Source organism: Paraburkholderia sp. 35.1 (assembly GCF_050436525.1).
Classification (GTDB): domain Bacteria; phylum Pseudomonadota; class Gammaproteobacteria; order Burkholderiales; family Burkholderiaceae; genus Paraburkholderia; species Paraburkholderia tuberum.
On the sequence record NZ_JBNDMJ010000003.1, the window covers coordinates 1093178 to 1150848 of the forward strand.

Genomic DNA, 57671 nt, shown 5'->3' on the forward strand with positions numbered 1-57671 from the left:
GAGGATCGGCTTGTGCATTCGAGCGAGGCTCTATCGATATTCATCAATCTCAACCGTGCCGCCCATGGCTTCCATCATGGTGCGAATATCGTCGGGCACATCAGGCACGCGGTCGCCGCTCTCGTTGTCCCAATAGCAGAAGAAGCGCATCTGTGCGCCAGTGCGCTTGAGCAATTCGGGCAGGTCTGATCGGGGCAATGCCAAGCGTTCGACAAGATAGCGAAGGTGAGGCGCAAGAATATTACTCTGAACATGCCCCTTGCTATCCACACTCCATACACCAATTCGAGCGGGGTACTTGCTAGTGCGCCCAGATGGTGTAGTGCGGAATTGCCCCCGAACACTCTGCATGTCCGGTTCAACGCCAAAATAGTTTGTCCAGAATTCGGGCCGCTCCACGTCCTGGTAGATATTAAAAGAAGCATGTGCAAGTTGATGGGTCGTTACCATAACATTCCTTTAGGGTGCCCAACTGTGCATGTTGTCGATAATCAAGCCGTGAAATTCCACGTCTCCATCGTCATGCCAGATTACGTTGTTGTCGCCGCGCAATTTGTTGTACTGCTTCATAGCGTGAAGCATGTCGCTGAACGTGTTTTGATCGTATCCAAGCATCTTGGCGGCATAGCGTGGGTTATTGGTGCTCGCGGCGAGTTCAACGACATCGCCGCTCAACGCATCAGGCACATACTCAAACGGCTGCGCGTCGCCGAGCAGCGTTGATGCGCCTCTATCGCCAGCCCTGGCTGCGCGCGCGGCGTTCAGCCGGGTTTGCCAGGTGGCCGGATCATACTGGACAGACAGCACAGGTTCGCCGTTCGGGTGACTGCCGGTCCTCGCTACGGGATTCCTTAACGGCGTGCTGCTGTAGGGTGACGAAAACAGGCCATTACGCGGACCTTTAATGGCAAGCAGGTTACCCAGGCGAACCTCTTCGAGAAGAGCAAGGATGACCCACCAGCCATCGGTGTCAGGGTTGCGGTCCCGTACGCTATGAAAAAACAGCCAGTTGCGGCCAATGAGATTCCTGACCAGCTTCCGGTCCTCCTCCCACTTCCTGCGATTCAGTGCGGCGATAGCAAGAAATTCCCGGGTCTCCGCACTGGCCCTCTGAAGGTCTGCGGCCTTGCCGAAACACGCTTTATAGTGCCATTCGTCGCAGATGACATAACAGGCACCCGGTGGCCGCTGGCAGAACAGCTCCACGGAGTGCATTTCAAATACGGACAGGGACATAGGCGTGTCGATGGTCTATCTGAAGTCGCTGCCGGGGTTGACAGCAGTCAGATAATTACCGTGCGACAGGCAGTCCGTACATGGGCGACAGCCCAAAGTCTCCACGGCTCTCGATGAAACGGAAAAAAGCGCCCGCAGGAACATTGCGGTTTTTCGCGCCCGTAGCGCGGATGCTCGCGGGCAGCGACCGTACCGCTGGTCTATGACCTTTCCAGCCGCTGGCGGCACTCGCGCAGCAGATCGTTCGCCCGAAGCCGCTGTTCGCGCCAATACGGCGCGTACGTCCGCGAGTGCATCCTCGAAGAGACCAAAAATCGACACCTGCGCAACCGTTGCCGCTTTGGAGAAAGTCGAATGCCCGTTGTGGGTCGGGCGCTGCCCGTCATGGCAAGTAGCCAGCGGCCAGGAGCGGCGACAATGCATCTGCGCAGTCGCCAGGAAATTTGATTTGAGTCGCCGCCCCCTCGCTCCCTTTATAATCCGGCATGACTCCCTCCACTCCCCACGCAGCAACCCGACGAGCGGAACCGCCCACGCGATTCATCGGTTCGCCGATTCCGCACACCTCGGCGACCCATTCGCCTTCCACGCATTTCGAACGCACGCGCCACGAGCCGCACTGGTCGGTCGTATGAAAATACCCAAACGGCTTGCACCGCTTCTTGACGAAGGACTCATCGACGAAGTGATCGGCCAGTTGATGAGCGGCAAGGAAGCAACCGTCTACGTCGTGCGCAGCGGCGACTCGATGCGGTGTGCAAAGGTCTACAAGGACGCGAAGCAGCGCAGTTTCCGGCAAGCCGCATCGTATCGGGACGGCCGCAAGGTCAAGAACAGCCGGCAGGCGCGTGCGATGGAAAAAGGTACTCGCTATGGGCGCCAGATGCAGGAGGAGTTGTGGCAAAACGCCGAAGTCGACGCACTGTTCCGACTTGCCGACGGGGGCGTGCGAGTGCCGCAACCCTATATCTGTACCGATGGGGTGTTACTGATGGAACTGGTGGTCGACGCAACGGGTGACGTCGCGCCACGCCTCAACGACGTCAATCTGACTGAAGCGCGCGCCCTTGAACTGCACGCCCTGCTGCTCAACCAGGTTGTCCGCATGCTCTGCGCGGGTGTGATTCACGGCGATCTGTCCGAATACAACATCCTGCTGGCGGCTGATGGACCGGTGATCATCGATCTGCCTCAGGCCATCGACGCCGCCGCCAACAACGAAGCCGCCTCGATGCTCAAGCGTGACGTCGACAACCTCGCTGCGTACTTCGGACGGTTTGCACCGCAAATTCTCGGCGCGGATTACGGAACGGAGATCTGGGCGCTGTTCGAAGCAGGCGAGCTGAAAGTCGATGTCAAACTGACCGGCCGCATCGAGCTCGACACGCGACCAGTCGACCTCGACAGCGTGCTGCAGGAACTCGAAGAGACACGTCTTGACGAAGACGCGCGAGTGCGGCGACAGCAGGAACTGAGCGCGAACTGATAACCCGTGCTCGATGTACCCCGAAAGGTGCCCCGAAACAAGGTCTTCGACGAATGTTGCACCGGGAACCGGTTGCGCACCGTCAGAATAGTCGAGTTCGGCCAGTTTCCGTCGCTGGACCGAGCGTCGCGTTCGCTTGCCGCGCCACCGCAAATCCGTCCATGTCAGTGGCGATCGCGCAACACGGCGCCGTGCGCATGAAGGCGGATGATTGACGATCTTCTCTTCTTCACGCGTACCCGCCTGGGCGACGCGCTTCCAGTGACTTCACGTCGCGGGACATCGGGCGTATCTGCAACGATGCGGCAGATGAGGTACGCGCTTCGTATCCGGATGCACGGATCGACGTGCGCGTGACGGGCGAGACTGCCGGCAAGTGGGACCGCGCCCGCATCGGCCAACTGCTGATTAACCTGCTTGTGAACGCAGTCCAGCACGGTGCAGGGAATATAAGCGTGGATGCTCTCGGTCATGGTGGGCAGTTGACTCTCGTCGTGTCGAACGAAGGCAACCCGATACCAGCGGCCGCCCTGCCGACGCTCTTTGATCCATTGACACGGGCCAGCCGCCCGCCGAGGCAAAGTGGACCCTCCTCGAGTATGGGCCTGGGCCTTTACATCAGCCGGTGCATCGCACATGCGCACAACGGCACCATACAGGCCGGGTCGAAAGACGGCAGGACGACCTTCACGGTCCAGATCCCCCGTTTTCCGTCGCACGTGCTCTGCCCGGAACGGCCTTGCGCCCCGGAGTTTCACGCCGGGAGCTTGTTGCGCTTCGTCATGCCATTCCAGATCGCTCGCCAAGCCGGTCCCGTGCGTCGAACGGCCGCTGTACTCAAAAAGCTGACTCGGGGCGTGATATGGATAGTGGGTCGGCTAACAGCCATCGGCCCGTTAGCGACCGTCACCAATGCGGGCCCATGCGAGCCTGTCTGACCGCATTTTGATGTATGCCGGATCAGAGGACAGCGCGGGAGAGAGTTCACTCCAGGTTAACTCGGAAGGCGGCCCAAGATAAAGGATGGCGTCGAACTGCTCCTGCATCACAGGAGAGCGGACAGGATCGACATATATCTCCACCATGACGTCGTCGTGCCTAGTGAACATGGCGTGCGGATAATACGATCGAAAGCTCGCCTCTCCGAGCGGAGTGCCGAAAATGAGCGCAAGACTTGGCGTCAGCCAGGAGCTGACGTCGGACTGTAAAGTCGCCGGATCACCAAACACCGGGGTCCAAACAGAATAGACTTTGACGCCTTGGCTTTCCAGCAACGAAACGATGGTATTCGGCAACGGGTTGAATCGTTGCTCTGCCTTCTCTGGGAATTTCAATTGCCAGTACAGGTTCTTGCGCAAAAGGTGCATGCCGCCATAGACGACCAAAGCGCGGCGCTGCCTGGCCAGCACTTCACGTTGGATAATTTCAACCGCACAGGTGTTGCGGTCGCCCATGGCTTTCCAAGCCTTATCGAGATCGTCGGCGCTATTGATTTTCGACCAATCTATCGGCGGATCGCCTAACAAGATGCGAATCTGACGGTCTTTAGGGAGCGAGGCATTCACATCGCGGACTTCACGAAAAAGCCCTTCAAAGACAGGACGATCCCACACATCGTGGGGCTGCGTGGTGTTTTGCCAAGCTTGGCGGAGTTGATTTTCGGGTACGTCATCCCCCGCAACGAACCGGTCCATCATCTCCTGATAAAGAGAATTGCCACTTTCAACTACGATGTCGTTCACGATGTAAGCAAATCGCGGGTCCCGGATCAGCGAAACCCGAAAAGCATATGCTTGCTCACAGCCGTGGCCGCCGTCGCAAAGCGCGACGACATCGTGGGATTTGAAAGCGTCAAGAATAGCGGCGATCGGATCAATCGGACTTGCAGCTATTGTCATCGTGTGGGCTCCATCACTCTGGCGGCGAACGTTACGAATCGTTGACCAAGCATTTATGACGGTCGGACAGGCGACAGGGTTCTGCGTGAGGCATTTGGTTGGGTGTCTGGGTCCAATCAACGCGACCTTCCCTTGTGGGTCGACGTGAGCCGGATGCCTTAAGCGGAAGTCAGCTCGAACGCGCCCTCCCGATCTCACCCGCCAGTGCATTCCCCAATACAGCTCCTGTCGATGATGATGGGCCGCCCGGTTTAATCGGCGATCGGCTCTTCATGCTCCATCGTATCGGCGGAATCAGCATTCTCGACCCGAGTCAAAACGAACTCGGCGACCGAGTTCCAGTGCCTCAATGCGGCCACGCGCCCGTTTTCCATCACGAACTCGAATGTCCTTTGTGGCCATTTCGGGTTGCGAAACTGAAGACCCTTGAGCGGAGTTAAAACTTCCGCAGGAGCCTCTGGAAAGTGCAGCATGAGCTGGTTGTCGCGCCGCAGCTTGATCGCGCACCTGGCGCCGAAAGCAGCCTGGTACGTGCCGGTAAGCTGCTTGAGCACACCTGGCGCAGGCGCGTCCGGAATCCGGACGAACACGGCATCCGTCGCGTCGAGCCACAAACTGACGCGGTCGATATCGCCGAGTGGACTGGTCAGAAACGACATGGACCACGCACCTTCGGCCTCGTCATCGTCGGTATCGAACCGGTCGTAGTGGTAATGATGCAATGGCAGCTTCGTTTGACGGAAACGAAACTGAAGCTGAAAATCGTTGAGTGAGATATGTAGTTGCCCGTAGGCAGGATGCTCGTAGCGACCCACGTAGTCTGCGAGATCGTGTGAGGGCCGCGTGTCTGGAATTGCGCTTGGCCTTACCCGTTCGCGCGACTCGCGCATGTTCTGCTTTGCTTTCAAATGGAACTCGCGCAATGCGTCCATCGAACTCGACTCACCCAGTCCCAGCAGGCGGTCGTAGACGTTGTAGCCGACGGCATTACGCAGCATCGAGCAGTGGTCCCCGATCACGAACACGACTACGCCCAATTTCTCGCGCGGTAAATACGAGACCTGCGAATGGAAGGCGCGGAGATCGCCGCCATGACTCGCAAGCAGATGTCCCCGATACGAAGAGGTTTGCCGGCCCATCCCATAGATTGAATTAATCTCCGGCTCAAAACCAAGGACGTCGCCCAGCGGGTCCGGAAATGCGAGCCCAGGCGCCAAAGTAGCCTGCAGTATCTGCTCCGGAATCACCTTCTTTCCAGCCATCACCCCGTTGTTCATCAACACGGCCAGCCAGCGACTCATATCATCGAGGCTAGAGACGATGCTCCCCGCTGGACTCGACCAGTTCAACTCCGGATACGGTGTCTGCCAGAGCGCCTCACTATCGCGCCTCTCCGTGAACGGTACCGCGTGATTCGGATGAGCCAGCATGTCGGCAACGGTGAAAGCAGTCTGGGGCATACCCACAGGACTCAGAACCTCGTCGCGGACGAATTGATCCCACGACTTGCCGCTTAGCAACTCGATGATGTGGCCCACAGCCTCGTACATCATATTGTTGTAGATAAGCTTCGATCGAAATGGAGCGATAGGCTTCATGAATCGGATCCGGTCGAATAGTTCCTTTTTTGAGAACTCGGCTCTATGCAGGATCATGTCGTACCGGGGCACGCCGGTACGATGACCGAGCATATCGCCTAGTGTCACCGCGGCATCGAGCGACTTGTCGTAAAAGCGCAAACTCGGGACAACATCGCGGATCGGCTGATCGAAGGTCAGCACGCCCTTTTCGACTAGAATTCCGGCGGCAATGGCCGTAAATAACTTGGTGTTCGATGCGATAGGAAACAAAGTTGACGATAAAAACGGCAGTCTGTTTGCATAGTCACGATAACCGTAGCCTCTCGTGAAGATGACTTTTTCGTCTTTCACAATACAGACGCCTATGCCGGGTGCATTCCATTCATGCACCTGTGCTTCTATGTAATCGTCGAAATCGCCCAGATCGCTTAGCATCTACCGTCCTTTGATTCGAAGGTCAGTGAAGACTGGAGCAAGTCAAAAACCGCAAGAAATTCTACAGGGAACAATAAAAAGCATTCGATTAGTGAATCGCTAATGCCACGACTGCGTTCCTGAACGAACGGCCGTTATGGAGAAAATTGAACGACCCTTGTGGGTCGGGTATCGCCCATCGAGGTTGGCGCAGACTGATTTTCTCTTCACTTGAAAGGAGAGTCGAAATGGACGCGATCATCGTCGGCAACGTGCCGCGCGTGCCGTGGAACAATGACAAGCTAACCGGGCAGAAGTCGCCGCTGAAGCTCAACGAGATTTGGGCCATTCGGATTCGCCTGCAATTGGGGGCGAAAACCCGTGATCTGACGATGTTCAATCTGGCGATCGACAGCAAACTTCAAGCGTGCGACCTGACAAAACTTCGAGTCCGCGATGTCTGTCTGGGCACACGTAGCGCTCCGGGCGACCGTTATGCAACAGAAAACGCAGCGGCCGGTGCAATTCGAGATCACCGAGCAAACGCGGCATAGCGTGGGAAACTGGATCAAGGCAGCAGCTCTGTGTCCTTCAGATTTCCTGGTCCCGGGGCGAATACACGCACGCTGTCCGGTCAGGATGAGACATTCGACACACGTTTCTGATTCGTCGACAATCGGTGAATATAGTCAAACCTCGACGGAAGACTTGAGATGATGCTGCGGCCGACAGAAATCCAAATTGAATCAACCCGGCTCTTGATCAAACCGTTCTCGGCCAACGACGCGGATGCTGCGTTCTCGTTCATCACCCCTTCGCTCACCCGTCACATGGCGTGGGAGCCGCCTGCATCCCGGCAGGATTTTGATGGTGTTTGGCGGTCCTGGGTACCGTCGATTGACGATGGGTCAGACTATGTGTTCGCGATACGTCAACGCACCGACGGGAGTTTCCTTGGGTTAGCCGGGCTTCACCGCGTCCGCACCGAGAGCCCGGAACTCGGTATCTGGATTCGTGAAGATCGTCATCGAAATGGGTTTGGCTGTGAAGCTGTGACCCTTGTTGCGCACTGGGCAACGCGAACCATTGGTTGTGAAAGCTTTACCTATCCGGTTGCCGAAGAGAATCGTCCCAGCCGGCGCATCGCCGAATCGCTAGGCGGCGTCATTGTGGAAAGCCGCGCGACGCCAAAGTACAAGTCTGTGGTTTACAGAATTCCTCGCCAGCCAGTCGCAAGCGAGGTATAGGCGATTCTGCCTGTGGACTGGCTTCCGTCGGCCAAGATCGGTCAGTCAAGGTCAACGCCCAGATCGTCAACTGCGTGCGTGTCGGTCGACGCGAGTGTTAGCGACCCGATAACGATGAGCTGCTCCAGCGTTCATACAATGCTGCGATATCCGTGGCACAGAGCAACTTCATCGACTTGCCGATCTCGTCCAGCGGCCAGTCCCACCAGTTCATCTCGAGGAGCATCCCGATCTCATCGTCCGAAAAGCGCTTTCGGATCGGCTTTGCCGGATTCCCTCCGATGATCGTATAGGGTTCAACGTCCTTCGTGACAACGGCGCAACTCCCGATCACGGCACCGTGACCGATGTGAACACCTGGCATGATCATCGCTTCGGAACCGATCCAGACGTCATTCCCGACAACGGTATCGCCGGCGGGTTCGAATGCATCGCAGGCGTCAGCAAACGCCGGTTCTTCCGTCATGTAGAAGAAGGGAAATGTGGTTACCCAATCGTTCCGGTGCCCCTGGTTGCCCGCCATCATGAACGTCGCACCACTTCCGATAGAGCAGAAGCTACCGATGATCAGCCGGTCGACACCTGTGCGGTCTGGCAACAGGTAGCGCGCACAGTCATCAAAGGAGTGTCCGTGATAGTAGCCAGAGTAGTAGCTGTAACGCCCCACGATGATGTTGGGATTGGTTACCTGCTCTGAAAGCGGCTTCCCCTTGAAGGGGCTGTCGAAGTAATTCTTCATAAAGGGACCACGCTGTAGTCTGGGGCGCGTTTATCGTTCGAGCACGCAGGTTACGAGCCGCTGCGTAAATTCGCGACAATCAGAGAGAATTCCGGTCGCTCACGGCGCAGCGTCAAGTTCACATCCTGGCGTCAGCGAGTGGCCATCTACGCCCGACGATCACTTTCGAGCAGCCCGTACAGCGCGCTATCCGACACCTCATCGCCAACTATCCAGCGATCACGCAACAACCCTTCGCGGACAAATCCGAGCCGTTCGAGAAGAAGCGCCGAGGCTACATTTCGTGGGTCGATATCCGCCTCAATCCGGCGTAAATTCAGCGTGCCGAACGCGTGCTCGATCAGCGCGGAAACCGCCTCACTCATATATCCGTTTCCCCAATGCTTGCGTTGCAGACCAAAGCCTATCTCCGCGCGTCGGCATTGCTCGTCTGCATGAAAGAGAGCGCAATCACCGAGCACTTCGCCGGTTGTCTGCAACTCGACTGCACAGATGAAGTCCTGGCCGCCAGCTGACGTCTTCAATTTACGTGCGACTCGATCCGTTGCCTGATCCAGGGACGTCATCGCCGGAAACGAAAAATAGCGCATCGCATCCGCGTCCGACCAGATCGCGAACAGTGGTTGCGCGTCTTCATGACGAAGCGGCCGCAGAACGAGGCGTGGGGTAGTCAGCGTGACGGGCTCGAATAATGGCATGACGGGGGCGGGGCACCGGAAATAGATGACCCCATTAGAGCATGTGGGCCGAGAGCCAACAACCGCACGCATCGAACCGCGTGGCGGCACAGCCTTTGTGCAGCCACTTTCGCGATTTACCTCTGTCGCTTACGGGTCGCGTGCTGCCGGTGATGACACGACACTTGTCGATCGCACAACGATTGGCAAGGTTCGGCCACGAACGCTCCTTCGCAGTCGAATGGCGAACGTCTGCTGATGAGCGACGAGTCGCCACTTGGCGAAGCAAAGGCGACCGACGATTCGTCGGACGAGCCGGCTTCATTTTCAAGCACTGTGCGCGGCGGCTCAGATTTCGATGGCCATTCTGGCCGATAGCGCCGTCCGCTGGAACAGCCGTCCCTGTGCTTCTCGCCATGCCAGTGCTTCCGCAATGGCGAGTTAGCCGCTAAAGCGGTTTGGGTATCGCTGGAAGTCACTTCCAGACAAAAATGGTTATCGCTTCTCACACCAACGCGCGGTTCGCTCGTGTGCATGCGCTCATGCGGACCGATGCGGTCGAAAAAAGTCGACCGGGTTAGGGTCGGCTAAAGATTCCGGCTTCAGAGGGCCACGCCGGAACTTGAGAGGAGTCGGCGGGCAGGGGCACATCGTCCATCAGTGACATGGCCTCTTCAATGCCCTGCCAGAATGACCCGGCGATCCCGGCGCGCTGTAACGTCGTCAGGTGGGGCAAGGCTGCATCGAGAAACCTGCCCAGGACCATCGCCCGCGCGACAAGCGCGCTCACGGTCTTCGTGTTGGCGGTCACGAGCCTGCTGATTCGTTCGAATGCGTCGTTCGCATGGTCCAATTTTCAGATCCGCTCAGAATGCCTGCCAGTCCTCAGCACTGGTGCCGGACGAAGCCAGTGTGTTCCTCTTCGGGGTAGTGAGGGGCGCCGTCTCTCGCCTTGTCAACGCGGCAGGATGGGACGTGCGAACCTTCGGTGCCGGCCGACGCGGTTCGCTCGGCGGGGCAATCACTCGTGACGCGGATGCCCTCCCGTCGTCGACCTTGAAGACGGCCACTGCGTCACGCAACCCTTGGGCCTGCTGGGCCATCGATTGCGCCGCTGCCGAGGCTTCCTCGACCAGCGCGGCGTTCTGCTGGGTCGCCTCGTCCATCTGGGTGACGGCGGTATTGACCTGCCCGATGCCGGTGCTCTGTTCTTCCGATGCTGCCGCGATCTCGCTCATGATGTCGGTCACGCGCTGCACCGACTGAACAATTTCCTTAATCGTGCTACCAGCTTCCTCAACGAGCTTCGAGCCGGCATCTACCCGGGTCACCGATTCGCCGATCAACTCCTTAATCTCTTTGGCCGCCGTGGCGCTGCGCTGAGCGAGCGTGCGGACCTCGCCGGCCACGACGGCAAAACCCCGCCCCTGTTCGCCGGCGCGGGCCGCCTCGACCGCGGCATTGAGCGCGAGGATGTTGGTCTGGAACGCGATGCCTTCAATCACGCTGATGATCTCGGTCACCTTGGCTGAGCTGTCGGAGATCCCGTGCATCGTCTCGACCACGCGTCCGATCACTTCCCCGCCGCGTTGCGCGATACCCGACGCCGTACTGGCCAGCGCGGTCGCCTGCTTCGCGTTGTCGGCGTTCTGGCGGACCGTTGCCGTCAGCTCTTCCATGCTCGAGGCGGTTTCCTCGAGGGACGCGGCCTGCTCTTCCGTGCGCTGCGACAGATCGGTGGTGCCCTGCGCGATTTCGCCTGCGGCGACCGAGATCGACTCGCTGGAGGTCTTGATGCCCTGCACGATGGCCGTCAGCCTGTCCCGCATTTCAGCGAGCGAGCCCATGAGACTAACGCCACCCGAGAACGGTACCTTGACGTCGACCAGGAGATTACCTCTCGCAATTTCCTGTGCGACAGCCGCTGCAACTGCGGGGTCTCCACCAAGTGAGCGACTCACGCTGCGCATGAGTAGCAGCATGACTCCCGACAGCAAGAAACCAACTAAAATTACGGAAGCCAAGCCTTTTATCAGGTCGCGTTCAAACGTTGTGTCAATATCGTCAACGTAGGCACCTGTATATACATGCCAGTCCCACGTCGGCAGATAGGCGCTGTACACCAGCTTATCAACCGGTTTCGTCTGCCCGGGATGTGGCCATTGATACTGCGTCAGGTGATTCGCTCCTGGGTCATTGCTTCTTATGACCTCGAGTGCGACGTGCTTCCCGTTCGGATCAGTCGAGCCGGCGGCGCTCTGATTCTCGAGTTTTGGGTTTGTCGGATTCAGGATTCTGACCGCGTTCGAGTCGTAGATTCCAAAATAACCGCTGCCATCGGCACCATATCGCATCGCCCTAAGCTCCGAAATTGCATTGGATTTCGCGTCCGACTGCGAGATGGCGCCTGAATCAGCTAGCTGCTTCCAGCGCTCAGCGGCGCTCATTGCAGTCTCGACCTCTTGTTGCAGGGCGACTTTGCGTCCCTCCATTAGTGACATCCTGTTGAGCCCTGACTCGGTACCTGCGACCGCCAGAAGGCCAAGAATCAATAAGGCCATCATGGCCCGCAGATTGGCGTTCAGTGTCCGTACTCCCATGTTTTTCTCCGTAGGACTGGTTGACATCATATGTTGCATCTAATAACGTTCATGCAACATTCGTTTACCGGTTATCGACTGAACTGCACAATACTTAAGAGTTTCTGAACGTTTCGCGATCGCCATGACGGACGCACTGGTGAGCCTTGCTGCGGCAGGACTCTTGGCGGTCTCAAGAGTCAAGTGCAACGTTTAGCTAATCCAGCTTTCTCTAACTCTTTAGCCATTGCTTCCTCGGGGGAGTCCCAGCCGAGCGTCTGGCGAGGCCGCCCGTTGAGCAATTTGGCGATGTCATTGAGTTGGGTCTGCGAGAGCGTCGAAAGGCCCGTGCCCTTTGGCAGAAACTGACGCAGCAAGCCGTTGCTGTTCTCATTGCTGCCGCGCTGCCAGGGCGCGTGCGGATCAGCAAACCAGATATCGATATTGAGCCGCCTGGAGAGGCTCGACATGGCAGGCCATTTCCGTTCCCCGATCGTAGGGCAGGCTCTCGCGAAGAAAGGCCGGCAACTTCTTCATTTGCCGCGAGAAGCCTTCCAGCGCATCCTTGGCCGTACAGCCATCCATGCGGCACAGAATCACGAAGCGCGTCTTGCGTTCGACCAGCGTGCCCACGGCGGAACGATTAAACGCACCCTCGATGAAGTCGCCCTCCCAGTGCCCCGGCAACAACCGTTGCTCGATCTGCTCGGGGCGATATTGGATGCGCAAATCCTCGGGAACATAGCTGCCGCCAGCAAGCGTCGTGCGCCGATTTTCGCGCGCCGGTTTTTCCTGGCGCAAGGCTGCGATCATGGCCGGTTTCAGCGAGCCACGTGCATAGGTGTAAATGGCAGCGTAGACCGTCTCGTGGCTGACGTGCTGACTTGGGTCGTCCGGATACATGGCCCGCAGTTTCGCAGCGATTTGCTGCGACGACCAGCGCCAGTAGATCAAGCGATCATGCACATGCCGATAAAGCGCGCTGCCTTCGATCAACTTGCGCGGCCGCACACAGCGCCGACGACGTCGAAGCGCTGCGCACCAGCAGCCCCGCAATAGTTCTTATGCTGCCGCCCTTTCGATGTTCGATCATGATCGCCGCGCGTTCTTCCGCACTCAAATGCTTGCCCGCGGAATATCATTCGGCGATGCTCGAACTCACCAATGCCATCCTCGCCACACTCGGCCACGGATCGTCCGGGCGGGACCGACCATTGATCGGCCCAAGTCGGGCCTCGCCCCTTTGAGCGAGCCGGAACGGCCGCTTTTGAATGGGATGAAGACGTTCTCAAAAATTCGCCGAAGGGCTGGAACGGGTCGAACTCGCCCGACTGTAATATGCCCGGTTCGCCGATAAGCTTTCGCTCGCTCATTCCGGCAAATACGCACGCCCGGTGGTATTTTTGGTGGTATCCGTACCGGCAAAATTCCTCAAACCCGCTCAAGCAAAGCGATAGCAGGGGGCTTTTCATTCCGGCCCTGCCATCAAACAATCTTCCCGATTCCCAATCGTCCGGAAGACATCGCCAGTCGCATCTCCCATCACGAACCCTTTAGCCACACCGGGATCATTCATCCAGGCTGGTAAGCACGCCCTCGCCGCCTCACTCCCGACGGTGGAAAGTACCTTGCGACACAGAGCCCGTAAATGATCAGCGCCGCGACCGTGTAGGACACGAATCGCGCCGCAAAGAACAGCAAGACTACGACGATCGCGGCCAGCAGCATTTCCAGTCTCGGACCGAGCGCCGACAGTTGCCCGCCGCGCGCTTCGAAGGCGGTCCCCAGCAAAATCAGCAACGGGATCAACGCGAGCACCATGTGGATCGGCTCGAGGATCGGATAAGCCACGAGCATCGTCATCGACGCGAGCGCGTAGTCGATGCGGCTGTCCCGATGGCGGCGAAACACCAGATACGCGGACAGCAGGCAAGCAGCCAGCACCAACGCATGCGAAGCAATCGACAGCAACGTACCGGACACCGGCATGCCGATCGTCGCCGATAGCGTCTGCAGCGCGCCCCTCACGGCATTGTTCATCGGCGCCCCGCCACCGCTCATCGCCAGTGCCATGCCGTTCAGGCGCGGCATGTCCGACACGAAGTAGTGCCACAAAACGTCGAAGCCGAGGCGCGCTCCGGTGATCAGCGTCAACGCAATCGCAACGACGCTCGCCATCACGAACGTCCGCCATTCGCGACGCAGCAACAGCAGGCCGGCGACGGCCACGGGCGTGAGCTTGATCGCGATCGCAAAGCCAAGAAAGAGTCCAGCGGCATAACCTTTGCCACGCTCGATCAGCGCGAAGGTCGCAATCAACAGGAAGAACAGCAGTTCGTTCGATTGGCCGTCGTAGGTATCTTCGACGAGCGGAAAGCTCAGCAGCGCGACCGCCACCAGCAGCAGATTCACGCTGCGCTCCGTGCCGCGGTACGCCATCGTGACGACGAGATACAAAGCCACCGAGAACAACACGATCGACGCACTCGCCCAGACGATTTTCGCGGCGAGCGGCGTCAGCAGCGCGAGCGGCGCAAACACCAGCGCGAACTGCGGCGGGTAGGCGTAGAAGATGTCGTCGCCCGTCGAGCGCGCGCCGATGCCCTGCAAAAACGCGATGAGCGCGTCGTGATCGTACAGGCGCGCCGGGTCATGCAGCACGACGTTGAAGGCGTACAGGTAGAAATTGAAATCGCCGAAGGCGTCAGGGACGTTGCCACGAAACTTCGCGACGACGTGAAGGATACGCAGCGCGAGGCAGGCTACCGCAATCAGCAAAAGGAGCGCGGCACCCGCGCCGAAGTTCGACCTGGTCCGTACGGCGCCTGCGTTGAACATGGTGTCTCTCCGCGGTACGTCAATCAACGTGGGAGTTGCTGCGCCCATGAGACCCGCGCTAGCGGGGGCGTACCAGCAGACCATGTCGCCGGTATGGTCCGGGGATGGCCGGCATGGCCAGCCATGCCGGTTTCGTGCCGGACGACCGGACAGAGATTACCGATTCGCAAAAATCGATCTGTGCGCTCGCCCACACGAGACCGACCAATGTCGGGAACTTCGGCGCGCGAAGATCGTTCGTCGGCGGCGAATCGCCGTGTTCGCCGCGGAATACCACGCGTCGCGCCGATCGGCGCTTATCGGCTCGCGGCCCCCCATACCAGCGCGCGCAACCTCGCGGCGTCGCTTGATCACGTAGCCGCCCCACATCAGCACGAGCCATGCCGGCACCAGCCACACCGAGATCGACAAGCCCGGCGTCAGCGCCCCTGTGTTCGCCGCATGTCGCCGCTGGGCGTGGAACGCTGTCGAAGGCAGCGCTGTGGCAGATTGCACGGCTGACCGTACGGTCCGGTCTGGCGAAACCGCTAACTTTACCCGACCGATATTCCTCTGACATTCGGAGCCGCCCGCTTCGTTCTGCGCCGCACTCAAGCGCGCGGATTGTGATTGTCACGGGGATCGCGCCCGGGTATGTTGCCGAAGTCCACTTTTCACGCCGCGGAGCTTCACTATGTTGCCCAAACGTCTGCTTTGCGCCGCCGCGTTGTGCCTCTGTTTCGCGGGCGTCAGTCCGTCCGCGCTCGCGCAGACGGTGCCCGCCGCCCAGCAACCGGCCGATGACGCCGCGTCGCAGGCAAGCGGCCAGCCTGCGCCAGCGCCTGCCCCCGCTACTGCCAGCAAGCCGCCTGCCGCCGCGCTCGGCGGCCCGGTGCGCAACATCGTGCTCGTGCATGGCGCGTTCGTCGACGGATCGAGCTGGAACGGCGTGGTCGCGAAGCTGCAGCAAAAGGGTTATCACGTGAGCTCGGTGCAGAACCCGCTGACCTCGCTCGCCGACGACGTCGCCGCGACCCGCCGCGTGCTCGATCGCGAGAACGGTCCGGTGCTGCTGGTCGGGCACTCGTGGGGCGGCGTCGTGATCACCGAGGTCGCCGCGAACGCGCCGAACGTCGCCGGGCTCGTGTATGTCGCCGCGCTTGCGCCGCAACTGCACGAATCGGCGATGGACGTGATGAAGGCCGGCGGGCCGATGCCGGCCGGCCAGAGCATCAGCAAGGACGCGAACGGGTTCTTGTGGATCGACCGCGCACGCTATCACGCCGATCTCGCCGCCGACGTGCCCGAGACCGTCACACGCGTGCTCGCCGCCGCGCAGGTGCCGATCGCCGCGAGCGCATTCGACGAACCGGTCGATCAGGTCGGCTGGAAGGACAAACCATCGTGGTACGTGCTGACGACGAAAGACCACGCGGTGTCGCCCGATCTGCAGAGAATGATCGCCGCGCGCATCGGCGCGAAGGTGGTGCCGATCGCGTCGAGCCATCTCGCGCCGGTGTCGCACGCCGGGGCGGTAGCGGAGGCGATCGATCACGCGGCGCGCGAGTTGAGCCGGCAGCAGCAGTAAGCCGGCGGCTCGACGCCGCGCGGCTCAGCGCAGCATGAACGACATCGCCGACAGACAGTTCAGCATCCGCACCGCATGCTCGGCCGACGCCGCACTGAAGCGCAACGTCACGCCATCGACGCGCGTAAGCGTCGGCCATTGGCAGAACAGATCGGCGAGCCCGCTCGTTTGCACGCGCAGTTCGCAGTCGATCGTTCGCGGCTCCGCGCGCGTCGCCGCAGGCGCGCGGCCCGCTTCGACATGCTGACGGACCACGTCGCGCGCGGCGGCCCACAGCGCCTCGCGCACGCTCGCAGGCGACTGCGTGACGCCGCTTGCTTGCCCGGTCGCGGTCTTCGTGACGACGAAACGCGCGCCGGGAAAACGCGGCGCGGTTTCCTCGGCGAACACGTCGTCACCCGATAAAAGCACCACACGCGCGCCATATTCTTCGGCGAGCGCACCGTACAGCCCCGCTTCGCCCAGCTCCACGCCGTTGAACGCCACGCGCGCGAACGCGAAGCTGTTGATCGTGTGCGCGAGGATGCCGCGCGTTTGCGCCTTCGCGTGATAGCCGATCATGAAGACCAGCGCCGCACCGTATTCGAGCCCGGCCATCATGCCGAGCGTGCGCGGCTTGCCGAGCACGAGCTGGGCGCGCGGATCGAGCAGATCGGGCAGCAGGTTGCGAAAGCCGCCGTGCGAATCATTGACCCACACGTCGGTCGCGCCGCCCGCGAACGCGCCTTCGACGGCCGCGTTGGCTTCGAGCGTCATCCAGCGTCGCGCGGCTTCGTATTCGCCGTTGCCCGCGCGCGTCTGCTCGGCATGGAACACGCCGGCGATGCCTTCGATGTCGGTGGAGATCAGGACTTTCATCGCACGGAATTCCTCAGCAAGTGGGCAAGGTCCGGCACGCTGTCGCGCAGCGACAGCCGCCGATGACCGTCGCGACCGGTGACGGTCTCGGCGCTCCACAATGCATCGACGATCGCCTGCTCGACGCTGTCGGCGCAGGCGCGAAACAGCGGGTCCATACAGTGATCCGCGACCAGCGGCGGCAGCGCGACGAAGTCCGCGCCGTGCGGCACCGTGTACGCGGTCGAAAACGCCAGCGCGATATCGCCGCTGCCGTGGCCGTACACCGAGCCGGTGCGCGCGAGACCGGCCGCCGCGCGCAACGACAGGCGTTTCAGCTGGCGCGCGTCGAGCGGCGCATCGGTCGCGACGATCATGATGATCGAGCCTTGCTCGGGTTGCTCGGGGGTCGCGTGAGCAGCGGCACTGGCAGCATTCGCCGCCTCAGCGACGGCCGCGCGTTCGGCCAGCATGCGCCCGAGCGGCGTGCCGTCGATCGTCAGCATCGGCAGACGGCCGAAGTTGGCCAGCACGAGCGCGCCAACGGTGTAGTCGCGGCCCGCCGCACTGAACAGGCGCGACGCAGTGCCGATGCCGCCCTTCAGATCGAAACACGACATGCCGCGCCCCGCGCCGAGCGCACCGCTCGCGACATCGGCGCTTGCCGCGTCGAATGCTTCGGTGAAATGCCGTTCGGTCACGGCAAGCGCCTGAATGTCGTTCAGATAGCCGTCGTTGCACTCGAACACGAGCGGATTGAGCGTCGACCATTCGCGGCCGATGCGCGGATTCGCGCGAATCGCCGCGCGGATCTGCGCCTGCGCGACCGTACCGATGCCGAAGGTGTTGGTCAGCGCGATCGGCGTCTCCAGCGTGCCGAGTTCGTCGAGCTGCACGAGCCCGATGCTCTTGCCGAAGCCGTTGATCACCGACGCGGCGGCCGGCACCTTGTCGACGAACGGATCGCCGCGATGCGGCCGGATCACGGTCACGCCGGTTTGCAGCGCGCCTTCGGCAAGCGTGCAATGACCGACGCTAACGCCGTCCACGTCGGCGATCGTGCCGAGCGCTCCGGCCGGCAACGTGCCGATATGCGGCGCGCGCTCGGCCGAATGATGGTTGCTCATGCTCATGGCCGATCCAGCTTCGGATCGAGCGCGTCGCGCAGACCGTCGCCGAGCAGGTTGAACGCGAGCACGGTCAGGAAGATAGCGAGGCTCGGAAACAGCGCGATGTGCGGCGCGGTCACCATATCGGCGCGAGCTTCGTTGAGCATCGCGCCCCACTCGGGCGTCGGCGGCTGCGCGCCCAAGCCGAGAAACGACAGGCTCGCCGCCGTGATGATCGACGTGCCGATGCGCATCGTCAGATACACGACGACCGATGAAATCGTGCCCGGCAGAATGTGCCGCGCCATGATCGTCCAGTCCGACGCCCCGATGCTGCGTGCCGCCTCGACATAGGTGAGCTGCTTGAGCATCAGCGTATTGCCGCGCACGAGCCGCGCGAACGCCGGAATGCTGAAGATCGCCACGGCGCAGATCACGTTGATCATTCCGTTGCCGAGAATCGCGACCACGCCGATCGCGAGCAGAATGCCGGGGAACGCGAACAGCACGTCGGCCACGCGCATTGTGATGCGATCCCACCAGCCCTCGTAGTAACCGGCAAGCAGACCGAAGAACGTGCCGATCACCGCGCCGATCGCCACGGACAGAAAGCCTGCCTCGAGCGAAATGCGCGAGCCGACGAGGATGCGGCTGAAGATATCGCGGCCCAGCGAATCGACGCCGAACCAGTGCGCGGCCGACGGCCCCGCGTTCAGCGCGTCGTAGTCGAAGAAGTTCTCGGGGTCGTACGGCACGATATGCGGCGCGATGATCGCGACCACGATCAGCAGCAGCACGAACACGCCGGCGGCGAGCGCGACATGCTGCTTGCGGAACTTGCGCCAGAACTCGCTCCACGGTGTGCGGATCGCGCGTTCGGAGACAACGGGAGTGGCCGCATTCGGCCCGGTGGCAGTGGTGCTCATGCGGGCCTCACTTGAAACGGATGGTCGGGTTGATCACCGCGTACAGCACGTCGACGATCAGGTTGATGATGATGAATTCGAGCGAGAACAACAGCACCTCGGCCTGAATGATCGGATAGTCGCGCATCGACACCGCATCGACGAGCAAACGGCCGAGGCCCGGCCAGTTGAACACCACTTCGACGACGATCGAGCCGCCGAGCAGAAAGCCGAACTGCAACCCCATCATCGTGACGACGGGAATCAGCGCGTTGCGCAGGCAGTGCTTGATGATCACGAGCCGCTCGGGTACGCCCTTCGCGCGCGCGGTGCGCACGAAGTCCTCGTGCAGCACCTCGACGAACGAGGCCCGCGTGAAGCGCGCCATCACGGCCGCGACCGCCGCGCCGAGCGTCAGCGACGGCAGCACGTAGCTGCGCCACGAACCGTCGCCGACGATCGGCAGCCAGCCGAGTTGCACCGAGAAAATCTGCATCAGCAGCATGCCGAGCGCGAACGCCGGAAACGAAATGCCCGACACCGCGAGCGTCATGCCCAGGCGGTCCGGCCAGCGGTTGCGCCACACCGCCGAGGCGATGCCGATTGCCATGCCGATCACGACCGCCCACACCATGCTCGCGATCGTCAGCCACAACGTCGGGAAGAAGCGTTCCGCAATCTCCTGGCTCACCGGCCGCTTGCTGCGCGTCGAAACGCCGAAGTCGCCATGCGCCATCCGCCAGAAGAAACGGACGAACTGCTGCGGCAGCGGCTTGTCGAGCCCGAGGTCGGAGCGCACGAGGGCCACGGTCGCCTCGTCCGCTTCAGGACCGGCGGCGAGCCGCGCCGGATCGCCGGGCAGCAGATGCACGAACAGGAACACCAGCACGGCGACAATGAAGAGCGTCGGCAGCAGGCCTAGCAGACGTTTGACGAGGAAGTTCAGCATGAAACCAGTCCGGCAAATGAGCGGCAATTGAGCGGCAAATCAGGCGGGCAACGAGGACTCGTGTGCGGCGGCGGGCTGGGTGAACCGCCGCCTGCGCATGCCGCCTCGTCAGCTCATCACTTGATCGCGATCTCGTCGAAGTTGAACGAGCCGTCCGGCGCGACGTAAGCGCCCGACAGACGCTTGCTGCGCGCATACACGACCTTCTCCTTGACGAGGAAGATCCACGGCGCGTCGGCCCAGATGCGCTTCTGCGCGTCGGTGTAGAGCGCGGCCTTCTGCGTGCGGTCGGTCGTTTCGAGCGCCTGCTTCAGATCGTTGTCGACCGCGTCGTTCTTGTAGTACGACGTGTTGACCATCTTCGGCGGAATCGAGTAGCCCGCGAGCAGCGGGCTGATCGCCCAGTCCGCCTCGCCGGTCGACGACGACCAGCCCGCGTAGTACATCCGCACCGGCGCGGTCGCCGGGTCCTGCGCGCTTTCGACCTTGGCGACGCGCTGACCCGCCTCGAGCGCCTCGACGCTGGCCTTGATGCCGACCTGCGCGAGCTGCTGCTGCACGAACTGGATCACCTTCTGCGCGGTCGAGTAGTTATACGCGGACCACAGCGTCGTTTCGAAGCCGTTCGGATAGCCCGCTTCCTTCAGCAGTTCGCGCGCCTTCGCGGGATCGTACGGCCAGGGTCCGAGCTTGACCGCATAGTCGACGCCCTGCGGCACGACGCCGTCGGCCGGCGTCGCGTACCCGGCGAACGCGACCTTCGTCAGCGCTTCCTTGTTGACCGCGTAATTCAGCGCCTCACGCACCTTCGGGTTGTCGAACGGCTTCTGGTTCATGTTCATGCTGATGTAGCGCTCGATGATCGACGGCGCCGCGATCAGATCGACCTTCGGGCTCGACTGCAGTTGCGCGGCCTGCTCGAACGGCACCTGGAACGCGAAGTCCGCTTCGCCGGTGCGGATCAGCGCGGCACGCGTGTTGTTGTCGACGACCGGCTTCCAGTCGATCGCATCGATCTTCGGATAACCCTTCTTCCAGTAGCCGGCGAACTTCTTCACGGTCAGGTCGCCGGCCGGGTCCCACTTCACGAGTTCGAACGGGCCCGTGCCGACCGGATGAAACGCGATGTCCTTGCCGTACTTCTTCAGCGCGTCCGGCGAGATCATCACCGCAGACGGATGCGCGAGCACGTTGATGAACGCCGAGAACGGCGTTTTCAGCGTGACGCGCACCGTGTACGGATCGACCACTTCCGTTTTCTCGATGCGGCTGAACATGTTGTAGCGCTTCAGCTTGTTGGCCGGATCGGTCACGCGGTCGAAGTTCGCCTTCACCGCGGCCGCATTGAAGTCGGTGCCGTCCTGGAACTTCACGCCATGGCGCAGCTTGATCGTATAGACGCGCGCGTCGGGGCTCGCCTCATAGCTGTCGGCGAGCACGTTGACGAGCTTCATGTCCTTGTCGAAGCCGAACAGCCCCTGATAGAACGATTTCGCGACCGCCTGCGACAGCGTGTCGTTCGCGTCGTACGGATCGAGCGACGTGAAGGTCGACGCGACGGCCATCACGGCCGTCGTTTCGGCGTGCGCCAGATTGCCCGCGAGCGTCGCGAACACCACCGCGCCGCCGCTGACGAGCGCGCGCAAACGAAACGGAGAGGACGGGAACAGCAGGTTCATGAGATTGCTCCAGGCTGCGAGTTAAGGATGTGACAGGGCCGTTATGGTTGGCGTGGCTTCAAGTGCTGATGTTTCTCTTGCTGTTGCTTCGATTGCCGATGCTTCGGGTCTCGCGCTTCAGGTCTTCCGCTTCAATGCGATGCGGCGCTTCGCTCAATAAGCGCCGCCGACGCGATGCTGCGCGACGAAATGATCCGGTCCCACCGCGACGAGCGGCGCGACGACCGGCTCGTCGTGCAGCGCGCGAATCGGGCTCGGAATATCGTCGGCGGCGAGCATGCGTTGCGCGTGACGGCGCGCGGGATCGGCGACCGGCACCGCGCTCATCAGCTTCTTCGTGTACGGATGCTGCGGCGCCTCGAACACCGCGCGACGCGGACCGATCTCGACGATCTGGCCCAGATACATCACCGCGACGCGATGGCTAACCCGCTCGACCACTGCCATGTCGTGCGAAATGAACAGATACGCGACGCCGAGCTCACGCTGCAGGTCGAGCATCAGATTGACGATCTGCGCCTGCACGGAGACGTCGAGCGCGGACACCGATTCGTCGGCGATCACGACCTTCGGATTCAGCGCGAGCGCGCGAGCAATCGCGATACGCTGACGCTGCCCGCCCGAAAACTCATGCGGATAGCGGCGCGCGGCCTCGGCCGGCAAACCGACTTTCTCGAGCAGCCACGCGACGCGCGCCTGCGCTTGTCCACCCTGCGCGACGCCATGCACGAGCAGCGGCTCCATGATCGAGAAGCCGACGGTCAAGCGCGGATTCAACGACGCGAACGGGTCCTGGAAAATAAACTGGATATCGCGGCGCAGCGCCTGCAACGCGGGCCCGGTCAGCGAGCTGATTTCCTTGCCAGCGAATTCGATCGAGCCACTCTGACTTTCGACGAGCCTCAGCAGCGAGCGGCCCGTGGTCGACTTGCCGCAGCCCGACTCGCCGACCAGCGCGAGCGTTTCGCCGGGCCGCAGATCGAAGCTGACTTTTTCGACCGCATGCACACGGCCCGTCATACGGCCGAACAGGCCGCTACGGACCGGAAAGCGCGTGACCAGATCGCGCACGCGCAGGATCGGCGGCGTGTCGTCGCGCACGAGCGGCTGCGCTTCTTCGGCGACAGCCGCCGCCGGCTGCACCGCCGCATCGGCGCCGTTCGCGCCGGCCTGCTCGACGCTCAGGATCGGAAAGCGCGCGGGCTGATCAGTGCCGTGCATCGAGCCGAGCCGCGGCACCGCCGCGAGCAGCGCCTTCGTGTACGGATGCGACGGCGCGGCGAACAGCGTGTCCGACGCGCCCTCCTCGACCTTCTCGCCGCGATACATGACGAGCACGCGGTCGGCCACTTCGGCAACCACGCCCATGTCGTGCGTAATGAAGATCACGCCCATGTTCATCTCGTCCTGCAAGCCGCGAATCAATTGCAGGATCTGCGCCTGGATCGTGACGTCGAGCGCGGTGGTCGGTTCATCGGCGATCAGCAGCGCGGGCTTGCACGACAACGCCATCGCGATCATCACGCGCTGGCGCATGCCGCCCGACAGCTGATGCGGGTAACGCGCCGCGACGCGCCTTGCCTCGGGAATCCGCACGATCTCGAGCAGACGCAAGGTTTCGGCGCGCGCCGCCTCGCGGCTCTTGCCCTGGTGCAGCGCGATCGCCTCGCTGATCTGATCGCCGACCGTGAAGACCGGATTGAGCGAGGTCATCGGCTCCTGGAAGATCATCGCGATGTCGGCGCCGCGCACCGTGCGCATCGTGCCGGACGACGCCTTCGCGAGATCGAGCACGCTGCCGTCGCGCCGCCGGAAGGCGATGCTGCCGCCGGCAAGACGGCCGCCGCCATGCTCGATCAGCCGCATCAGCGCCAGCGACGTGACCGACTTGCCCGAGCCCGATTCGCCGACGATCGCGAGCGTCTCGCCGCGCTCGACCGTGAACGACAGATTGCGCACCGCGTTGAAGGTCGAGTCGCCGCGGCGGAACGCGACCGTCAGATCGTCGACCGCGAGCACGCGCTGCGGCGGCAGGGTTTCGATACGCGGGCTGGCGGTGTGCGAGGAAGTCGGCACGGTGGTTCCTTTGCTTTGAATTCGAACGCGGCTAACGGGGCCTCAGGCATGTGGCGACACGCTTCAGCGGCTAGCGATAGATCGCCGTCACCGGCGCTTCGCCGAGCCGCGCGAAACCGCGGTACATACCCTCGGTATTGAACGGCAGCGTGACGTTGCCCCGCACGTCGACGGCGACGAGGCCGCCGCGTCCGTCGATCTTCGGCAAGCGGTTCATCACGACGTCGTGCGCGGCTTCTTCGAGCGAGACCTGGCGATAGGCCATCTGCGCGGCGACGTCGTAGGCGGCGACCATGCGCATGAACATTTCGCCCGCGCCGGTGGTCGATACCGCGCAGGTCGCGTCGTCCGCGTAGCAGCCCGCGCCGATCAGCGGCGTATCGCCGACGCGGCCCACCTGCTTGTTGGTCACGCCGCCCGTCGAGGTCGCCGCGGCGAGATGCCCGTGGCGGTCGAGCGCGACTGCGCCGACGGTGCCGAACTTGCGATTCGGATCGATCGGCTCGTGCGGCGTCGGGTCGTCGTTGCTCGAAGCCGTGGACGCGAGCGTCGCGGCGTCGTGATCGAGCATCGGACGCTGCTGCTCACGCGCCAGTTGCCATTGGCGATAGCGCGCGTCGGTATCGAAGTAGCTGTTGTCGACGAACTCGAGCCCCTGCGCGGCCGCGAACGCTTCCGCGCCGTCACCGGTGAACAGCACGTGGTCGCTGCGCTCGAGCACGCGGCGCGCGGCGAGAATCGGATTGCGCACGCGCTTCACGCAACAGATCGCGCCCGCGTCGAGCGTGCGGCCGTCCATGATCGCGGCGTCGAGCTCGTGCGTGCCGGCCGCCGTGTAGACCGCGCCGTGGCCCGCATTGAAGAGCGCGCAGTCTTCGAGCAGCCGCACCGCTTCGCTGACCGCGTCGAGCGCGCTGCCGCCGTCGGCGAGCACGCGCTGGCCAGCGCTCAGCACCGCGTTGAGCGCCGCGTGATATTTGGTTTCGGCGCTGGCCGACATCGACGTGCGCAGGATCGTCCCGGCCCCGCCGTGAATGGCAATGACTGCGTTGGAGTTCATCGTTTGGATCGTGGAGTGCGGGTGGTTCGGGGAGTGCGGGGTGCTGTGATGGCTTTTGTTTCGGCATCCCCGGCTTTCGTGCTTCTGGCTTGGGTGCTGTGGGCCTTTGCGCCGTCGCTGTGTTTTAGCCTTGCAGCCTTCGCGCGCGCGGCTTTGCTCAGGGCGCGCGCCGGCTCCTGCGCGGCGCCGGCCGCGCCCGACTGCGGATCGAACAGCCACGGCAGCACGAACTCGCTGACCTCGGCGGCCGCCTTGACGGAGCGTTGCGCGCGATACGCGACCGCGTCGCACAACGCCTCGATGACCGCGAGCACGGCCGAATCGGCATTCGACGCGAGACGCCGGTCGGTGCGGACATACAGCGCCAGGTCCGCGAACCGCACGAGCGGCGAGCGCGGACCGTCGGTGAGCGCGAGCACGCGCGCGCCGCGTTCGGAGGCGCGGCGCGCGAGCTCGATCGTGTCCTCGACATAGCGCGGAAACGCGATGCCGATCACGAGATCGCCCGGGCCCGAACCCACGAGGTGCCGCGCCGCATGCGACGGCCCGCCGCTCAGCGCCAGCGAATGCACGTTGTCGTGATACGGCAGCAGTCCGTGCTCCATCAGGCTCGCGAGAAACGCGCTGGCGCCGAAGCCGATCACGAATACGCGACGCGCGGCGATGATCGCGTCGACGGCGGCGTCGGCGGTCGCGCGATCGATCGACGTACGCGTTGCGTGCAGATTGTTGGCGGCCTGCTCGAGCGACGCGTCGATTAGATCGTCACCGGCCGCGAGCGTTTCCTGCGCGCTGCGCAGCCGCTCGACCGGCGCGAGCGTCGCCTCGAAGCCACGCACGAGCGCCTCGCGAAACTGCGGATAACCGTCGAAGCCGAGCGCGCGCGCAAAGCGATTCGCGCTCGCGACCGACGCGCCGACCACGCTCGCGAGCTCGTCGATACGCATCGTCGCCGCGCGGAACAGATGGGCCAGCACGTACTCGCCCATGCGCTGGTGGATTGGCGTGAGCGTCGGCATCGCGGCGGTGATGCGCGCGGCAATGGCCTGCTCGGCGGAGTTCGACACGGCGGACGGGTGATGGATCATGCGAGCGGAAAGGCGCGGTTGTTCTATGTGAACAGGATGAAATTATATTTACATGAAACACGCGCCGAAAAAAATTCATTTTCATTATTTCGAGGGTTTTCACCGACCGAAGGTCTTCAGACAATCGAGTTCAGCATCCACGCCATGCCGCACCCCGATGAAAATCCATTTTCATCGGGGCGATGGGTGGCTTCGCCGCGTGCCGCGCTCCGCCGCTCAGCACGCCGCCGCGCTCTGTTCGGGAATGCCCAGCAGCCGCGCCGCCGGCGACATCACGATGATCAGCGCCTGCACGACGAACGCGAGCGACGCCGCGACCAGACACACGTCGATGCTCCAGCGCGCGCTGAGCGCGGCGCCGAGCAGCGCGCCCACCGGCCGCGCGCCGTAGGTGGCGGTGCTGATCAGCGCGGACACGCGGCCGATCATCCGTTCGGGCGTGATCGCCTGACGCAGCGTGGTCGAGCCGACGACCCACAGGATTGGTCCCGCGCCGAGCAGGAAGAAGCTCGCGAGCGCGAGCCAGAACGATGGGACGATCAGCGTCGCCACCATCACGAGCGACGCGAGCAGCCCGCACGACGGTCCGACGATCAGCAGACGGCCGAATGCGAGACGCCGCGCGACCGCGGGCGCGGCGAGCGCGCCGCAGACCATGCCGACCCCGTACGCGCCGAGCGTCACGCCGACCGCAGAGGCATTGAGCCCCAGCCGATGCACCGCGTAAGGCACATAGATCGCCTGCAGGATGAAGAAGCCGAGATTGAAGAACACGGCGGTCAGCAGCATCGGCAGCAGCAACGGATCGCGCAGCACGAAGCGCGTGCCGTCGCGCAGCTCCAGCATGAGGTGCCGCCGCGGCGCGGCCGCGCGCGGCGGCTCGCGCAATCCCGCGAGCAACGCGACCGCGAACGCCGACAACATCGCCGCGCCGCCATACGCCCAGCCCGCGCCGATCCAGCCGACCAGCACGCCGCCCAGCGCCGGCCCCGCCGAATACGCGACGCTGCGTGCGAGTTCGAGCCGGCCGTTCGCGCTCGCATAGGCGTCGCGCGGCACGATCGACGGCACCAGCGACGGCGCCGCAACGTTGTAGGCGACCGTACCCGTCGCGGCGACGAAGCCGAGCGCGGCGAGCAGCGGCAGGTTCAGCGCATGCGTGAGCACCAGCAGCAGCACGCACAGCATCGCGCAGACCCGCACGCTCTCGGCGAGCGTCATCAGCACGCGGCGCGAGCGGCGGTCGGCCCAGACGCCGAGCGGCATCGACAGCAACAGGAACGGCAGCGTCTGCGCGGTTTGCAGCAGACCAGTATCGCGCGCGTCGGCGCCGAGCGCGAACACCGCGACGAGCGGCGCGGCGGCGAGGCTGATCTGCTCCGCCGATTGCGCGCACAGGTTCGACCAGGCGAGGCGCTGGAATGCGCGGGGCAGACGTTGCGCATTGGACGGCGAAGACGACGAAGGGGAAGACGTGGCGGACATCGATGCACTCCCGAGGTTTGACGTGAGGCATTCATCGTCGGCGCTCAGGGCCTGCGGGGCGCTCCGCTTCTTGCGGTGTTATTCTTCGCTCGCCATGAATCTCGGAAGCATCCTCTTCACTCAAGGTTTCGGTTCGCGCCGCCAATGTCGCGCGCTGATCGGCGACGGCCGCGTCAGCGTCGACGGTGCGATTTGCACCGATGCCGACGCCGATTTCGCTGTTGATGGCGGCGCGTTGCGCTTTAGCGTCGACGGCGTCGAATGGCCGTATCGCGAGCACGCGTATCTGCTGCTGAACAAGCCCATCGGCTACGAATGCTCGCGCGATCCGCAGCATCATCTGAGCGTGTTCAGCCTGCTGCCGCCGCAGTTCGCCGAGCGCGGCGTGCAGTGCGTCGGCCGTCTCGATCAGGACACCACGGGCCTCCTGCTGCTCTCCGACGACGGCAAGTTCGTGCATCAGTTCACGTCGCCGAAACGCAAGGTGCCGAAGCTCTACGTCGCGACCACGCGCCATCCGCTCGACGACGCGCAGCTCGCCGCGCTGCGCGACGGCGTGCTGCTGCACGGCGAAACGAAACCCAGCGCCGCGCTCGACGCCCAGGCGCGCGACACTCACACGCTCGCGCTCACCGTGCTCGAAGGCAAATACCACCAGGTCAAGCGGATGATCGCGGCCTCGGGCAACCGCTGCGAGGCGCTGCATCGCGAACGGATCGGTGGGCTCGCGCTTCCCGCGGCGCTCGCGCCCGGCGCATGGCAATGGCTCGACGCAGCGGGTCTTGCCGCGCTGCGGGCCGGGTAAACGACTAGCCGCAATGAGGGCCCGCCTAAGCCCTTGATGCGCCGGAGAAAGCCCGCGCGCATTGCGGTGCACCGAACATAGACCGTTGCGTTGCAGCATGCCGTTGCTTACATATCGCCCTATACTCGTCTAAACAAACGACTACAAAGGTTTCAAGGAGGGGCGCCATGCAAATCGACGGCACGATGGCGTTTTCGCACGCGATGATCTCGTTTATCTGCCTTGCGCTGCTGCTGGTCGGCGGATTGCTGGTCATCATGCGGCTGCGCCATAAGTACCATCCGAATCTGATCGGCGCATTGATCGGCGGCATGCTGTGCTTCCTGTTGCTGGAAGTGCTGCCTGCGCTGACCTGATGCCGGTTGGACCGCGCAGCTCGTGTTGCGCGGCGCATTGATGCGGTGCGGCGGATACGCTTTGCGGGGCAACTCCGCCCTCGCGAGGCGACATTTTGTTTCTGCTGCCGCCCTAGCCGCGTTTCCCGTTCGCCTCGCGCAAAAAATCCTCGACGCTCGGATAGCGCAGACGTACCCGCAATTCCTCCTTCAGACGCCGGTTCACGAGCCGGCGCGACTCGCGCATGAACGACAGCAGCAGCGGATCGATCTGCTGCTCCGCCTGCTCTCTCGTGATGCGCGGCGGGCGCGCGAGCCCGAACGCATCGGCGACCGCGTCGAAATACTCCCCCATTTTCAGCGACGAATCGTCGGACGCGTGCAGTGCGCGCGCGGGCCGGCCATGCGTGGCGAGACGCACGAGGATCGCGGCGAGGTCGTCGGCGTGGATGTGATTCGTGTAGACGTCGTCGGCATCGACGAGCGCCGGCGTGCCTCTTTCGAGCCGCGCGAGCGGCAGACGGTTGCGCGCATAGATGCCCGGGATCCGCGCGATGCTCGTGGCGACGCTGCCGCGCGCCGTCGCGCGCCGCAACTGCCGCTCGGCCGACACGCGACGTTTGGCGCGCGCATTCGCGGGCCGCGGCGCGCGCGTTTCGTCGATCCATGCGCCGCCGCAATCGCCGTAGACCCCCGTCGTGCTCGCGTAAACGATGCGCACCGGTGCGCGCGAAGCGCCGGTCCGGCGCACCCCGTCGGGTACAATATCGGGTGTTTCAGCGTCCAGACCTGAAGCGCGCGCACGGCGCAACCGCGCGATCGGCGCGACGGACGACCTCGCCGCGCAAGCGTTCATGCGGCCCGCGGCACCTAACGTCGCAAGCAGCGCGCGAGTGCGTCGATCGTCGTCGCCGGACTTCTGCGGCGGCGCGAGATGCAGCACCGTCGGCGCGAGGCGCGCGAGCCGTTTGAGGCTGCCGCGCGCGTCGAGATCGCCGACGAGCGGCATCACGCCCGCGGCGCGCAACTCATCGCAGCGCGCGGCATGGCTCGTCAACGCGAAGATACGCGCGCGCGGCCGCAACAGGGGCACGCAGCGCATGCCGACGTCGCCGCATCCTACGATCAGCACGCGCGGCCGGCGGAAGTTTCGTGTCGCTTTCATGGTGGGCGCATTGTAGCGGTCACACGCAACAGGTACCGCGCGGTTGATCCGGCGGGTCCGATTACGATTCCGAATTTTCGATTCCGAACACTTTATGGCATTTAACGTCACGCTCCGGCAAACCGGCCGGCAGTTTCAGGTAGAACAGGACGAACCGGTGCTCTCCGCAGCGCTGCGTCAAGGCGTCGGCCTGCCGTACGGCTGCAAGAACGGCGCGTGCGGTTCGTGCAAAGGCACGGTCGTGAGCGGCGAGGTCGAACAGCGCGCGCACTCGTCGTCGGCGCTGTCGAACGACGAAAAGACGCGCGGCATGGCGCTCCTGTGCTGCGCGAGCGCGTGCTCCGATCTCGAAGTCGACATCCGCGAAGTGGCCGGCGTCGGCGATGTGCAGGTCAAGAAGCTGCCGTGCCGCGTGAACGCGATCGAGCGCAAGGCCGACGACGTGATCGTCGTGAAGCTGCAACTGCCCGCCAACGAACGTCTGCAATATCTGGCCGGCCAGTACCTCGAATTCATCCTGAAGGACGGCAAGCGCCGCAGCTATTCGATGGCGAGCGCGCCGCATGTCGAAGGCCCGGTCGAGCTGCACATCCGCCACATGCCCGGCGGTGCGTTCACCGACCATGTGTTCAACACGATGAAGGAGCGCGACATCCTGCGCTTCGAAGCGCCGCTCGGCACGTTCTTCCTGCGCGAAGACTCGGACAAGCCGATCGTGCTGCTCGCGTCGGGCACCGGCTTCGCGCCGCTGAAGGCGATCGTCGAGCATGCGGTGTTCAAGAACATGACGCGCCCCATGACGCTCTACTGGGGCGCGCGCCGCAAGAAAGACCTGTATCTGCTCGAACTCGCCGAGCAATGGGCGCACGAGATTCCGAACTTCAAGTTCGTGCCGGTGCTCTCCGAACCCGATGCGGGCGACGCATGGACGGGCCGCACGGGCTTCGTGCATCGGGCGGTGATCGAGGATCTGCCCGATCTGTCGGCCTACCAGGTATATGCATGCGGCGCGCCGGTGATGGTCGAATCGGCGCTGCGCGACTTCACGCAGCATCACCAGTTGCCGGAAGACGAGTTCTACGCGGACTCGTTCACCAGCGCGGCCGATCTCGCGAACGCGGTCTGATTGCACGGCGGCAAATTCCCCCCGATGCAGCGCCAGTGCAAATTCATGGTTTACACCAGCGCTTTTCTTATCGTATTCTTTCGCGCATGAACCGCATTCAGTCCGAATTCCGACGTCGCCGCTCGCCGCTCCCTTAGGGACGCCGCTGGCTTCGTCACGGACTCGCGCCACACAAAACCTGGGCGCAAGCTGTTCGAATCATGAAAGCCACGGCATGCCGTGGCTTTTCTGTTTTTCCGGCCGCCGTTTTTATTGGCCAAACCGTCACCGTTTCTTCACCCCGCTCTTACCCTTTTGCCTGGAGCCTGCCGTCATGAATTTCAATGAGTATCCAATCGATTCGCTGATGTACATCACGAACCGACCTGAAATCGTTTTCACGCACGGCAAAGGCTCGTGGCTTTACGACAACAACGGCAAGCGCTACCTGGATTTCATTCAGGGCTGGGCGGTCAATTGCCTCGGCCACTGCAACGACGGCATGATCGAAGCGCTGAACCAGCAGGCCAAGCTGCTGATCAACCCGTCGCCGGCGTTCTACAACGAGCCGATGGCGAAGCTCGCGGGCCTGCTCACGCAGCACAGCTGCTTCGACAAGGTGTTCTTCGCGAATAGCGGCGCCGAGGCGAACGAAGGCGCGATCAAGCTCGCGCGCAAGTGGGGCAGGAAGTTCAAGGACGGCGCGTTCGAGATCATCACGTTCGACCACAGCTTCCACGGCCGCACGCTCGCGACGATGTCGGCCAGCGGCAAGCCGGGCTGGGACACGATCTACGCGCCGCAGGTACCGGGCTTCCCGAAGGCGGACCTGAACGACATCGCGTCGGTGGAAAAGCTGATCAACGCGAAGACCGTCGCGGTGATGCTCGAGCCGATCCAGGGCGAAGGCGGCGTGATCCCCGCAACCCGCGAGTTCATGCAGCAACTGCGCGAGCTGACGAAACAACACAACATCTTGCTGATCGTCGACGAAGTGCAAAGCGGCTGTGGTCGCGCCGGCACGCTGTTCGCGTATCAGCTGTCGGGCATCGAGCCGGACATCATGACGCTCGGCAAAGGCATCGGCGGCGGCGTGCCGCTCGCGGCGCTGCTGTCGAAGGCGGAAATCGCCGTGTTCGAAGCGGGCGATCAGGGCGGCACCTACAACGGCAATCCGCTGATGACCGCGGTCGGCTACTCGGTGATCTCGCAGCTGACGGCGCCGGGCTTCCTCGAAGGCGTGCGCTCGCGCGGCGAATATCTGCGCACGAAGCTGCTCGAGCTGTCCGAGGAGCGCGGCTTCAAGGGCGAGCGCGGCGAGGGTCTGCTGCGCGCGCTGCTGCTCGGCAAGGACATCGGCTACCAGATTGTCGAGAAGGCGCGCGACATGCAACCCGACGGCGTGCTGCTGAACGCCGCGCGTCCGAACCTGCTGCGCTTCATGCCGGCGCTTAACGTGACGACCGGAGAAATCGACCAGATGCTGGCGATGCTGCGCTCGGTTCTCGACTCGCTGTAATCAACCACGGAGCGCACCGATGACGACGAACACGACGCTGTCGATCCGCCGCTTCGACGCGACCGATACCGAAGCCGTGATTGCGCTATGGCAGGACGTGTTTCCCGAGTATCGCGACGTGACGCGACCGCAGCGCAACCCGCGTCAGTCGATCGCCAATAAGCTCGCGACGCAACCGGAGCTGTTCTTCGTCGCGGTGCTCGATGGACCCATCGTCGGCACCGTAATGGGCGGCTATGATGGACACCGCGGCTGGTTGTATTCGCTCGCGGTCGACGCATCGCTGCGACGTCATGGCATCGGCACGCGGCTCGTCGCGCACGTCGAGAGCGAGTTGACGAAGCTCGGTTGTCCGAAGCTGAACCTGCAGGTACTGTCGTCGGCAACGGCTGAAATACGGGCGTTCTACGATGCGCTCGGGTATCGCACCGATGCGGTGATCAGCCTCGGCAAGCGGCTCGGCCAATACGCCGACGCGGCCCCGGCCAGTTGATTCGCGTCGTACGCCTGATTAAAGAAAGCCGCATGCGTTGCTTGACGCATGCGGCTTTTTCAATGGTTCTCCCGCAAGCAGCGCACATATCGGCGGATTCGGACAAATAGCAGATGGCGAGCGGTTGGATTGCCTAGAATCGTTTACGCACGAGACGACGCCGGCGCTGGAAAGACAGGTTTGCGGCGAATCGCGACCCTTCCCCCCGGGGGCGGCTCATGCGTCTGAGTCCCAACGCGTTGGAATCCTAAGGGGAATCTTCATGGCGACTTATGTGGTGCTCCTGCAATTTACGGATCAGGGTATCCGCACGATCAAGAACAGTGCAGAGCGAGCCGGGCAGGCGGCGGAAATGGCGAAATCTTTTGGCTGCGAAATGAAGCAGATCTACTGGACGTTAGGGGCATACGACGTTGTCTCGGTCGTCGAAGCGGCAGACGAGCAGAGCTTCCTCGCCTTCGGCTTCGCACTCGGCTCGGCCGGCAATGTCCGCTCGCAAACGCTGCGTGCGTTCACAAAAGACGAAATCAGTTCGGTTATCGGGCGACTCCCTTAATTCACGTCCCAACCAGAAAAATAAAACGCGCCCCGCGACATTGCATCGCGGGGCGCGTTGCAAGCCGGACGTATGCGCCACCGGCGCGCACGTCCAACTCGTCACATCCTTATTCACCCACTCGTTCGCCCGCTCATTCGCCCAAATACGCGGCCCGAACCTTCGGATCGTCGAGCATCTGCTTCGCGTCGCCCGACATCGTGATCAAACCGGAGTCCATCACGTAGCCGCGATTCGCCGCCTGCAGCGCGAGCCGCGCGTTCTGCTCGACGAGCAGCACGGTCATGCCTTCAGAGGAAATCAGGCGCACCACTTCGAAGATCTTCTCGACCATGATCGGCGACAGACCCATCGACGGTTCGTCGAGCAGCAGCAGTTTGGGCCGCGAGATGATCGCGCGTGCCATCGCGAGCATCTGCTGCTCGCCGCCCGACAGCGTGCCCGCGTATTGCGATGCACGCTCCTTCAGACGCGGAAAGAAGCCGAACATGCGCTCGACGTCCGACTTGATGCCATCGTCATCGTTGCGCAGATACGCACCCATCTGCATGTTCTCGACGATCGACATGCGCGCGAAAATGCCGCGCCCTTCCGGCACCATCGCGAGACCGCGCTTCAGAAGCTCATGCGCGGGGAGGCCCTTGATCGACTGACCCATGTACTCGATGTCGCCGGCCGCATACGGCTTCAGGCCGGTGATCGCCTTCATCGTCGTGGTTTTGCCCGCGCCGTTCGCGCCGATCAGCGTGACGAGTTCGCCCTGCCCGACCTCGAGGTCGACACCCTTGACCGCCTGGATGCCACCGTAGTTGACCTGCAGGCCCTTGATTTTCAACATTGCTTGCGTCGTGGACATCAGTGGACCCCCGCACCCAGATAAGCTTCGATCACCTTCGCATCCTTCTGCACGTCCTGCGGCAGACCTTGCGCAATCACCTTGCCGTAGTCGAGCACCGTCATCTGATTGCACAGACCCATCACGAGCTTCACGTCGTGTTCGATCAGCAGAATCGTCTTGCCGTCCGCACGGATCTTGTCGAGCAGCCTGGTCAGCTCGACCTTCTCGGTGGCGTTCATGCCGGCCGCCGGTTCGTCGAGCGCGAGCAGCTTCGGATCGGTCGCCAGCGCACGCGCGATTTCGAGCCGCCGCTGGTGGCCATATGACAGGTTGCGCGACGTATAGTCCGCGTACTGCGTAATGCCGACGTAGTCGAGCAGTTCGAGCGCGCGCTCCTTGATCTCGCGCTCTTCCTGGCGTTCGGCCGGCGTCTGGAACACCGCGCCGAGCAGACCGTGCTTGGTGCGCACATGACGGCCGACCATCACGTTTTCGAGCGCGGTCATGCCGCCGAACAGACGGATGTTCTGGAACGTGCGCGCAATGCCCGCCTTCGCGACCTGATAGACCGCGGTCGGCGTGTAGCTCTCGCCGTCGAGCTTGAACTCGCCTGAATCCGGCGTGTACAGACCCGTGATCACATTGAAGAAGGTGGTCTTGCCGGCGCCGTTCGGGCCGATCAGGCCGTAGATCTCGCCCGCGCGGATCTGCAGGCCGACCTCGGAAAGCGCTTGCAGCCCGCCGAAGCGCTTGTTGACGCCCTTCACCGACAGCCGGATCGCTGCGTTGTTGCTTACGTTATCGCTCATGTCTTTTTCTCCACCGGACCTTATGCGCGCACCGGCTTCTTGCCGCCACGCTTCGCCAGCTTCGCAATCCTGTCTTCGTGCTTCGGCGCGGGCCACAGGCCTTCCGAGCGGTACAGCATGATCACAACCATCGCGAGGCCGTACAGCAACTGACGGATCACTTCGGTATCGACGATTTCATGGCCGAAGATCATGTTCTGCAGCGGACCCATCGTCGAGCGCAGGAACTCGGGGAACACCGCGAGCAGCACCGCGCCGAGGATCACGCCCGGAATGTGGCCCATGCCGCCGAGCACCACGCAGGCGAGCACCACGACCGATTCCCAGAACGTGAACGATTCCGGCGACACGAAACCCTGGAACGAGCCGAACATGGCGCCCGACAGGCCGCCGAACGACGCGCCCATCGCGAACGCGAGCAGCTTCACGTTACGGGTATTGATGCCCATCGCCTTGGCGGCGATTTCGTCTTCGCGGATCGCGGCCCACGCGCGGCCGATCCGCGAATGCTGCAGACGCGTACAGGTCCAGATCACGAACAGCGCGCACAGCACGAACAGGTAGTAGTACAGGTACACCGACGGAAACTGCATGCCCAACAGCGAGTGTGTCTGCGCGAGGCTGAAGCCGCCGACGGACACCGGATCGATCCCGGTGATCCCCTTCGGGCCGTTGGTGATGTTCACCGGACGGTCGAGGTTGTTCATGAAGATCCGCACGATTTCCCCGAAGCCGAGGGTCACGATCGCGAGGTAGTCGCCACGCAGACGCAGTGTCGGCGCACCGAGCAGAATCCCGAACATCGCGGCGAGCGCCATCGCGATCGGCGCGATGATCCAGATCGGCACGTGGATGCCGTTCGGCGCGAGATGCGCGATCCACTCGAATTGCGTCGCGAGGTGCGGCGAGCTCAGCAGCGCGGCCGTGTAGGCGCCGATCGCGTAGAACGCGATGTAGCCCAGGTCCAGCAGGCCGGCAAAGCCGACCACCACGTTCAGGCCCAGCGCGAGCATCACGTACAGCATCGCGAAGTCGAGCACGCGGACCCAGTAGTTGCCGCCCGCGGCACCGATGACCATCGGCGCCGCGATCACGAAGAACGCCGTGAGAATACCGATAGTCAGCGTCTTCGTGCGGTTCTTTTCGGGGATGAGCGTCGTGGACGGCTCGATCGGTTGAATTGAGGTCATGATTGTTGACTCCTTGTGGCCCGGGATCAGGCGCGATCCGCGACACGTTCGCCGAGCAGACCCGACGGACGGAACACCAGCACGACGATCAGCACGATGAACGCGAACACGTCCTGGTAGTTACTGCCGAACACGCCGCCCGTGAGGTCGCCGATATAGCCGGCACCCAACTGCTCGATCAGGCCGAGGAGCACGCCGCCGACCATCGCGCCGCCGAGATTGCCGATACCGCCGAGCACCGCCGCGGTAAAGGCCTTCAGGCCAGGGATGAAGCCCATGTAGAAGTGCGCGTTGCCGTATTCGGACGCGATCATCACGCCGGCGAGCGCAGCCAGCGCCGAGCCGATCATGAAGGTCGCCGAAATCACGAAGTTCGGGTTCACACCCATCAGACTCGCGACGTTCGGGTTCTCGGCGATCGCGCGCATGGCGCGGCCGAGCCTGGTCTTGTGCACGAGCAGTAGGAGGCCGCCCATCACGAGGAACGCCGTTACGATAATCACGATTTCAGTCATCGAGATCACGGCGCCGGGCGCCGTGTCGGTGGCCTTGATCACGTTGAGCGGGTCGGTGGGCAACAACTGCGGGAACGGCAGCGGATTGCGCGACCAGATCATCATCGCGAGCGTCTGCAGCAGAATCGATACACCGATCGCGGTGATCAGCGGCGCGAGACGCGGCGCACGCCGCAACGGCCGGTAGGCGACCCGCTCGATCGTGTAGCCGACCACCGCGCAGACCGCCGCCGCGATGATCAACGCGATCACGAGCGTCAGCACATTGCCGAGGCCGGGGAAGTGGTTCTGCAGCACTCCTATGGCGGAGAGCGCAACCATCGCGCCCACCATCAACACGTCGCCGTGGGCGAAGTTGATGATGCCCAGAATGCCGTAAACCATCGTATAGCCCAGTGCGATGATGGCATAGACACTGCCAAGTACCAGTCCATTGATGATCTGCTGGATGAAGATATCCATTTAATGCTCCTTAGCCCGTGCGACTGGATTCGCGTTTTTCATCTGCCGGTGGGCGGTGATGCGCTACGAATCTCAACGGCACTGCGGGTACTGATGTAAAAGACCGGTAAGGGTTATCCGTTGCCGGCTGGCCCTGACGACCGTGATGCGGTCGCGAGCTCACCTTGGGCGGATGCAAAAACGGCACCGTTGGATGGTGTCGGTGCCGTCAGGCCGAACTTCCCGTCATCACATCTTTACGACGTCGAGCACTGCTTTCTTGCCGTCCTTGAAGTCGTAAAGCGTAATGGCGCCCTCTTTCAAATCACCCTTGTCGTCGAACGCGATGTGGCCGATTACCCCGTTGTAATCGGTCGAAGGCATCGCAGCCAGCACCTTGGGCGCCTCGATAGAATTAGCGCGCTTCATTGCATCGACGATCACGTACACCGCGTCATACGTGAACGGCGCGTAAATCTGCACCGGCGTGTGGAAGCGGTCCTCGTACTTCTTTTCGAAGTCCACTCCATGGGTCATTTTCGAAAGCGCGAGTCCTGCTTCCGAACAGACCAGGTTTTGCACGGCGGTACCCGCCAGTTCACCTACCTTGTCGGTACACACACCGTCGCCGCCAAGGATTTTTGCCCTGATACCGAGCGCCGCCGCCTGCTTCGTAAACGGCCCGCCCGTCGCGTCCATGCCGCCGAACATGATGGCGTCCGGCTGAACACTCTTGATCTTCGTGAGAATGGCCCGGAAATCCGTGGCCTTGTCGCTCGTCGCCTCCCGCGCGACGATCTTCGCGCCGCTCGCCTCGGCGGTCTTCGTGAACTCGTCCGCGAGACCTTTGCCGTAGGCGGTCGCGTCGTCCACGACCGCGATGCGTTTGGCGCCCAGCGCCTTCGTCGCGTAATTGGCGAGCGCCGGACCCTGCTGCGCGTCGGTCGCGACCACCCGATAGGTCGTCTTGAACCCTTGCTGCGTATAGGCCGGATTCGTCGACGACGGCGAGATCTCGACGATGCTCGCGTCGCTATAGATCTTCGACGCCGGAATCGAGACCCCGGAGTTCAGGTGTCCGATCACCGCGACCACGTGATCGTCGACCAGCTTCTGCGCGACGGCGGTGCCGGTTTTCGGGTCCGCCGCATCGTCCTGCGCGTCGAGTTGCAGCTGGATCTTGCGACCGTCGATCGTCAGACCCTGCGCATTGATTTCTTCGACCGCGAGGCGCGCCCCATTTTCGTTGTCCTTGCCCAGGTGCGCGATGCCGCCCGTCAACGGAGCCGCATGACCGATCTTCACGATAGTCGCTTCGCTCGTGGCGGCAACCGCCGCGGCCGAGGCCACCGATGCGCCCGTTCCCGCTTCGCCATCCTGTTTCTTGCCGCACGCGGTCAGCATCGCAACCGTGGCCGCGATGGACACGGCGTAAGCAAATTTGACTCGCATCAAGTAAGGTCTCCTGCGCCTTGCAAAATCCACTGTCCAGGACCTCAAGGCCTTGAGAACGCGCGCATTGTAACTCCAATTATGCGGGTGGCAATATTGTTGAACCGGTGGGGTTTTCCTGCATTGCAACCTGATTTTGAGAGGGAAATCCGTTAAAAGGCGCAACCTGGTTGCGATCCGTTTTCGTGCACCAGTTGCACCGGCGCCGAACCCGCTGGCATCAAGTGTTGCGGGCGATCTGCGCGAATCCCGGATAGGCCGGGCTTTGCGTCGGGCATGACCATTTAGCGCGCGCCCGGTGAATTGCACCAATTCAGTGCTTGATCAATCCGTCTTAAGGCTTTTGCGAGCTTAAAACGGGGACGCATCGCGCCAAAATCGATAAAAGCCACGATCACAATTCAAAATAATTTGTGCGCGAGACCACCGAAAGCTGACCGGTCATTCGATGTGGCACTTAATTTAATCAGAGGTTCGTCGGGCACGGGCATAAAAAAAGCGCGCCCACGGGCGCGCTTTCCTTTCAGTGTAGCTAACGGATTGTCAGGCTGGCAGACCGAGCCCGCGTGGCAGCGGAAACGCGATGTTTTCCTCGATGCCCTCGAGCGCGCGCACGTTGCGCACACCCAGTTCGCGCAAACGCGCGATCACCGCCTGCGCCAGCACCTCCGGCGCCGACGCACCGGCGGTCACGCCAATGCGGCGCTTGCCCTCGACCCAAACCGGATCGATCTGATCGGGCGAATCGACCATATAGGCTGGCACGCCGAGCTTCTCGGCGAGCTCGCGCAAGCGGTTCGAATTCGAGCTGTTCGGACTGCCGACGACGATCACGACGTCGCACTGCGGCGCCATGAACTTCACTGCGTCCTGGCGATTCTGCGTGGCGTAGCAGATGTCCTGCTTCTTCGGCTCACGGATGGACGGGTACCTGGCCTTCAGCGCGCCGATGATTTCGGCGGCGTCGTCGACCGACAGCGTGGTTTGCGTGACGAAGGCGATCCGCTCCGGATCGGCGAGCTGCAACGCCTGCACATCCTCGATGTCCTCGACCAGATGCATGCCCTCGGCCGCCTGGCCCATCGTGCCTTCGACTTCCGGGTGGCCCTTGTGGCCGATCATCACGATGTCGAAACCGTCCTGACGCATCTTCGCGACTTCGATATGCACCTTGGTCACGAGCGGACATGTGGCGTCGTACACCCGCAGCCCGCGCGACTCCGCCTCCGAGCGCACTGCCTTCGACACGCCATGCGCGCTGAAGATCACCGTGTTGCCCGCCGGCACTTCGTCCAGGTTCTCGATGAAGATCGCTCCCTTCTTGCGCAGGTCTTCGACCACATAGGCGTTATGGACGATTTCGTGACGCACGTAGATCGGCGAGCCATACAGCTTGATGGCCCGCTCGACGATCTCGATCGCCCGGTCGACGCCGGCGCAGAACCCGCGTGGCTGGGCCAGCAGGATCTCCGCTTCGGCAAGAGTCGTATCCGTGATGCTCATGTTTACAGAATCCCGATAATTTTCACTTCAAACGCCAGCGCCTGGCCGGCAAGCGGGTGATTGAAATCGAATAGGGCCGACGTTTCGCCAACTTCCTTCAGTACGCCGGCATAGCGCCCGCCGCCCGGCGCGTTGAATTCGACCAGGTCACCCGGGGAAAAATCCTCGCCGATCATGCTGTTCTCCCGCAGCGTGGCGAGGGACACGCGCTGGATCAGATCCGGATTGCGTGGGCCGAACGCCTGGCCCGGCGCTAGCTGAAAGGTCGAATGGCGGCCCACCTTCAAACCCAGCAAAATATCTTCCAGCGGCGGCGCCAGTTGACCGGCGCCGAGCAGCAGCGTGGCAGGCTTGTCGTTGAACGTGTTGATCACTTCGGCGCCATCGGCAAGGGAAAGCCGGTAATGCAGCGTGACGTGTGAACCGGGTTTCACCTCGGAAATATCGATGATGCTCATGCAATGCTCGCTCAGTCGAAGCGCTGCACGCGTGCGCCGCGGGGCAGTCGACGCGTGTGGCAAACCGTCGGCGTGCCGTGCGCAAAGTGTTTATTGTAAGCCACCTAGCGGGCGCCGGCTTGAGTCCGTCGCGCGCGAGGGCGGTACGGCCCGGCGGCGCATTGCGCCGCGTGCGCCGTCAACCTTACGCGGAGGACTCTATATATATGGCTGATTTCGCCAGCGCAATCGACGAAACACCTGCGCCAACGCTGCGACGACCGAAGGCGCCGGCACGCGCCGCAGGCGGCGTGAAAGCCCCCGCGAATCGGTCGGCCGAGGCCCCGTCAGAAGCCGCCGACTCCACCGCCCGCTGCCGGCGGCAACTGTTTCGGGGTAAATGGCTCCGGCGCGACATGCCGCGCGAGCGACTGATCGAGCAGGGCCCCGACGTGCTGTCGGACACCGAAATGATCGCGCTCGTGCTCGGCTCCGGCCTGCCCGGTCACGACGTGTTCAGCGTCGCGCGGGCGCTGCTGGATCGCTTCGGCTCCCTGCGCGCGATGCTAGACGCGACTTATGCGGACTTCGACGGGATTCGCGGCATCGGCCCCGCGAAAAAAGCGCAATTACTCGCGATCATGGAAATGGCGCGTCGCTCGCTGGTCGACAAAATGCGCAAGCGCCCGCTAATGAATTCGCCCGAAGCGGTCGAAAGTTATCTGCGCCTTCTGATCGGCGGACAGCCGCAGGAGGTGTTCGTGTCGCTGTTTCTCGACGCCCGGCATCGGCTGATCCGCTGCGAGGAAAGCGCGCGCGGCTCGCTCACGCGCATGGCCGTGTATCCGCGCGAGATCGTGCGGCGGGCGCTCGCCGCGAACGCGGCCAGCCTGATCGTCGCGCATAATCATCCGTCCGGCGCCGTCGAGCCGAGTGCCAGCGACTGCCGCCTCACGCAGACGCTGCGCGACGCGCTCGCGCTCGTCGATGTGCAGTTGATCGATCATCTGGTGATCGGCGCGGACACCGTATATTCGTTCGCCCGCTCCGGCTGGCCGGGGCTCGCGCGCAAGCCCGCTCGAGCGCGGGAAGCGGAATCGCCGCCGTACGGCGCAGCGTCCCGCATCGCAAATAAGGTTTGATTTTGCGGCTTTTTTTCTGCTAGAATTCCGGTTTGCCTATTTCCAACCCCCTGTTCCGAAGCCATCAAGGCGTTCCGCAAAGGTCAGGCAGCTGTGGTAGCGAAGTGTCTCGATGCAAATTCGGCGCAACTTCGCATACTTTCAGCGCGGCTCTTTTCGGGAAACTTTCACGGCGTTCGAACTCAGAATTAGCGTATTAGGAGTGCTCTCATGGCACGCGTATGCCAAGTAACTGGGAAAGCGCCGATGAGCGGCAACAACGTTTCCCACGCGAACAACAAGACCAAGCGCCGGTTCCTGCCGAACCTGCAAAACCGCCGTATCTGGGTGGAAAGCGAAAACCGTTGGGTGCGTCTGCGCGTTTCGAACGCCGGCCTGCGCCTGATCGACAAGAACGGTATCGACGCTGTGCTCGCAGATTTGCGCGCACGCGGTGAAGCCTAAGGAGTAAATCATGGCGAAAGGCGCACGCGACAAGATCAAGCTGGAATCGACCGCAGGCACGGGTCACTTCTACACGACCACGAAGAACAAACGCAACATGCCGGAAAAGATGCTGATCAAGAAATTTGATCCGGTCATCCGCAAGCACGTTGACTACAAGGAAACCAAGATCAAGTAATCTTGGCTCTCCAGCCTGACGAAGGCAAAAACATGAAAAGCCTCGCATTCGTGCGAGGCTTTTTTGTTTTTGCGTGGACCTCGCGATAGCTCCGCAAGGCGCGCGCGAATCGCCCTATTCCGTTTGGCAAGCTTTCGCCAGGGCGATGCGGCGCGTATCCTTTGTCGTTTTCGCGGCGTGCGGTTCGCGCGCCGTCATCGCAAAACGAAAGACGGAGATGTGGGCAATGGAATTCGATGTGGCGATTGTCGGTAGCGGTCTGGCTGGTTTGAGCGTCGCGCTCAATCTCGCGCAGACACGGCGCGTTGCTGTGATCGCCAAGCGATCGCTGACCGAAGGCGCGAGCGACTGGGCGCAAGGCGGCATCGCCGCGGTGCTCGATTCGGCGGACAGCGTCGAGAATCACGTGCGCGATACGCTGACCGCAGGCGGCGGCCTGTGCGACGAGGCGGCGACACGCTTTATCGTCGAGCATGGGCGCGCCGCGATCGAATGGCTGATCGGACAGGGCGTGCCGTTCACGAAAGACGAGGCCGCCGAACTGGGCTTTCATTTGACGCGCGAAGGCGGCCATAGCCATCGCCGGATCATTCACGCGGCCGACGCGACCGGCCATGCGGTCGTCGCCACGCTCAGCGAGCAGGTGCGCCAGCATCCGAACATCACGCTGTTCGAAGACCATCACGCAATCGACCTGATCACCTCCGAACGCCTCGGCCTGCCCGGTCGCCGCTGCCATGGTCTGTATGCGCTCGATCTGCAAAGCGGCCGCACCGTTACGATCGAAGCGCCGCATACGGTGCTCGCGACCGGCGGCGCCGGCAAGGTCTACCTGTACACGACCAACCCCGACACCGCGACCGGCGACGGCATCGCGATGGCATGGCGCGCCGGCTGCCGCGTGTCGAACATGGAATTCATCCAGTTCCACCCGACGTGCCTGTTTCACCCGTACGCGAAGTCGTTCCTGATTTCGGAAGCAGTGCGCGGCGAAGGCGGCATTCTGAAACTGCCGGATGGCACGCGCTTCATGCCCAATCACGACGAGCGCGCGGAGCTTGCGCCGCGCGACATCGTCGCGCGGGCGATCGACTTCGAGATCAAGAAACGCGGCATTGATTGCGTGTACCTCGACATCAGCCACCAGCCGGCCGCGTTCCTGCACGAGCATTTCCCGACGATCCTGGCGCGCTGCCTCGAGTTCGGCATCGACATCACGAAGGAGCCGATTCCAGTGGTACCGGCCGCGCATTACACGTGCGGCGGCGTCGTCACCGATCTGGCGGGCCGCACCGATCTCGCGGGTCTCTACGCAGTCGGCGAAACGTCCTGCACCGGCCTGCACGGCGCGAACCGACTTGCCAGCAATTCGCTGCTCGAATGCCTCGTGACCGGCCGCTCCGCCGCCAAGGCGATCGAAGCAGAAGGCTTCGCTGCCGCCGTTCACGCGCCGCTGCCGGCCTGGGACGAAAGCCGCGTGTCCGATCCGGACGAGGAGGTCGTGGTCGCGCACAACTGGGACGAACTGCGCCGGCTGATGTGGAACTACGTCGGTATCGTGCGCACCGACAAGCGACTCGAGCGCGCGAAGCATCGGCTCGCGTTGCTGCGCGACGAGATCCACGAGTACTACGCGAACTTCAAGGTGAGCCGCGATCTGCTGGAACTGCGCAATCTGGTCGATGTGGCGTCGCTGATCGTGGACAGCGCGCGCTCGCGGCGCGAAAGCCGCGGCCTGCATTTCAGCCGCGACTGGCCGTCCACATTACCCAAGGCGCTACCGACGGTGCTCACGCCGGAGTATGTACGCAGGCCGAATACCTGACAGCCTTGGGCCGAAATACACGCTGAAACGACGCCACAAACGACAAGGCCATTGCCGGTAAGCTCTGGCAATGGCCTTGTTAAGTCGTCACGAGCGTCGACTGTCGCGCTAGAACGCGCGGCGCTCAAACGATCCGCATCGAGTAGTCGGTCGCGCGCACGTCTTTGGTCAGTGCGCCAATCGACACGCGATCCACGCCAGTCTCCGCGATCGTGCCCACGGTCTCGAAATTCACGCCGCCGGACACTTCGAGCACCGCGCGCCCGGCCGTGATGCGAACCGCGTCGCGCATCATGTCAAACGAGAAGTTGTCGAGCAGGATCGACTGCGCGCCATGCGCGAGCGCGGTTTCCAGTTGTTCGAGCGTTTCGACTTCGATCTGGATCGGCACGCCCGCATTCAACGCGAGCGCCGCGTCCATCGCCGCGCCCACGCCGCCGGCCGCGGCGATATGGTTTTCCTTGATCAGAATGCCGTCGTACAGCGCGAGCCGCTGGTTCGCACCGCCGCCGATGCGCACCGCGTACTTCTGCGCGAGCCGTAAGCCCGGGAGCGTCTTGCGCGTATCGAGAACGCGCGCGTGCGTGTGAGCAATCGCGTCGACATAGCGGCGCGTCGCGCTCGCCACGCCCGACAGCAGCTGCAGGAAATTCATCGCGTTGCGCTCGGCGGTCAGCAGCGCGCGCACCGGCCCGCGAAGATCGCAGACCGTCGTGTCGGCGCTCATGCGGTCGCCCTCGCGGTAACGCCATTGAACTACGATGCGAGGATCGACCGCGCGCATCACCGCGTCGAACCACGGCACGCCGCACAGTACCGCTTCCTCGCGCACGATGATGCGCGCGTCGCGAACGTCATCGGCAGGCACGAGGCGGCCGGTCTGATCGCCGGTGCCGATATCTTCGGCGAGTGCATCGGCGACATTGCGTGCGAGCGCCGCGTCGAACGCCACGCCATATTGCGCGTGAATCGCCGCGAAAAGCGGCGACACTGCGTCGGCCCCTTCGCGCGCCACTACCTGCTCAGGCGCCTTCTCCACCACCTTCATTACGCTGCCCCCACATTCGAATACAGTTGCGCGTCGCGCGCGAGATCGCCGCTCGCCTGCACGCGCTTCTTGTGACGCGCCGCGAAATCGAGCATGCGATCGATCGGCAGACGCGCACGCTCGCCGATCCCACGCTCGACGAAGATTTCGTTGTGGCCGCGCTCGAGCACATCGGCCAGATTGGCGAGTCCGTTCATCGCCATCCACGGGCAATGCGCGCAGCTCTTGCAGGTCGCGCTGTTGCCGGCCGTCGGCGCGGCAATCAGCGTCTTGCCGGGCGCGGCGAGTTGCATCTTGTGCAGGATGCCGAGGTCGGTCGCGACGATGAAGTGCGTCGCGTCGAGCTTCTGCGCGGCGTCGATCAACTGCGTGGTCGAGCCGACCACGTCCGCCTGGGCGATCACGTTGGCCGGCGACTCCGGATGCACGAGCACCTTCGCGTGCGGATAATCGGCGCGCAGCAGATCGAGTTCGATGCCCTTGAATTCGTCGTGCACGAGGCACGAGCCCTGCCACATCAGCATGTCCGCGCCGGTCTTGCCCTGGATGTAGCTGCCGAGATGACGGTCCGGCGCCCAGATGATCTTCTCGCCGCGCGCATGCAGATCGGCGACGATCTCCAACCCGATCGACGACGTTACCATCCAGTCCGCGCGCGCCTTCACGGCCGCGCTCGTGTTCGCGTACACGACCACCGTGCGGTCCGGGTGTGCGTCGCAGAACGCCGAGAACTCGTCGACCGGACAACCGAGGTCGAGCGAACAGGTCGCATCCAGATCCGGCATCAGAATGCGCTTGTCTGGACTGAGGATTTTTGCGGTCTCGCCCATGAAGCGCACGCCCGCGACCACCAGCGTCTGCGCCTCGTGATCGCGGCCGAAGCGCGCCATTTCCAGCGAATCGGCCACGCAACCGCCGGTTTCGTCGGCGAGTTCCTGCAATTCGGCGTCGACATAATAGTGCGCGACCAGCACCGCTTTCTCGCGCTTGAGTAATTCGCGAATGCGCGCCTTCAGCGCCCGCTTTTCTTCCGCCGACGGCGTCTCGGGCACCTTCGCCCACGCCTGCCCGATCCCGCAGGTCGTGCCCTGCGCCTGTGGCCGATCGTATTCGACGGTCCTGATCGCCTGCTGCTCCATCATGTCCTCTGCCCTCACCTGGCCGCCGCGGCTTGCCGCTCGCGCTACACATGCGATGCTTTTCCACGGCCCAAAAACGCAAAACCCCGCCAACGCGGGGTTTTGTGACGTTCTGAAATTTTAATGGATTTCAGGCATAGCGACGCAGTCGCATCGCGAAGTCTTGCAGCGCCTTGATACCGCTCTGCTCTGCGCGATGGCACCAGTCCTGCAATTGCACCAGCAATTGCTCGCGCGACGCGTTGGAGCGCTCCCACATCGCCGCCAGTTCGTTGCGCATGTCGATGTAGGTCTTCAGCTTCTGGCTGTTCGCGAAAATCTGCGGCAGCTGGAGCTTCTGCGGCTCGTTCAGGCCCGCCTCTTCTTTGTGGAACCAGCTGCGCGCACCACGCATCACCTGATACTTTTCGCGCGCGCCGACTTCCTTCAGATGCGCGAGCTCCTGGCGGTATGCGCGCTTGATCGCTTTCGCGTAACGCGCCATCACTTCGTAGCGGTTCGCGAGCACGGCCTGCAGCGTGTCCTGATCGAGCACGAGCTTGCCGGTGGTCAGGCGCGGCATCGGTGCGACCTTCTTCACTTTGGCCAGACGAAACGCCTGCATGATGCGGATGTACATCCAGCCAATGTCGAACTCGTACCACTTGTTCGACAGCTTCGCCGACGTCGCATACGTGTGGTGATTGTTATGCAGCTCTTCGCCACCGATGATGATGCCCCACGGGAAAATGTTGGTGCTCGCATCCGACGAATTGAAGTTGCGATAGCCCCAGAAGTGCGCGAGGCCGTTGACCACGCCCGCGGCCCAGAAAGGGATCCACACCATCTGCACGGCCCAGATGGTCAGGCCGACGACGCCGAACAGCGCGACGTTGATCACCATCATGAGGCTCACGCCGAGAATCGGGTACTTCGTGTAGACGTTGCGCTCCATCCAGTCGTTCGGCGTACCGTGACTGAACTTGCGCATCGTTTCTTCGTTTTTCGCTTCGGTGCGATAGAGCTCGGCGCCTTCGAGCAGCACCTTCCAGATGCCGCGCGTCTGCGGGCTGTGCGGATCCTCTTCGGTCTCGCATTTCGCGTGGTGCTTGCGGTGAATCGCGGCCCACTGGCCGGTCAGCATGCCGGTGGTCATCCACAACCAGAAGCGGAAAAAATGACTGGCGATCGGGTGCAGATCCAGCGCGCGATGCGCCTGGCAGCGATGCAGATAGACGGTCACGCCGATAATCGTGATGTGCGTCACGATCAGCGTGTACACGACGAGTTGCCACCACGAGAAACGCAGCAGCCCGTGGGCAAGGAAATCGAGCAAAGAATTCAACAAGGTAAGTTACCTGCAGAACGAGAGATACGAAGCACACGCGGCGCGCGTGTCATGAAAGTGAAAGCATACAGCGGGATAGGACGATATTCTACTTGAAGGGTTCCAAGTGTTTGTAACAAATAGGGATTTTTTGTGCGCTATCAAGTCGATAGCGATTGCCTGGGCACTGGCGCATGCCTTGGCGCGGCGCGAAACGGGGCTTAACGGCCGTCGTTGGCGGCACGGTCGGCGGGCCTGAGCGCCGGATCGGGGTGGTGTCGGAATCCGGATCGGTCGTCGCCACCGGGTGCGGCATTGCGCCGCTTGCCTGACCGACGATGCGCACCTCGCGTTGCGGGAGCGCAATAGTGATGCCGTGCTCGGAAAAGAGACGCCAGATATTGCAGTTGACGGTCGAGAGCACGCCACGCGTGCCGCTCGCCGCGTCTTCGATCCGGAAACCCGACTCGAGATTGATGCCGTCCCGGCCAAAGCCGACCAGAAATGGCGCCGGCGCCGGTTCGCGTAGCACCCGCGGCACGTCGGCGGCGGCCTGGGCGAGCAGCGTCATACGCGCATTACCGAAGCCAAAGCTCACGCTGTCCATCCACGCGATCACGGCGTTCTGAATGCCCAACAGCGTGAGTACCATGCCGATCCACACGACCACCGACACGATCTTCTCGACGAGAAACAGCCACCGATGCTCGCCACCTTCGCGGTTGAACACCCGCCGAAGAAGAACACGATGTAGATCTGCCCAATGCCGGCGAGCGGCACCAGCGCCAGATCGAGCAGCGCGGTGTCCATGAACTGGCCGGCGATCGCCCGCGCGAGCCACACCAGTGCCGCGCCGATCAGCGGAAAAGCCGCCCGGTCGAGGCTTTCCATGCCGAAACGCAGGCTCTCGTCGCGCGTCGATTGCGGCCGCTTGATGCGGCGGCGCAGCGTCCGCGCGAGCAGCCACGCGACGAGCAGCGCCGCAAGCAGGATCGCGACCTGCCACAGCATCACGCGCTGACCGAAGTCGCGCGCGATGTCGCTGAACATGTGGGTAAAGTCGTATGCATGGATGTCGCCGGAATGGCCGGCGCGCGCGGATTCATCCGCCAATCCGCGCGCCGGCCTGCAGCCGGTTGCCTAGCTCTGGCGCTCGAGCACGGCGGCGAAAAAGCCGTCGGTCGCGTGGCGGTGCGGCCACAGCGACAGGTAGTCGCCCATCTCCAGCTCGATACGCTGCTCGGCAAGGACGTCGCGCGCCGGCACCAGCGCGAAATCAGGGTGATCGGCGAGGAACTGCTGCACGACCGCCTCGTTTTCGGCTTCGAGAATCGAGCACGTAGCATAGACGAGCCGGCCGCCCTTCTTCACGAGACGCGCCGCGCTCGTGAGAATCGACGCCTGCTTCGGCGCCAGCTCGGCGACCGACTCCGGCGACTGGCGCCACTTCAGATCCGGGTTGCGGCGCAGCGTGCCGAGGCCGCTGCACGGTGCATCGACGAGCACGCGGTCGATCTTGCCAGCCAGACGCTTGATCTTCGCGTCGTGTTCGCTGTCGATCAGCACCGGGTTCACGTTCGACAGGCCGCTGCGCGCGAGACGCGGCTTCAGCTTCGCGAGACGCCGCTCGGAGATATCGAACGCGTAGAGCCGGCCGGTCGAGCGCATTGCCGCGCCGAGCGCCAGCGTCTTGCCGCCCGCGCCCGCACAGAAATCGACGATCATCTCGCCGCGCCGAGGTGCGACCAGCGAGCACAGCAGCTGGCTGCCCTCGTCCTGCACTTCGAGCCAGCCCTGCTGGAACGCGTCGAGCTTGGTGAGCGCCGGCTTGCCGACCACGCGCACCCCGAGCGGCGCGAACGGCGTCGCGCCCGCCTCGATGCCAGCCTTCGACAGCGCACCCAGCACGTCGTCGCGGCTCGCCTTGATCGGGTTCGCGCGCAGATCGAGCGGCGCCGGGTAGTTCAGCGCGGCGGCCAGCTGCGCGAGCTCGGCGGCCTCAAAGCGCGAGCTGAGCGCCTGGCTGATCCAGTCGGGCAGGTTCAGGCGAATCCGCAGTGGCAGGCTTTCCGGGTCGATCTTCGCCACGTGTTCGAGCCAGGTCGCCTCGGCCTCGGTGACGAACGGCTTGAGCGCCGAGCGTCCGGCCGTCTGCATCAGGCCCAGCAGCGCCATGCGGCGCGCGGGGCTGCCAGTGCCGCTTTCGGCCAGATGCGCGAACTCCATCCGGCGGCGCAGCACGGCGAACACCGCCTCGGCGATCACGCCGCGCTCGGCGTGCCCGAGCTTCGGATGCGCGCGGAAGAAGCGGCTCGTGGCGGCGTCGGCGGGGCCGTTCAGCCGCAGCACTTCGGCCAGCAGCGTTTCAGTTTGTCCAATCAGGAAACCATGCAATCTCATGCGCCCTCTCCGGCGGTGTGACCGGCAAAGAGCCATTGCGGCTCCGACGGCGTAAGCGTGACGCGCGAGCCGTCCAGAGCGAGACGCCCTTCGACGAACCAGCGCACCGCGCGTGGATAAATGATGTGCTCGGTGGCGAGCACGCGTGCGGCGAGCGTCTGTGCGGTATCGCCCGCCTCGACAGGCACCGCCGACTGCAAGACGATCGGCCCGTGATCCAGCTTTGATGTGACAAAATGCACCGACGCGCCGTGGAACCGCACGCCGGCGTCGAGCGCCTGCTGATGGGTCTTCAGACCAGGAAAGCTCGGCAGCAATGACGGGTGCACGTTCAGCATGCGCGCTGCGTAGTGGTCGACGAAGCGCTCGGTCAGCACGCGCATGAAGCCCGCGAGCACGACGAGGTCCGGCGCGATGGCGTCGATCTGCTCGGCGAGTGCCGCGTCGAAGCTGTCGCGATCCGGAAACTGGCGGTGGTCGACCACCGCCGTGGCGATGCCATGCGACGCCGCGAACGCGAGCCCCGCGGCATCGGGACGGTTAGCAATCACGGCGGCGACCCGCGCCGGCCAGCCCTCGCTCGCGCAGGCGCGCACGATGGCTTCCATGTTGCTACCCCGCCCGGAAATCAGGATGACAAGTTTTTTCATGCGCGGATTTTATCATTCGGCAATCGCCGGACCGCGACCGCGCAGCCGTCTGTTGCGCCAAGCGTTTATAATCGATTGTTTTGCGGCACCCCGCCCGCGCCCCTATTGCAATCGCAGCAACGCCTGCAACCCGCTATCGTGAGAGTCTTCCGCGGCCTTCCCAATGCCGAGAGCCGCGCGCCGTGCGCGCTGACCATCGGCAACTTCGACGGTGTCCACCGCGGCCACCAGGCTCTGCTCGCCCACGTGCGCGCGGCCGCGAACGCGCGTGGCCTGCCCGTCTGCGTGATGACCTTCGAGCCGCACCCGCGCGAGTTCTTCAACCCGGCCGGCGCGCCGCCGCGCATCGCGATGCTGCGCGACAAGCTCGAGGCGCTGCGCACCAACGGGGTCGACCGGGTCGTCGTCGAGCACTTCAATCACACGTTCGCGAGCCAGTCGCCAGATGCGTTCGTCGAGCGGATCATCGTCAACGGCTTGCACGCGCGCTGGATCATGATCGGCGACGACTTCCGCTACGGCGCGAAGCGCGCCGGCGATTTCGCGTCGCTGCGCACGGCCGGCAAGCAGTACGGTTTCGAAGTCGAACAGATGGCGACGGTCGCCGATCCGTCGGGCGCGCGCATCTCGAGCTCGGGCGTGCGCGCGGCGCTGGTCGCGGGCGACCTCGACTCGGCGCGCGCAGCGCTCGGCCGCGACTATCTGATCAGCGGCCACGTCACCCATGGCATGAAGCTCGGCCGCGATCTCGGCTTTCCGACGCTCAATCTGCCGATCGCGCACAAGCGTCCGGCACTGGCCGGCATCTTCGTCGTACAGGTGCACGGCATCGCCGAGCAACCGCTGCCCGGCGTCGCGAGCCTCGGCCTGCGCCCCACCGTCGACGATTCCGGCCGTGTGCTGCTCGAAGTGCACCTGCTCGATTGGCACGGCGACGCGTATGGCAAACTCGTGCGCGTCGAATTTCTGAAGAAGCTGCGCGACGAGGAGAAGTTCGTCGATCTCGAAACGCTGACCGCCGCGATCGCGCGCGACGTCGCCAATGCCCGCGCATGGTTCGCTGCGGTCGGCGCCGGCACGCCGGGCAGCCGTTCCACCGGTTTCGCCACCTCGGCCACCGACCGAATTAGATAACCACCGCGGTTCGGGCCGGTGCGCCGCGCCGCACGAACCGTCGCCGCGCGCATCGAAGGGCGTCCGTGCTTCACGCGGAGCCGCCTGCCGGGCGCGTCCCACGCTCCTCGCGCAGCGCGCAATCCGCGCGCCGCTACGCATAGAAACGAATTCACCGCCACCCACATCATGAGCAACAAGAAAGCTGATTCGAAACCGCAGTCCCGCTACCCGGTCAACCTGCTCGACACACCGTTCCCGATGCGCGGCGACCTGCCCAAGCGCGAGCCGCAGTGGGTCAAGGACTGGCAGGAACGCAAGGTGTACGACAAGATCCGCGCCGCCTCCAGGGGCCGCACGAAGTTCATCCTGCACGACGGCCCGCCGTATGCGAACGGCGACATCCACCTCGGTCACGCGGTGAACAAAATCCTGAAGGACATGATCGTCAAGGCGCGCAATCTGGCGGGCTTCGACGCGGTCTACGTGCCGGGCTGGGACTGTCACGGCATGCCGATCGAAATCCAGATCGAAAAGCAGTTCGGCAAGTCGCTGCCGGCGGCCGAAGTGATGCAGAAGGCGCGCGCCTACGCGACCGAGCAGATCGAGAAGCAGAAGGCGGGCTTCCGCCGTCTGGGCGTGCTCGGCGACTGGGACAATCCGTACAAGACGATGAACTTCGCGAATGAAGCCGGCGAAATCCGCGCGCTCGCGAAGATCATGGAAAAGGGCTACGTATTCCGCGGCCTGAAGCCGGTCAACTGGTGTTTCGACTGCGGCTCGGCCCTCGCCGAAGCGGAAGTCGAGTACAAGGACAAGACCGATCCGACCATCGACGTGCTGTTCAGCTTCGCCGAACCAGAGAAGACCGCGCAGGCGTTCGGACTCGCCGCGCTGCCGCGCAACGAAGGCGGCATCGTGATCTGGACCACCACGCCGTGGACCATCCCCGCCAACCAGGCGCTGAACCTGCATCCGGAACTCGTCTACGCGCTCGTCGACACGCCGCGCGGCCTGCTGATCCTCGCTGAGGAACGCGTCGAGGCGTGCCTGAAGCTGTACGGCCTCGAAGGCACGGTCGTCGCGACGACGCCGGGCGAAAAGCTCGTGAACCTGCGCTTCAACCACCCGCTCGCGTCCGCGCATCCGGGCTACAAGCGCACCGCGCCGATCTACCTCGGCGACTACGTGACGACCGAAACCGGCACCGGCATCGTGCACTCGTCGCCGGCGTACGGCGTGGAAGACTTCGTGTCGTGCAAGGCGCACGGCATGGCCGACTCGGACATCATCAACCCGGTGATGGGCGACGGCCGCTACATCGAATCGCTCGCGCTGTTCGGCGGCCTGTCGATCTGGGCTGCCAATCCGCAGATCGTCGAGGCGCTGCAAGGCGCCGGCTCGCTGCTGCGCACCGAGAAGTACACGCACAGCTACATGCACTGCTGGCGCCACAAGACGCCGATCATCTACCGCGCCACTTCGCAGTGGTTCGCCGGCATGGACGTGAAGCCGAACGACGGCGACAGGACGCTGCGCGAGACCGCACTCGAAGGCATCGAGAACACGGCGTTCTATCCGTCGTGGGGCAAGCAGCGCCTCTTCAGCATGATCGCGAACCGCCCGGACTGGACGCTGTCGCGGCAGCGCCAGTGGGGCGTGCCGATGGCGTTCTTCGTGCACAAGGAAACCGGCGAGCTGCATCCGCGCACGCTGGAGTTGCTCGAACAGGTCGCGCAGCGCGTCGAGAAGGAAGGCATCGAGGCATGGCAGACGGTCGATCCGCGAGAGCTGATCGGCGAGGACGCCAACCTGTACGAAAAGAACCGCGACACGCTCGACGTGTGGTTCGATTCAGGCACCACGCACTGGCACGTGCTGCGCGGCTCGCACAAGGACGAGCTGCAGTTTCCGGCCGACCTGTACCTCGAAGGCTCGGACCAGCATCGCGGCTGGTTCCATTCGTCGCTGTTGACCGCGTCGATGCTCGACGGCCGCCCGCCCTACAACGCGCTGCTCACGCACGGCTTCACCGTCGACGGCGAAGGCCGCAAGATGAGCAAGTCGCTCGGCAACGGCATCGATCCGCATGAAGTCGCAAATCGCCTCGGCGCGGAAATCATCCGCCTGTGGATCGCGTCGACCGACTACTCGGGCGAGCTCGCGATCTCCGAGGAAATCCTGAAGCGCGTGACGGAAGGCTATCGCCGCATCCGCAATACGCTGCGCTTCCTGCTCGCGAACCTGTCGGACTTCGACTTCGCGCAGCACGCGCGTCCGGTCGAAGACTGGCTCGAAATCGACCGTTACGCGGTGACGCTGTCGGCGAATCTGCAGAACGACATCCTCGCGCACTACGAGAAGTACGAGTTCCACCCGGTCGTCGCCAAGTTGCAGACGTTCTGCTCGGAAGACCTGGGCGGCTTCTACCTCGACGTGCTGAAGGACCGCCTCTACACGAGCGCGGCGGATTCGGTCGCCCGCCGCTCGGCGCAGACCGCGCTCTACCACATCGCGCACGGGCTGCTGCGCGTGATGGCCCCGTTCCTGTCGTTCACCGCGGAAGAAGCGTGGAAGGTGTTCCAGCCCAATAGCGAAACGATCTTCACCGAGACGTACCACGCGTACCCGGCCGTGCCGGACGCGGGCGCGCTGCTCGACAAGTGGACGCTGCTGCGCGCGGTGCGCGGCGACGTGACCAAGGCGCTCGAAGAGGCGCGGGTCGCTGACCTGATCGGCTCGTCGCTGCAGGCGGAAGTCGAAATCCGCGCGAGCGGCGCGCGTTACGACGCACTCGCGAGCCTCGGCGACGACCTGAAGTTCGTGCTGATCACGTCGGCGGCGAACGTCGTCAAGGTCGACAGCGAAGCCGATGAAGGCGTCGAAGTGATCGCGTCGAAGTACCTGAAGTGCGAGCGCTGCTGGCACTATCGCGCGGACGTCGGCGCGAACGCCGAGCATCCGTCGCTGTGCGGCCGCTGCTTCAGCAACCTGTTCGGCAGTGGCGAATCGAGGAGCGCGGCATAATGGCGAGAACCATGTCGAAAACGCGCACCGGAAGCAGTTCGCTCGCACCCTGGCTCGGCATCGCGCTGATCGTCATCCTGTTCGACCAGCTGACGAAAATCGCCGTGCGCAAGGTGTTCGCCTACGGTGTGCCGCACGAGGTCACGCCGTTCTTCAACCTGATTCTCGTGTTCAACCGCGGCGCCGCGTTCAGCTTCCTCGCGATGGCGGGCGGCTGGCAGCGCTGGGCGTTCACCGCGCTCGGCGTGGTCGCGGCGCTCGTGATCTGCTATCTGCTCAAGCGGCATAGCGGGCAGAAAATGTTCTGCACGGCGCTCGCGCTGATTCTCGGCGGCGCGCTCGGCAATGTGATCGACCGGCTCGCGTACGGCCACGTGATCGACTTCCTCGATTTCCACGTGGGCGGCTGGCACTGGCCGGCGTTCAATCTCGCCGACAGCGCGATCACGATCGGCGCGATCCTGCTCCTGATCGACGAGCTGCGGCGGGTACGCGGCACACGCTAACGTCGCCGACGTGAGGCACAGTCGCGGCTGCGCGAGCCGTGCCTCAGGTCCGGTTTGAAGCGCGCGGCGACGACGGGCAACGCCCTCGCGCCGCCGCGCGATCACGCTTTGTCGGAGGCTTTCGTTGGCAACCGCAGAACTCGCAGGCAAACACCTCGTCCTCGGCATGACGGGCGGCATCGCCTGCTACAAGATCGCCGAACTCACGCGTCTGCTGACCAAGGCAGGCGCGACCGTGCAGGTCGTCATGACCGAAGCGGCCACCCAGTTCATCACCCCCGTCACGATGCAGGCGCTGTCGGGGCGGCCGGTCTTCACGAGCCAGTGGGACGGTCGCGTGCCGAACAACATGGCGCACATCGATCTATCGCGCGAAGCCGATGCGATCGTGATCGCGCCGGCGTCGACCGACTTCCTCGCCAAGCTCGCGCACGGCATGGCCGACGATCTGCTGTCGACGCTGTGCATCGCACGCGACTGCCCGCTGCTCGTCGTGCCGGCGATGAACCGGCAGATGTGGCAGAACCCGGCCACGCAACGCAACGTCGCGCAACTGCGCGCGGACGGCGTCGAGGTGCTCGGCCCCGATTCGGGCCCGCAGGCCTGCGGCGAAATCGGCGATGGGCGCATGCTCGAAGCGGCCGCGACCTACGAGGCGGTCGCGTCGTTCTTCGCGCCGAAAATCCTGTCCGGCCGGCGCGTGCTGCTGACCGCCGGGCCGACCTTCGAACCGCTCGACCCGGTGCGCGGCATCACCAATCGTTCGAGCGGCAAGATGGGCTTCGCGCTCGCGCGCGCCGCGCAGCAGGCCGGCGCCGACGTGCATCTGGTGGCCGGTCCGGTCGCGCTGGAAACGCCGTGGGGCGTCTTGCGCGAGGACGTGCAGACCGCGCAGCAGATGCACGACGCGGTGATGCGCGCGGTCGCGGAGGCGGACATTTTCATCGGCGTCGCGGCGGTGGCCGACTGGCGCGTCGACCACGTCAGCGATCAGAAGATCAAGAAGACCGCCGAGCACGCGCTGCCGAGCTTTTCATTCGTCGAGAATCCAGACATCCTCGCCGCGGTCGCCGGGCTGCCGAAGCCGCCGTTCGCGGTCGGCTTCGCCGCCGAAAGCGACAACCTCGAAGTCCACGGCGAGGAAAAGCGCGCGCGCAAGAACGTGCCGCTGCTGATCGGCAATCTGGGGCCGCAAACGTTCGGGCTCGACGACAACGAAGTGATTCTGTTCGAAGCAGGCCGCGCGACGAAGCTGCCACGCGCCGACAAGCAGACACTGGCGCGCGCGCTGATCGCGGAAATCGCGAAGCGTCTGCCGCCCGGCATCAGTCCGGTTGGCTGAACGAGCGAGCAGCAGTGGGCCCGTGTGGCCCTGCCATCTTTGCCCGGTTAGCCGACCGGAATCACCTGGAGCACTACTGCCATGACGCTACTCTCCGTGCTCGATCAAACACCGGTGATCGCCGGCCATTCGGTGGCGGACGCGATCGCCGCGACCGTCGAACTCGCGCAACTCGCCGACGACCTCGGCTACACGCGCTACTGGTGCGCCGAGCACCACGGCCTGCGCGGCGTGTCGAATCCCTGCCCTGAAGTGATGCTGGCGCGCCTCGGCAGCGTGACCAAACGCATTCGCATCGGCTCGGGCGGCATCATGCTGCCGTACTACAGCCCGTTCAAGGTCGCCGAGCAGTTCATGATGCTCGAGGCGCTGTTTCCGAATCGCGTCGATCTCGGCGTCGGACGCGCGCCGGGCGGCGACATGCGCACCGCGCAGGCAGTCGCCGCCGGCGCTTACAATCGCGGCGAGCATTTTCCGCAGCAGGTCGCCGAGTTGCTCGGCCTCATGCACGGCGCGCTGCCCGACGATCATCTCGCGCAGGGCGTGCTGCTGCAGCCGCAGATCGATACGCGCCCGCAGCTGTGGATGCTAGGCTCGAGCGACTTCGGCGGTTTGCTCGCGGCGCAGCTCGGCATCCGCTTTTCGTTCGCGCATTTCATCAACGCGCATTTCGGCAAACAGGTCGCGCTGGCGTATCGCGAGCGCTTCCAGCCTGGCAAAGACGCGTCGCGGCCGTATCTGGCGGCCGCGGTCTTCGTGATCTGCGCGGATACCGAGCAGGAAGCCGCGGACCTCGAAAAAGCCGTTGATCTACGTCGCGTGCAGATGGCGTATGGTCTGAACGAACCGATACCCTCGATCGAGCAAGGCATCGCGCAGGAATATGGCGAGCGCGAACAGCTCGTGATCGACCGCGAAAAGCCGCGCAGCATCATCGGC

Annotated in this window: 51 protein-coding genes and 3 pseudogenes (1 of these 54 cut by a window edge); 20 read left to right on the plus strand and 34 right to left on the minus strand. The window is 63.4% G+C overall.

Annotated features, from left to right (window positions below):
• Positions 1–30: 30 nt before the first annotated feature.
• Together OKW27_RS25085 and OKW27_RS25090 are read right to left on the minus strand one after the other, a co-directional pair.
• The gene (locus tag OKW27_RS25085; protein WP_429335191.1) at positions 31–450 is read right to left on the minus strand and encodes a DUF4279 domain-containing protein; all 420 of its coding nucleotides are present in this window, start codon (positions 448–450) and stop codon (positions 31–33) included.
• Positions 451–459: 9 nt separating this feature from the next.
• A complete protein-coding gene (locus OKW27_RS25090) occupies positions 460–1236 on the minus strand; it encodes a hypothetical protein (RefSeq protein ID WP_429335192.1) in 777 nt (258 codons plus the stop codon).
• A gap of 631 nt (positions 1237–1867) precedes the next feature.
• Here OKW27_RS25090 and OKW27_RS25095 point away from each other — a divergent pair.
• Positions 1868–2722: a PA4780 family RIO1-like protein kinase gene (locus OKW27_RS25095; RefSeq protein ID WP_429336594.1), complete on the plus strand. Its 855-nt coding sequence runs from the start codon at positions 1868–1870 to the stop codon at positions 2720–2722.
• A gap of 164 nt (positions 2723–2886) precedes the next feature.
• Here the strand turns inward: OKW27_RS25095 and OKW27_RS25100 are convergent, their stop codons facing one another.
• On the minus strand, positions 2887–3195 hold the full coding sequence (locus OKW27_RS25100; RefSeq protein WP_429336649.1) for a hypothetical protein: 309 nt from the start codon (positions 3193–3195) through the stop codon (positions 2887–2889).
• Here OKW27_RS25100 and OKW27_RS25105 point away from each other — a divergent pair.
• A complete protein-coding gene (locus tag OKW27_RS25105; protein ID WP_429336595.1) occupies positions 3142–3660 on the plus strand; it encodes a sensor histidine kinase in 519 nt (172 codons plus the stop codon). The genes OKW27_RS25100 and OKW27_RS25105 overlap by 54 nt on opposite strands.
• On the opposite strand, the gene OKW27_RS25110 is transcribed toward OKW27_RS25105, so the two are convergent.
• Positions 3619–4620 carry a hypothetical protein gene (locus tag OKW27_RS25110; protein WP_429335193.1) on the minus strand — a complete coding sequence of 334 codons (1002 nt, stop codon included), beginning with the start codon at positions 4618–4620 and terminating at the stop codon, positions 3619–3621. The genes OKW27_RS25105 and OKW27_RS25110 overlap by 42 nt on opposite strands.
• Before the next feature lie 251 nt (positions 4621–4871).
• A complete protein-coding gene (locus OKW27_RS25115) occupies positions 4872–6635 on the minus strand; it encodes a serine hydrolase (RefSeq protein ID WP_429335194.1) in 1764 nt (587 codons plus the stop codon).
• A gap of 227 nt (positions 6636–6862) precedes the next feature.
• Between OKW27_RS25115 and OKW27_RS25120 the strand changes: the two are divergent.
• Together OKW27_RS25120 and OKW27_RS25125 are read left to right on the plus strand one after the other, a co-directional pair.
• Positions 6863–7235, plus strand: a pseudogene (locus tag OKW27_RS25120) (integrase); the annotation flags it as partial.
• 92 nt (positions 7236–7327) lie between these two features.
• Positions 7328–7861, plus strand: a complete 534-nt coding sequence (locus OKW27_RS25125) for a GNAT family N-acetyltransferase (RefSeq protein ID WP_429335195.1) — start codon at positions 7328–7330, stop codon at positions 7859–7861.
• 97 nt (positions 7862–7958) lie between these two features.
• Here OKW27_RS25125 and catB read toward each other — a convergent pair whose 3' ends face one another.
• From catB to OKW27_RS25155, 6 genes and pseudogenes are all read right to left on the minus strand, one after another.
• Complete coding sequence (catB, locus tag OKW27_RS25130) at positions 7959–8600, minus strand: type B chloramphenicol O-acetyltransferase (protein ID WP_090801522.1); 642 nt, start codon at positions 8598–8600, stop codon at positions 7959–7961.
• A gap of 146 nt (positions 8601–8746) precedes the next feature.
• Positions 8747–9298, minus strand: coding sequence for a GNAT family N-acetyltransferase (locus tag OKW27_RS25135; RefSeq protein WP_090801523.1), 552 nt, complete (start codon positions 9296–9298; stop codon positions 8747–8749).
• A 556-nt stretch (positions 9299–9854) separates the two neighbouring features.
• Positions 9855–10130 (minus strand): hypothetical protein, encoded by a 276-nt coding sequence (locus OKW27_RS25140; RefSeq protein ID WP_090801524.1) that lies wholly within the window; start codon positions 10128–10130, stop codon positions 9855–9857.
• Between the two features lie 13 nt (positions 10131–10143).
• Entirely contained in the window at positions 10144–11877 is a 1734-nt protein-coding gene (locus OKW27_RS25145; RefSeq protein WP_429335196.1) for a methyl-accepting chemotaxis protein, read from the minus strand.
• Positions 11878–12056: 179 nt separating this feature from the next.
• Positions 12057–12949: pseudogene (locus OKW27_RS25150) on the minus strand (IS30 family transposase).
• Positions 12950–13428: 479 nt separating this feature from the next.
• Positions 13429–14694 (minus strand): glycosyltransferase family 87 protein, encoded by a 1266-nt coding sequence (locus tag OKW27_RS25155; RefSeq protein ID WP_429335197.1) that lies wholly within the window; start codon positions 14692–14694, stop codon positions 13429–13431.
• A gap of 673 nt (positions 14695–15367) precedes the next feature.
• Between OKW27_RS25155 and OKW27_RS25160 the strand changes: the two genes are divergently transcribed.
• A complete protein-coding gene (locus OKW27_RS25160) occupies positions 15368–16261 on the plus strand; it encodes an alpha/beta fold hydrolase (protein ID WP_429335198.1) in 894 nt (297 codons plus the stop codon).
• Positions 16262–16285: 24 nt separating this feature from the next.
• Here OKW27_RS25160 and OKW27_RS25165 read toward each other — a convergent pair whose 3' ends face one another.
• The 9 genes from OKW27_RS25165 to OKW27_RS25205 all read right to left on the minus strand — a co-directional run bounded on the left by OKW27_RS25165 (position 16286) and on the right by OKW27_RS25205 (position 27449).
• Positions 16286–17119 (minus strand): M55 family metallopeptidase, encoded by an 834-nt coding sequence (locus OKW27_RS25165; RefSeq protein WP_429335199.1) that lies wholly within the window; start codon positions 17117–17119, stop codon positions 16286–16288.
• Positions 17116–18231, minus strand: a complete 1116-nt coding sequence (locus OKW27_RS25170; protein ID WP_429335200.1) for a P1 family peptidase — start codon at positions 18229–18231, stop codon at positions 17116–17118. The genes OKW27_RS25165 and OKW27_RS25170 overlap by 4 nt, the downstream gene beginning before the upstream one ends.
• Positions 18228–19133: a glutathione ABC transporter permease GsiD gene (gene gsiD, locus OKW27_RS25175; protein ID WP_429335201.1), complete on the minus strand. Its 906-nt coding sequence runs from the start codon at positions 19131–19133 to the stop codon at positions 18228–18230. Before gsiD ends, OKW27_RS25170 begins: the two co-directional genes overlap by 4 nt.
• 7 nt (positions 19134–19140) lie before the next feature.
• Positions 19141–20061, minus strand: coding sequence for a glutathione ABC transporter permease GsiC (gsiC, locus tag OKW27_RS25180; protein ID WP_090801536.1), 921 nt, complete (start codon positions 20059–20061; stop codon positions 19141–19143).
• Positions 20062–20177: 116 nt separating this feature from the next.
• A complete protein-coding gene (gsiB, locus tag OKW27_RS25185) occupies positions 20178–21740 on the minus strand; it encodes a glutathione ABC transporter substrate-binding protein GsiB (RefSeq protein ID WP_090801538.1) in 1563 nt (520 codons plus the stop codon).
• Between the two features lie 153 nt (positions 21741–21893).
• A complete protein-coding gene (locus tag OKW27_RS25190) occupies positions 21894–23816 on the minus strand; it encodes a dipeptide ABC transporter ATP-binding protein (protein WP_429335202.1) in 1923 nt (640 codons plus the stop codon).
• 70 nt (positions 23817–23886) lie between these two features.
• Complete coding sequence (locus tag OKW27_RS25195; RefSeq protein ID WP_429335203.1) at positions 23887–24876, minus strand: isoaspartyl peptidase/L-asparaginase family protein; 990 nt, start codon at positions 24874–24876, stop codon at positions 23887–23889.
• Positions 24873–25964 (minus strand): MurR/RpiR family transcriptional regulator, encoded by a 1092-nt coding sequence (locus tag OKW27_RS25200; protein ID WP_429335204.1) that lies wholly within the window; start codon positions 25962–25964, stop codon positions 24873–24875. The genes OKW27_RS25195 and OKW27_RS25200 overlap by 4 nt, the downstream gene beginning before the upstream one ends.
• A 216-nt stretch (positions 25965–26180) precedes the next feature.
• Positions 26181–27449, minus strand: a complete 1269-nt coding sequence (locus tag OKW27_RS25205) for an MFS transporter (RefSeq protein ID WP_429335205.1) — start codon at positions 27447–27449, stop codon at positions 26181–26183.
• A gap of 94 nt (positions 27450–27543) precedes the next feature.
• Here OKW27_RS25205 and OKW27_RS25210 point away from each other — a divergent pair, with 94 nt between their 5' ends.
• On the plus strand, positions 27544–28254 hold the full coding sequence (locus tag OKW27_RS25210; RefSeq protein WP_429335206.1) for a pseudouridine synthase: 711 nt from the start codon (positions 27544–27546) through the stop codon (positions 28252–28254).
• A 167-nt stretch (positions 28255–28421) separates the two neighbouring features.
• Positions 28422–28610 (plus strand): hypothetical protein, encoded by a 189-nt coding sequence (locus tag OKW27_RS25215; RefSeq protein WP_090801547.1) that lies wholly within the window; start codon positions 28422–28424, stop codon positions 28608–28610.
• A 112-nt stretch (positions 28611–28722) separates the two neighbouring features.
• Here OKW27_RS25215 and OKW27_RS25220 read toward each other — a convergent pair whose 3' ends face one another.
• The gene (locus tag OKW27_RS25220; protein WP_090801548.1) at positions 28723–29754 is read right to left on the minus strand and encodes an NAD(P)-dependent oxidoreductase; all 1032 of its coding nucleotides are present in this window, start codon (positions 29752–29754) and stop codon (positions 28723–28725) included.
• Positions 29755–29848: 94 nt separating this feature from the next.
• Between OKW27_RS25220 and OKW27_RS25225 the strand changes: the two genes are divergently transcribed.
• The 4 genes from OKW27_RS25225 (at position 29849) to OKW27_RS25240 (ending at position 33427) form a co-directional block, all read left to right on the plus strand.
• A complete protein-coding gene (locus tag OKW27_RS25225) occupies positions 29849–30880 on the plus strand; it encodes a CDP-6-deoxy-delta-3,4-glucoseen reductase (protein WP_429335207.1) in 1032 nt (343 codons plus the stop codon).
• A 313-nt stretch (positions 30881–31193) separates the two neighbouring features.
• On the plus strand, positions 31194–32378 hold the full coding sequence (locus OKW27_RS25230; RefSeq protein ID WP_090801551.1) for an acetylornithine transaminase: 1185 nt from the start codon (positions 31194–31196) through the stop codon (positions 32376–32378).
• 19 nt (positions 32379–32397) lie between these two features.
• Positions 32398–32871 carry a GNAT family acetyltransferase gene (locus tag OKW27_RS25235; RefSeq protein WP_429335208.1) on the plus strand — a complete coding sequence of 158 codons (474 nt, stop codon included), beginning with the start codon at positions 32398–32400 and terminating at the stop codon, positions 32869–32871.
• A gap of 262 nt (positions 32872–33133) precedes the next feature.
• Positions 33134–33427: a GYD domain-containing protein gene (locus tag OKW27_RS25240; RefSeq protein WP_018421572.1), complete on the plus strand. Its 294-nt coding sequence runs from the start codon at positions 33134–33136 to the stop codon at positions 33425–33427.
• A gap of 133 nt (positions 33428–33560) precedes the next feature.
• Here the strand turns inward: OKW27_RS25240 and OKW27_RS25245 are convergent, their stop codons facing one another.
• The 7 genes from OKW27_RS25245 to OKW27_RS25275 all read right to left on the minus strand — a co-directional run bounded on the left by OKW27_RS25245 (position 33561) and on the right by OKW27_RS25275 (position 40633).
• Positions 33561–34265, minus strand: coding sequence for an ABC transporter ATP-binding protein (locus OKW27_RS25245; protein WP_090805434.1), 705 nt, complete (start codon positions 34263–34265; stop codon positions 33561–33563).
• Positions 34266–34282: 17 nt separating this feature from the next.
• Positions 34283–35074 (minus strand): ABC transporter ATP-binding protein, encoded by a 792-nt coding sequence (locus tag OKW27_RS25250; protein WP_090801554.1) that lies wholly within the window; start codon positions 35072–35074, stop codon positions 34283–34285.
• A gap of 20 nt (positions 35075–35094) precedes the next feature.
• Entirely contained in the window at positions 35095–36264 is a 1170-nt protein-coding gene (locus tag OKW27_RS25255) for an ABC transporter permease subunit (RefSeq protein ID WP_429335209.1), read from the minus strand.
• Between the two features lie 26 nt (positions 36265–36290).
• Positions 36291–37241, minus strand: coding sequence for a branched-chain amino acid ABC transporter permease (locus OKW27_RS25260; RefSeq protein WP_429335210.1), 951 nt, complete (start codon positions 37239–37241; stop codon positions 36291–36293).
• A 228-nt stretch (positions 37242–37469) separates the two neighbouring features.
• The gene (locus tag OKW27_RS25265) at positions 37470–38672 is read right to left on the minus strand and encodes a branched-chain amino acid ABC transporter substrate-binding protein (RefSeq protein ID WP_429336596.1); all 1203 of its coding nucleotides are present in this window, start codon (positions 38670–38672) and stop codon (positions 37470–37472) included.
• A 543-nt stretch (positions 38673–39215) separates the two neighbouring features.
• The gene (gene ispH / locus OKW27_RS25270; protein ID WP_018421578.1) at positions 39216–40175 is read right to left on the minus strand and encodes a 4-hydroxy-3-methylbut-2-enyl diphosphate reductase; all 960 of its coding nucleotides are present in this window, start codon (positions 40173–40175) and stop codon (positions 39216–39218) included.
• A gap of 2 nt (positions 40176–40177) precedes the next feature.
• Positions 40178–40633 carry an FKBP-type peptidyl-prolyl cis-trans isomerase gene (locus OKW27_RS25275; RefSeq protein ID WP_090801560.1) on the minus strand — a complete coding sequence of 152 codons (456 nt, stop codon included), beginning with the start codon at positions 40631–40633 and terminating at the stop codon, positions 40178–40180.
• Between the two features lie 206 nt (positions 40634–40839).
• Here OKW27_RS25275 and radC point away from each other — a divergent pair, with 206 nt between their 5' ends.
• From radC to nadB, 4 genes are all read left to right on the plus strand, one after another.
• Complete coding sequence (radC, locus tag OKW27_RS25280; RefSeq protein WP_429335211.1) at positions 40840–41754, plus strand: RadC family protein; 915 nt, start codon at positions 40840–40842, stop codon at positions 41752–41754.
• A 210-nt stretch (positions 41755–41964) separates the two neighbouring features.
• On the plus strand, positions 41965–42198 hold the full coding sequence (gene rpmB / locus OKW27_RS25285) for a 50S ribosomal protein L28 (protein WP_007180631.1): 234 nt from the start codon (positions 41965–41967) through the stop codon (positions 42196–42198).
• Positions 42199–42208: 10 nt separating this feature from the next.
• Positions 42209–42376, plus strand: coding sequence for a 50S ribosomal protein L33 (gene rpmG / locus OKW27_RS25290; protein ID WP_008919555.1), 168 nt, complete (start codon positions 42209–42211; stop codon positions 42374–42376).
• A 226-nt stretch (positions 42377–42602) separates the two neighbouring features.
• The gene (nadB, locus tag OKW27_RS25295; protein WP_090801563.1) at positions 42603–44201 is read left to right on the plus strand and encodes an L-aspartate oxidase; all 1599 of its coding nucleotides are present in this window, start codon (positions 42603–42605) and stop codon (positions 44199–44201) included.
• Between the two features lie 124 nt (positions 44202–44325).
• Here the strand turns inward: nadB and nadC are convergent, their stop codons facing one another.
• From nadC to purN, 6 genes and pseudogenes are all read right to left on the minus strand, one after another.
• Entirely contained in the window at positions 44326–45249 is a 924-nt protein-coding gene (gene nadC, locus OKW27_RS25300) for a carboxylating nicotinate-nucleotide diphosphorylase (RefSeq protein WP_090801565.1), read from the minus strand.
• The gene (nadA, locus tag OKW27_RS25305; protein WP_429336597.1) at positions 45249–46388 is read right to left on the minus strand and encodes a quinolinate synthase NadA; all 1140 of its coding nucleotides are present in this window, start codon (positions 46386–46388) and stop codon (positions 45249–45251) included. The genes nadC and nadA overlap by 1 nt, the downstream gene beginning before the upstream one ends.
• A 130-nt stretch (positions 46389–46518) precedes the next feature.
• Positions 46519–47715 carry a DesA family fatty acid desaturase gene (locus OKW27_RS25310; RefSeq protein WP_429335212.1) on the minus strand — a complete coding sequence of 399 codons (1197 nt, stop codon included), beginning with the start codon at positions 47713–47715 and terminating at the stop codon, positions 46519–46521.
• Positions 47716–48013: 298 nt separating this feature from the next.
• Positions 48014–48744: pseudogene (locus OKW27_RS25315) on the minus strand (hypothetical protein); the annotation flags it as partial.
• Between the two features lie 90 nt (positions 48745–48834).
• On the minus strand, positions 48835–50094 hold the full coding sequence (locus OKW27_RS25320) for an RsmB/NOP family class I SAM-dependent RNA methyltransferase (RefSeq protein ID WP_090801569.1): 1260 nt from the start codon (positions 50092–50094) through the stop codon (positions 48835–48837).
• Entirely contained in the window at positions 50091–50744 is a 654-nt protein-coding gene (gene purN / locus OKW27_RS25325; protein WP_090801571.1) for a phosphoribosylglycinamide formyltransferase, read from the minus strand. The genes OKW27_RS25320 and purN overlap by 4 nt, the downstream gene beginning before the upstream one ends.
• Before the next feature lie 138 nt (positions 50745–50882).
• On the opposite strand from purN, the gene OKW27_RS25330 reads away from it, so the two are divergent.
• The 5 genes from OKW27_RS25330 to OKW27_RS25350 all read left to right on the plus strand — a co-directional run.
• Positions 50883–51878 carry a bifunctional riboflavin kinase/FAD synthetase gene (locus tag OKW27_RS25330; protein ID WP_184051586.1) on the plus strand — a complete coding sequence of 332 codons (996 nt, stop codon included), beginning with the start codon at positions 50883–50885 and terminating at the stop codon, positions 51876–51878.
• A 168-nt stretch (positions 51879–52046) separates the two neighbouring features.
• Entirely contained in the window at positions 52047–54884 is a 2838-nt protein-coding gene (gene ileS, locus OKW27_RS25335; RefSeq protein ID WP_429335213.1) for an isoleucine--tRNA ligase, read from the plus strand.
• Complete coding sequence (gene lspA / locus OKW27_RS25340; protein ID WP_429335214.1) at positions 54884–55390, plus strand: signal peptidase II; 507 nt, start codon at positions 54884–54886, stop codon at positions 55388–55390. Before ileS ends, lspA begins: the two co-directional genes overlap by 1 nt.
• Positions 55391–55514: 124 nt before the next feature.
• Positions 55515–56732: a bifunctional phosphopantothenoylcysteine decarboxylase/phosphopantothenate--cysteine ligase CoaBC gene (gene coaBC, locus OKW27_RS25345; RefSeq protein ID WP_429335215.1), complete on the plus strand. Its 1218-nt coding sequence runs from the start codon at positions 55515–55517 to the stop codon at positions 56730–56732.
• 81 nt (positions 56733–56813) lie between these two features.
• Positions 56814–57671, plus strand: partial view of an LLM class flavin-dependent oxidoreductase gene (locus OKW27_RS25350; protein WP_429335216.1) — the 5' portion only. 159 nt of this gene lie beyond the right edge of the window; 858 of the gene's 1017 nt are visible here — the first part of the coding sequence; it begins with the start codon at positions 56814–56816; its stop codon lies off the right edge, out of view.

Excerpts from the sequence above, each read along its gene's own strand:
- OKW27_RS25110 (WP_429335193.1), bottom strand. The coding sequence starts at position 4,620 with ATGACAATAGCTGCAAGTCCGATTGATCCGATCGCCGCTATTCTTGAC.
- OKW27_RS25090 (WP_429335192.1), bottom strand. The coding sequence starts at position 1,236 with ATGTCCCTGTCCGTATTTGAAATGCACTCCGTGGAGCTGTTCTGCCAG.
- OKW27_RS25205 (WP_429335205.1), bottom strand. The coding sequence starts at position 27,449 with ATGTCCGCCACGTCTTCCCCTTCGTCGTCTTCGCCGTCCAATGCGCAA.
- OKW27_RS25275 (WP_090801560.1), bottom strand. The coding sequence starts at position 40,633 with ATGAGCATCATCGATATTTCCGAGGTGAAACCCGGTTCACACGTCACG.
- gsiC (WP_090801536.1), bottom strand. The coding sequence starts at position 20,061 with ATGCTGAACTTCCTCGTCAAACGTCTGCTAGGCCTGCTGCCGACGCTC.
- OKW27_RS25125 (WP_429335195.1), top strand. The coding sequence starts at position 7,328 with ATGATGCTGCGGCCGACAGAAATCCAAATTGAATCAACCCGGCTCTTG.
- OKW27_RS25135 (WP_090801523.1), bottom strand. The coding sequence starts at position 9,298 with ATGCCATTATTCGAGCCCGTCACGCTGACTACCCCACGCCTCGTTCTG.
- ispH (WP_018421578.1), bottom strand. The coding sequence starts at position 40,175 with ATGAGCATCACGGATACGACTCTTGCCGAAGCGGAGATCCTGCTGGCC.
- OKW27_RS25230 (WP_090801551.1), top strand. The coding sequence starts at position 31,194 with ATGAATTTCAATGAGTATCCAATCGATTCGCTGATGTACATCACGAAC.
- gsiB (WP_090801538.1), bottom strand. The coding sequence starts at position 21,740 with ATGAACCTGCTGTTCCCGTCCTCTCCGTTTCGTTTGCGCGCGCTCGTC.
- OKW27_RS25260 (WP_429335210.1), bottom strand. The coding sequence starts at position 37,241 with ATGGATATCTTCATCCAGCAGATCATCAATGGACTGGTACTTGGCAGT.
- OKW27_RS25085 (WP_429335191.1), bottom strand. The coding sequence starts at position 450 with ATGGTAACGACCCATCAACTTGCACATGCTTCTTTTAATATCTACCAG.
- OKW27_RS25245 (WP_090805434.1), bottom strand. The coding sequence starts at position 34,265 with ATGTTGAAAATCAAGGGCCTGCAGGTCAACTACGGTGGCATCCAGGCG.
- nadB (WP_090801563.1), top strand. The coding sequence starts at position 42,603 with ATGGAATTCGATGTGGCGATTGTCGGTAGCGGTCTGGCTGGTTTGAGC.
- OKW27_RS25210 (WP_429335206.1), top strand. The coding sequence starts at position 27,544 with ATGAATCTCGGAAGCATCCTCTTCACTCAAGGTTTCGGTTCGCGCCGC.
- OKW27_RS25250 (WP_090801554.1), bottom strand. The coding sequence starts at position 35,074 with ATGAGCGATAACGTAAGCAACAACGCAGCGATCCGGCTGTCGGTGAAG.
- radC (WP_429335211.1), top strand. The coding sequence starts at position 40,840 with ATGGCTGATTTCGCCAGCGCAATCGACGAAACACCTGCGCCAACGCTG.
- purN (WP_090801571.1), bottom strand. The coding sequence starts at position 50,744 with ATGAAAAAACTTGTCATCCTGATTTCCGGGCGGGGTAGCAACATGGAA.
- OKW27_RS25200 (WP_429335204.1), bottom strand. The coding sequence starts at position 25,964 with ATGATCCATCACCCGTCCGCCGTGTCGAACTCCGCCGAGCAGGCCATT.
- OKW27_RS25215 (WP_090801547.1), top strand. The coding sequence starts at position 28,422 with ATGCAAATCGACGGCACGATGGCGTTTTCGCACGCGATGATCTCGTTT.
- OKW27_RS25220 (WP_090801548.1), bottom strand. The coding sequence starts at position 29,754 with ATGAAAGCGACACGAAACTTCCGCCGGCCGCGCGTGCTGATCGTAGGA.
- OKW27_RS25320 (WP_090801569.1), bottom strand. The coding sequence starts at position 50,094 with ATGAGATTGCATGGTTTCCTGATTGGACAAACTGAAACGCTGCTGGCC.
- ileS (WP_429335213.1), top strand. The coding sequence starts at position 52,047 with ATGAGCAACAAGAAAGCTGATTCGAAACCGCAGTCCCGCTACCCGGTC.
- OKW27_RS25265 (WP_429336596.1), bottom strand. The coding sequence starts at position 38,672 with ATGCGAGTCAAATTTGCTTACGCCGTGTCCATCGCGGCCACGGTTGCG.
- OKW27_RS25100 (WP_429336649.1), bottom strand. The coding sequence starts at position 3,195 with ATGACCGAGAGCATCCACGCTTATATTCCCTGCACCGTGCTGGACTGC.
- OKW27_RS25170 (WP_429335200.1), bottom strand. The coding sequence starts at position 18,231 with ATGAGCATGAGCAACCATCATTCGGCCGAGCGCGCGCCGCATATCGGC.
- catB (WP_090801522.1), bottom strand. The coding sequence starts at position 8,600 with ATGAAGAATTACTTCGACAGCCCCTTCAAGGGGAAGCCGCTTTCAGAG.
- OKW27_RS25155 (WP_429335197.1), bottom strand. The coding sequence starts at position 14,694 with ATGTTCAACGCAGGCGCCGTACGGACCAGGTCGAACTTCGGCGCGGGT.
- gsiD (WP_429335201.1), bottom strand. The coding sequence starts at position 19,133 with ATGAGCACCACTGCCACCGGGCCGAATGCGGCCACTCCCGTTGTCTCC.
- nadA (WP_429336597.1), bottom strand. The coding sequence starts at position 46,388 with ATGGAGCAGCAGGCGATCAGGACCGTCGAATACGATCGGCCACAGGCG.
- lspA (WP_429335214.1), top strand. The coding sequence starts at position 54,884 with ATGGCGAGAACCATGTCGAAAACGCGCACCGGAAGCAGTTCGCTCGCA.
- OKW27_RS25165 (WP_429335199.1), bottom strand. The coding sequence starts at position 17,119 with ATGAAAGTCCTGATCTCCACCGACATCGAAGGCATCGCCGGCGTGTTC.
- OKW27_RS25225 (WP_429335207.1), top strand. The coding sequence starts at position 29,849 with ATGGCATTTAACGTCACGCTCCGGCAAACCGGCCGGCAGTTTCAGGTA.
- OKW27_RS25115 (WP_429335194.1), bottom strand. The coding sequence starts at position 6,635 with ATGCTAAGCGATCTGGGCGATTTCGACGATTACATAGAAGCACAGGTG.
- rpmB (WP_007180631.1), top strand. The coding sequence starts at position 41,965 with ATGGCACGCGTATGCCAAGTAACTGGGAAAGCGCCGATGAGCGGCAAC.
- OKW27_RS25095 (WP_429336594.1), top strand. The coding sequence starts at position 1,868 with ATGAAAATACCCAAACGGCTTGCACCGCTTCTTGACGAAGGACTCATC.
- OKW27_RS25195 (WP_429335203.1), bottom strand. The coding sequence starts at position 24,876 with ATGAACTCCAACGCAGTCATTGCCATTCACGGCGGGGCCGGGACGATC.
- OKW27_RS25240 (WP_018421572.1), top strand. The coding sequence starts at position 33,134 with ATGGCGACTTATGTGGTGCTCCTGCAATTTACGGATCAGGGTATCCGC.
- nadC (WP_090801565.1), bottom strand. The coding sequence starts at position 45,249 with ATGAAGGTGGTGGAGAAGGCGCCTGAGCAGGTAGTGGCGCGCGAAGGG.
- OKW27_RS25160 (WP_429335198.1), top strand. The coding sequence starts at position 15,368 with ATGTTGCCCAAACGTCTGCTTTGCGCCGCCGCGTTGTGCCTCTGTTTC.
- OKW27_RS25235 (WP_429335208.1), top strand. The coding sequence starts at position 32,398 with ATGACGACGAACACGACGCTGTCGATCCGCCGCTTCGACGCGACCGAT.
- OKW27_RS25145 (WP_429335196.1), bottom strand. The coding sequence starts at position 11,877 with ATGGGAGTACGGACACTGAACGCCAATCTGCGGGCCATGATGGCCTTA.
- rpmG (WP_008919555.1), top strand. The coding sequence starts at position 42,209 with ATGGCGAAAGGCGCACGCGACAAGATCAAGCTGGAATCGACCGCAGGC.
- OKW27_RS25255 (WP_429335209.1), bottom strand. The coding sequence starts at position 36,264 with ATGACCTCAATTCAACCGATCGAGCCGTCCACGACGCTCATCCCCGAA.